Consider the following 49,622-nt stretch of genomic DNA (forward strand, 5'->3'; position numbering starts at 1 on the left):
AACCACGAGGATACTAAGGCATGCGAACCTATCAGCCGCATGCTGGCTCGCATCAGCGACAAGTGGACGCTTCTGGTGGTGCGGGTTTTGGGTGATGGCCCTCTTCGGTTCAACGCGCTCAAGCGCGAGATCGGCGAGATAAGCCAGAAGATGCTGGCGTCCACGCTGCGAGACCTGGAGGAGAATGGTTTTGTGACACGTACAGTCACCCCGGTAATGCCTCCGCAGGTGGAGTATGCTCTGACCGACCTTGGCCGCGACTTTTGGGAGCCGGTTCAGGCACTCGCTGACTGGACCCGTGCAAATTCACCTCGGATCGACGCGGCCCGCGCCGCTTACGCAGCGCGAAGGGCAGCGCGGTAGGCCAGCCCATGGGGCAGCATCTGGGCGCGGTTTGGGCCGAAGGCCATGGTGAACGTCGGACTCCGTTCAAGCATGACCCGAACATCTCCGGCGCGTGACGGGAAACGCCTATGCGAACCGAGCCGCCGTTCGCGCGCGCGCCTTTGCAGCCACTTCCTCACGATCGCGAGCAGGCTGAGAGGTCTCCAGCGAGCCGAGTAGCTCGCGGGCGCACGCCGCGATCGAACTCACCGCGTGCTCGAACGCGGCTTCATTGCGTTTCGACGGCTTGGTGGTGCCACTCACCTTGCGCACGAACTGCAGCGCGGCGTCATGGATCTCCTCGTCCGTTGCTGGCGGATCGAAATTGAACAGAGGTTTGATATTTCGACACATCCCTTGCTCCCCGTTAGTTTCCGTCGTCCTGCTGGCTCTTGTCGCGCGATCAGAGTTGCGACGTATTGGTAATTCTAAATACGGGGCCGCGGAAGTAACAAAAGCGAATGAGCCACCGAGCCCAGCCGACGTGAAGCCTGCTTCGCAAACGATAGGGCGAAGCCAAGAATTCATCGATGCGCCGCCGATTTCAGTGACTGCTTGGTTAGTCACTTTTCGTCGATGCGCTTTCTGACAGGCGCGGAACAAAAAAACACCCGAGCAGCAGGTGAATGCTGCCCGGGTGTTTTACGTCGTTGCCTTCGACGGAGTACCGACGGTACCCGACGCTAACATGTTCACCTTGCTTTTCCTACCGCAAGCCGCTTCCCCCGTTAGGGTTATTAGCTAAATCTTAAATAAAACACCGCTGTTGCCGAATACACACATTCGCGAACTCATACCGATCGACAGCGGGTTTCACTCAATGGATGGCAATCGCTCCTGGCCTTAACCTGCGCGTGTGCCTCATATATTATTTTGCCGATAAGCCACGCAGGTTGCCGAGGTGCTCGGCGGCAAATGGCAGGTTGTCCGGTGGGAGACCCGCAAGGCGTTTACCGCTGCCGCAGTTGCCGCCGGCGTCCCGTTTGCGAAGAGGAGAGATTAGTGCTGCGTGACAGCCACGGCACTGCCAGTCTGTTCCTTCTTCCAATCGCCAACAAGCATGTTGACGGCCAAATTACCGAGGGCGAAGAGCGCCTCTTCTCGTTCCCACCCCACGGCCATGGCTTGATCAATCACTTGCTGGACAGCGATCTCTAAGGCGAGCTGGCAATCGAGGTCGCGGTCGGCATAGGCCGCATTGAGCATTGGCTTGATGATCATGGACGATCCCCCGGCGAAGGGGCCATTCTGCTGCCGCGGTCCGCAAATGCCTATGACATTCCCGCCACACTGCTAATATTGTCGAACCGTCGCCTCAGTCATAGGGAAGGGTAGGGGTAGGGCCGGCAACCCTACCCCTCGTGCTCTTGATTACTTCTTCTGCGCGGCCTGGCACTCACGCAACGACTTGAATGCAGCATCGGTGCCGTCGAGGCTCAGCACGATCGGATCACGTCCGGTAGGGTAGATTGTCAGCGTATGCTTCTTGGCAAGGCCGTATATGAAATCGAGATTGTTGATGGGAACGACCGCGCCATCAAACCCCGCCATTTCCTGTCCCGTGGCAACACCCGTAAACCGCTGCCCGTCGACATCGAATACGACCGGCACCTTTTCACCTGCGGTAACATTTGCCGGTCTCTTGGTGTAGAGGGCCAGATAGCCGCGCAGCTCGCCACTGGCATCGATGCCAATCTCCGCCTGTGTGCCGGCGGCGGTGTTTTGCTTCGCAATGAGGCAACCCGGCCCCATACTCGGATTTACAAATATGTCCCAACCGGCAGTCGAGCCGTATTTCTGGAACATCTCATCGGCTTCACATGGAACGGCGAGAATTACAGCTGCAAGAACAGTTCCAACAAATAAATGCATGGTCTTCTCCTCCTAAGTGATAGCAACGCCAGAGACGAAAACATGATTGTTTGTTGTTGTTGTGACTGGCATGCATCGGCGCCAGGGTATCGGGGCCGCTGACATAGGGTCGAAGCGCTCGCGCGGGAGTTGCTATGGGCTCGTTCCGACGGGGTGGGGCATAGCCGACCATGGACCGGTCTCGCCAGTTGGTCTGGGCTGGCAACTGAGACGCTAATGTAGCACAATCCCGACACGCTTAAGTCTTCGTTGAAGAAACGGGCGATCAAGGTATTTTTTGAAGTCTGGTCAGCCTCGCGGGGATCGACAAGCACTATGGCAAAGACCGAAAATCATGGCCTGCGGAAGTGGCTTTCCTATCTGCCACCGACGCAATGGCTCCCGGACTACCGTGCCTCCTACTTGCCGTCTGATCTGGTGGCGGGTGTCACACTTGCTGCCTATGCCATCCCTGTTTCGCTGGCCTACGCCACACTTGCTGGGCTGCAGCCACAGGTTGGCATCTATGGCTATCTCCTCGGCGGACTGGGCTATGCCCTGTTCGGCTCGTCGCGCCAGTTGGCCGTCGGGCCGACGTCCGCCATCTCACTGATGATCGCCAGTACAATCGCGTCGATGGCGGGGGACGATGCGTTACACTACGCCCAGATTGCCAGCCTTGCGGCGTTCACGGTCGCTGGACTTGCCCTCATTTCCTGGGCCTTGCGGTTGAGTGTGCTGGTGAAGCTGATCAGCGACAGCATTCTGGTCGGGTTCAAGACGGGTGCCGGCCTCACCATTGCCATGACACAGCTTCCAAGCCTGTTTGGCGTCGCGGGCGGGGGGCACAATTTCTTCGAGCGCCTCGTGCTGCTCCTGGGTCAGCTCGGGGAAACCAACCCGATCGTTCTGGCTGTCGGCCTTTTGGCAATCGTGGCAATCGTCGCGGGCGATCGAATGTTTCCCGGGCGTCCGGTCGCGCTTGTCGTCGTCTGCGTCGCGATCATTGCCGCCACGCTGCTCGGCCTCCCCGCTATGGGGGTGCCGATCACCGGTGCCATACCGTCCGGCCTACCTTCCCTACACGGTCCCGCGCTGAGGCTCAGCGACGTTGAGGGAATTGTGCCACTGGCGGGTGGCGTTCTGCTGCTGGCCTATATCGAAGGCGTCTCCGCTGCCCGCAGTTTCGCCGCCAAGCACGGCTATGCGCTGGATCCGCGGCAGGAGTTCCTCGGCATCGGCGCCGCCAACCTCTTTGCCGCGCTGGGGCAGGGCTATCCGGTAGCCGGCGGCCTATCCCAGTCCGCCGTCAACGACAAGGCGGGAGCCCGCAGCCCGCTTGCGCTCGTCTTTACCTCGATCACCCTTGCGATCTGCCTGCTTTTCCTCACGGGCCTGTTAGAAAACCTGCCCAAGGCGGTCCTTGCTGCCGTCGTGCTCACGGCAGTCGCAGGTCTCGTGAACTTTCCAGAGCTCCGGCGCATGTCGCAGGTCAGCCGGGTCGATTTCTATGCCGCGACCATCGCGCTTGTTGGCGTCCTGCTGCTAGGCATTCTGCAAGGTATCCTGCTGGCAGCGCTGGCATCCATCATCATGCTGCTGATCCGGGCCTCTCATCCGCATGTCGCCTTCCTGGGACGTATTCCGGGCACCCATGACTACTCGGACATCGGCCTTCATCCGGAAAACGAGCCGCTGGAGCGTGCCATCGTGTTCCGTCCGGAAAGCAACCTGATCTATGTGAATGCTGACACGGTCCTGCAGGCTGTTCTCGATCGCATCGAAGCGGAAAAGGTCAGCGACCTGAAGCTGGTCGTATGCGACCTCTCTGCGTCTCCATTGCTTGATCTGGCCGGCTCGGGCATGTTGCGCAAACTCCATGCGGAACTCGCGATGCGAAATATTCCGTTGCGCGTCGTCGGTGCACACGGCCGGGCGAGAGACTTGCTGCGGGCCGACAACCTCGAAGAGAAACTCGGTGGCGTGGAGGGCCGTTCGCTAGACGAACTGCTCCGCGCCTTCGGAGGCGGTATTCGCGGTGCCGGTTCCTCGGCTCAAACTCAACACTGAGCAGAAACTCCAAGCTTCGCAGGACCGATTGATCTCAATTTACTTGAGCGTGTGGGTGAGATTTGAATGATGCCTTCTGCAGATGTGACCGGCTCGTCCCGCCCTGCGCGCTGGGGCTTAGCCGCAAAGCTGTTCACGACCCTCATTCTGCTGGGCGCCAGTGCGGTCCTGATCACTGGTGTTCTCGGTTATATCCGCGCCCGAGACGCTCTCGAAAAGGTTGTTTTCGACCAGCTCACGGCCGCCCGTCAGAGCAAGACGCGCCAAGTGGAAGCCTATTTCCGAACGATCCAGACTGAGTTGCATCTCCTTGCCACCTCCAAGATGGTGGTCGATGCAACGCGCGAGTTCCGGGTCGCGGTCGACCATCTCGACCACTCTGACATCTCGCCCGAATTGCGCCAGACGGTCAGCGATTGGTATGCGGCAGACTTCATTCCCGGCATGAGCCATGTTCTGGGCAAGGAGGCGCCTCTTGCCGACTACCTGCCGGTCGGTGCCGCTCCCTACTATCTGCAATATCACTACATCGTCGCCAATCCGCAGCCGGCGGAACGCCGCAAACTACTCGACGACGCCGGCGATGGCAGTGACTACAGCAGAGTGCACGCTGTTTATCATCCCCTGATGCGCGCTGCGGCGGCAACGACTGGCTTCTTCGACTTCATGGTGGCGGACGCCCAAACGGGCCGCCTGATCTACACGGTCCAGAAGGAAGTGGACTTCACCACGTCCCTCCAAAAGGGCCCCTACCGTCAATCCACCGTCGCCGACGCTGTCGCCCGCTGCTCGCTAAGCCCCGACCAATCGACCATCTGCCTGGAGGATTTCGCCTCGTATGCGCCGTCAGGCGGAGCGCCGATTGCGTTCATGGGAGCACCGGTGATCGACCACGGCGTCGTCATCGGCGTGCTCATCGCGCAACTATCGAACGAGGAAATCGACAACGTCGTCACCGGCGGACGCCACTGGCGCCAGGATGGGTTTGGCGATACCGGCGAGGCCTACCTCGTCGGACCCGATTACCTTATCCGTTCTGGCCCCCGAACGTTCTACGAAGATCGGGAGCACTACTTCGCCGAACTCAGGTCCGTCGGCGCTTCGGAGGATGAAATCGCTGCGATAGAACGCTACGGCACGCCAGTGCTGCATCAGCGCGTCGACACTCAGGCGAGCCGGGCTGCGATCGCCGGCGTCCAGGGAACGGGCGAGATCATCGGCTACCGTGGTGTCCCGACGCTGGCTTCCTGGGGGCCGCTCGAAATTCCCGGCGTCACGTGGGCTGTCGTCGCAAAGATCGACAGCGCCGAGGCTTTCGCGCCCATCACGAAGCTCCGCCGCGATCTGCTGGTCGTCGGCGGATTGGCGCTGCTGGCGGTGGCCGCCACCGCTGCTTGGCTTTCGCGCGCGCTTGTCGGGCCGCTCCGCGACCTTACTGCCGGGGTGAAACGCTTCGCGGCCGGCGACTACGGGGCCAAGGTGCCGGTTCGGACGAGTGACGAGATCGGTCAGCTCTGCTTGGCCTTCAACGGCATGGTCGAGGATCTGCGTGAGAAGAATGTCGTCATCGAGAGCAAGAACCGCGAGAACGAAGAGCTGCTGTTGAACGTCCTGCCGGCACCGATCGCCAATCGGCTGCGGGGCGGCGAAGCGAGGATCGCTGACGGCTTCGCGGAGGTGACTGTTGCCTTCGCGGATCTGGTCGGCTTCACCGAGCTGACATCGGATATGCCGCCACAGGATGTGGTGACCTTGCTCAACGGGCTCTTCACGCGTTTTGACGATGCCGCTCGCGAACTCGGCATCGAGAAGATCAAAACGGTGGGCGACGCCTACATGGCGGTGTGCGGCCTGCCCGAACCGGTGGCCAACCACGCGGAGCGAATGGTGCGCATGGCAATCCGCATGGTCCATATCACCCGCGAGCACGCCATAGAATACAATACCTCGATGAGGCTCAGGGTCGGAATCAACACCGGCCCGGTGGTGGCCGGCGTCATCGGCAAGAGCAAGTACATCTATGACCTATGGGGCGACACGGTGAACCTCGCAAGCCGCATGGAATCGAACGGAATCCCCGACTCCATCCAGGTTACGCGCCCGGTCTACGAGCAGCTCAAAAACCTGTTCGCCTTCGAGGCGCGGGGCGCTATTGAAGTCAAGGGCAAGGGTAAGGTCGAGGCGTGGGTTTTGAAATTGTAGCTCCAGTATCCCCGCCAGCTCGTTCGCGTCTTATGAGCGATGCGCCAGCATCTGTTTCGGTATCAAGAAACGCGCGGCGAATACGCAAAGAACGATGGTGAATATAAGAATTAATGCCACCAACGCATTGATATCCGGCGAGAAACCGAGGCGCATCATTGCCCAGAGACGCACCGGCAGCGTGCTTTGCGTTCCGGTGACGAGGATAGTGATCATCGTCTCGTCAAAGGACAGCGCAAAAGCGAGTACTGCGCCGCCGGCCATGGCGCTGGACAAATTTGGCAGAATGACGCGCCAGAAGGTTTGCCAGCCATTGGCGCCCAGATCGTAGGATGCCTCCACGAGGGTCGGGCTCATCGATTGCAGTCGGGTAAGCACGGTGCGATAGACGATCGCCAGCACGAAGATAGTATGGCCGATGACAACGGTGACCAGTGATCGGTCGAAGTTGATCTCACGAAAGAAGATGAGGAGCGCCAGGCCGCTGATAACCGGGGGCATGAGGAAGGGTAGGGTAATGACGAACTGCAGCGCACCGCGACCTGCACGGCCATTGTGATAGTAGAGCGCGAGCAAGGTGCCGCAGACGACGGACAGAACGACAGTGCAAAGACCGACGATCAGGGTGGCGCGAAGCGCAGCAAGCACATCGCTGTTTTCGGAAAGCGAAATATAGGCTGAAAGAGTCAGCGTCGACCAATCGACCTGACCGTGATTGATCTCAAAGAAAGACGAGACGATCGGCACGAAGAGCGGACTGTAAAGCAGGACGGCAACCAATGCCGTGATGGCGGCGAGAATGATCGTGGAGACGCTGACGCGTGTTCTCATCCGGATATCCCTCTCCGTCTGCCAAAATGCTCGCCGACGAGAATGGCGGCAATCACGACGGCTGCCAGCGCAACCGACAATGCCGCGCCCAAGGGCCAGTTGAAGGCCGTTCCGAACTGGCTGTAGACGATACGTCCGAATGTGAAGCCATTGATGCCACCGACCATCTGCGGGGTGAGAAAATCGCCGATGGCAAGGACGAAGACGAAGCTTGCCGCCGATGCGATGCCGGGAACGCTCAACGGGAGAGTGATGCGCATAAATGTCTGAAATCCGGTGGCGCCGAGATCGTCGGAAGCACGCAGCAAGACCTCCGGAATGCGCTCGAGGGTGAGGAAGATCGGCAGGATGGCGAAGGGGATCAGCAAAAGGGTCAGCGTCAGCAGTATCGCGTTCATGTTGAACACGAAGAATGACGAGGGCTGATCGAGGACGCCGAGACCGACCAACATCGTGTTGAGGAAGCCGTTCTGGCCGAGAATGCTCCGGATCGCATAGATCTTTATCACATAGCTCATCAGTAGGGGCACAAGCAGCAGCATGAGCACGACATACCGCCAGCGCCCCTGCAGCATGGTCAGGAAATAAGCGGCGGGATATCCGACCAGGACGCAAATGACGGCAACCGACAGACACAGCAGGCACGTGTTCCAGAACACGGGCAGGAACACGGGGTCCGTGAAAAATCGCACATAGTTTGCGACCGTCAGCGTGTAGTTCATCTCGCCATGGTTGACGCTGAAGAAGCTGTATCCAAGGAAAAGCGCCAGCGGCAACAGGATGAAGAAGACAGGCGCGATAAACGCCAGCAGCGTCACCAAAATCGAATATCCGGCACCGCGGCCGCTCATGACAGCACCAGATGGGAATCGCGGGGCGAGAAGGTCAATTTCACCCTTTCGCCCTGGCTGTAGATGCTTCCCTCCGCCAGGCTTGCCAGCCGCATGCGCAGGCGCTGATCGCCGGCATCGATGTGGGCGACGGTAGACGATCCGGCAAAGACAAGCTCTTTCACGTTACCGCAGAGCGCATTGCCACTGTCCTTTTCATTCACTGTTCCAAGCGCCTCAGGGCGGAAGACGGCGAAGGCCTGTGTCCCCGCCGCGGCGGACCGCAAATTCTGCTGGCCATTCATAGCGCAGAGAAGCCGGCCAAAGGCGGTGTCGATAGCGCGGTAATCGCCGTCAATGGCGCCGAGCGTGCCCGGCACGAGATTGTTATCGCCAAAAAAACGGGCGACAAACTCGCAGCTGGGTTTGTAGTAAAGCTCATGTGGAGTGCCGAGCTGGCGAATGCGGCCGGCCTGCATCACGCAGATGCGGTCGGCCATTCCGATCGCTTCTTCCTGGTCGTGGGTGACGAACAGGAAGGTCGTCTTGATTTCGCGCTGGATCGATTTCAGGAACTCCTGCATTCGCCTGCGGAGTTCCAGATCCAGTGCGGCCAGCGGCTCGTCGAGGAGGATGAGGCGCGGTTGGCAAATGAGGGCGCGGGCAAGGGCCACGCGCTGGCGCTGGCCTCCGGAAAGCTGGGCCGGGAAACGATCCGAAAAGGAACCCAACTGAACGAGGTCCAGCGCTTCATCGGTCCTGCGCTTGATTTCAGCGCGCGGTCTACGGCGGACCGACAACCCATAGCCGACATTGGCGGCGACCGTCATATGAGGGAAGAGCGCATAGTCCTGAAAGACGGTGTTGAACGGCCGACGATTGATCGGCATGCGGCTGATATCCCGGCCGTCGAGATGAATTTCGCCCGAAGTCACCGTCTCAAGGCCGCCGATCAGTCGCAGCACGGTTGTCTTGCCGGAGCCGGACGGTCCAAGCACTGTCAGGAATTCACCGTCCCGGATCGAAAGATCGATATCGTGGAGAACCGGAACCGGACCATAGGATTTGGAAACGGACCGCAGGCTCAGCAGGTCCAAGGATTGAGTCATCTTACGCTCTCGGTCTGTTACCAGTGACGATCCGAAGCAACTCCGGATCGTCATATTCAAAGGGGACTGCGTCCCCGATCAAGGAGCTGCCTTGACCTCGTTCCACAGATCCGAGCGCTTGAGCGGGTCTTCGACGTTGTCGAGCCAGATCAATTTGTCGTTGCCGCCCGCGCTGCCGGTTTCAGTCACCGTGTTGCCGAAGCCGGTCCGTTCCGAAAGCTGCGAGCTGACTTGCTTGGAGATCATGAAATTGATCCATTTCTCCGCTGTCGCCTTGTCTTGCGCGCCCTTGGAGATGACCCAATTGTCGAGCCAGGCGAGGGCACCTTCGGTTGGATTGATGTAGGCCACATGCGCGCCAACCGCCTGCAGAGCCTTGAGCTGCTGCTGCCCGTAATTGGCCCAGATGAGAGCGACATCATTGCTCTTGTAGATCTGCTGCGCTTCGTCCGCGGTTGTGTAGAAGCTTAGAACATTGTGCTTGAGATCGACTAGCTTGGCTTTGACGGCGCCAATCTGTTCGTCGGTAAGGTGGAACGGATCCTTGTAGCCAAGCGTCAGGGCCGTAAACGAGACATTGTGCTCGCCATTGTCGTAGGCAAGCACCTTGCCCTTGTAGGCCGGATCCCAAAGAACGGACATCGACGTCGGGGCAGGCTTGACCTTGTCGGTGTCGTAGATGAGGCCGATCGAGTCGAAACAGAACGGAATGCCGTAGACCTTTCCATCCTTGGTTACGCCGTGAACCGCTGTCAGATCACGAAAGCGGGGAAGCACCTCTTTCTGATTGGCCAGCTTGGTTGTGTCGATCGGCAAGACTAGATCGGCTGCGATATAGCGTTGCAGCTGCGCGGTGTTGACAGCGAAGACGTCGAAGTCCTTGCCCTCGCTGCCCTTGATCTTCGCCCAGATCTCGTCATCGCTGCCGATGAAGACGACATCGACGCCGATCCCGGTCTTGGCGGTAAATTCCTTCACCCAATCCTTGTCGGCATAGCCATCCCAAGCAAGGACGCGCAGGCTCTCGGCAAAGGCTGCCGATGCCATCATCGACACGGCAAAGCCGGCCGTCGCCATTCCTATCAGAAGCTTTTTCAATCCCATTTTCGTTCCCTCTTTTGTTAGACTTTTCAATGCGATCGGTACGGAGATGCGACTTACAATTGCGCGACGGTCACCAGCCCTTCGTCGGGTGTCAGCTCGACCCGATTGCGCAGCGGCTTGCCGAACGCCGCCGCCTCGATCTCATATTCATCCCCCGGTCCGCTTTGGATGCCGAAGGCATAGCTCATCACCGCAGCGCCAAAGAAATAGGCATGCACATCTCCGGGCCTGCGGTGCATCGGATAGCGGAAATGATAGTGCTCGAGGTTGGCGATTGAGTGTGACATGTGCGTTTCGCCAGACAGGAACTCTTCTTCCCATATGACGATGCCATCGCGCAGGATGCGGGAGCGGCCGCGCACCTCGTTCGGCAGGTCTCCGACAAGCAGTTCCGGGCCGATGGAACAGGATCGGAGCTTGGAGTGTGCGAGATAAAGGTAGTTCTCCGCTTCCGTCACGTGGTCGGAGTACTCGTTGCCGAGGGCATAACCGATGCGGTAGGGGCTCCCGTCAGGACCGACGATGTAGAGCCCGACGATTTCCGCTTCCTCCGCCCCGGCACGCGCGAAGGCGGGCATTGGCAATGCTGAGCCTGGCGCCACCACGCAGGTGCCGACCCCCTTGAAAAACCATTCCGGCTGAACGCCGAGATTTCCCTTGGCCGGCTTGCCGCCTTCGATGCCCATGCGGAAGATTTTCAAGGAATCCGATTCCGCGGCGTCTTCGCCGTGGGTCAGCGCATGCATCTTGTCGCGGGCATTGGCACTGCCTGTATGTGTGAGGCCAGTGCCCGTCACCAGGAAACGGGCCGGTTCGTCGTGATCAAGCGGCGGCAGCACAAGCCCGTCGTTCAATAGCTGGTCGTAGTCGACAAGCTCCGACAACGTGCGTTCCTCGACGATGTCAAAGAGCGTTGTACTGCGGGCGATCGCGGCTTCAGCAAGTTCCCTCACCGAGCGCGTACCTTCGAGCAAATGGAGGTGATTGCCGTCGGCGGAAACCCGGCCAACCCTGCGTTCGCCTTCTGGCGTTTTGAACTGAACAAGACGCATAATGGCACCTTTCCGTTGAAGGACAATTTGGCGGGGGAGGGATCTGTCATACCCACCCGCCGTCGACGATGAACTGCTGGCTTGTGCACATGGCGCTGTCATCGGCAGCAAGGAAAAGCGCCATACGCGCAATATCGGAAGGTTGCAGGCGGTCCGGCAAACATTGGCGTTCCTCGATCTGCCGCTCGCCAGCCGGCGTCAGCCAAAGTCGCATCTGCCGCTCTGTCATGACCCAGCCGGGCACCATGCAGTTGACGCGGATACGCTCAGGGCCAAGCTCGCGGGCCAGCGCTCGCGTCATTCCATATATGGCGGCCTTCGCCGTTACATAGGCGGGGCAGTCGGGATCGCCGACCATCCAGGTGATCGAGCCGAAATTGATGATCGAGCCGCCGCCCAGGGCTTTCATGTAAGGGCGTGCGGCCTGCGCGGCGAAGAACTGATGGCGCAGATTGACAGCCATGCGGTCATCCCAATAGGCGACCGTGACGTCTTCCGTTTGATGTCGGTCGTCGCTGCCGGCATTGTTGCACAGGACCTGGATCGGACCGTTTTGGGCAACGGCTTCGTTGACTGCCTCCTGCAGCGCCTCGATGTTGCGAAGGTCACAAGGAATGAAAAGCGGCGGCGGCAAGCCGTCGCCTGCGATCGCTGCGACGAGCTTAAGCGACGCATCTTCCACGACGTCAACAAACGCGACACGGCTTCCCTGCGCGCAGAAATGGCGCACAAGGCTTTCGCCAATACCACTGGCGCCGCCGGTGACGAATACGCTTTTACCCTTGAGGCTGGGGTAGATAGCGAGATTGCTTGACTGGCTGTCCATGGCGCGAACCGTTCAATGAGAGTGTCGCGGGATGCCGGCATCGCGGCGTCCCACAAGAAAGTCGAAATCGCAGCCGGCGTCGGCCTGCATCACCCGCTCGACATACAGGCTCTCATAGCCTCCTCGCGGTGATTGTGGCGGTATCCATTCGGCACGGCGCAGGGCGAGCTCTTCGTCCGAAACCATGAGCTCGAGACGGCGGCCAGCGACGTCCAACTCGACAATGTCACCGTCGCGCACAAGGGCTAGAGTACCGCCGGCGGCGGCTTCCGGCGCGACATGCAGGACAACGGTGCCATAGGCCGTCCCGCTCATTCGGGCATCCGAAATACGCACCATGTCGGAGACACCTTGCTTCAGAAGCTTGGCAGGCAACGGCATGTTGCCGACTTCGGCCATCCCGGGATATCCGCGCGGTCCGCAATTCTTCAGCACCATAACGGAGTTGGCATCGATATCGAGATCAGGGTCGTCGATGCGCTTGTAGTAGTGTTCGATGTTTTCAAAAACGACCGCTCTACCTCGGTGCTGCATCAATTCAGGGGTCGCTGCGGAAGGCTTGATAACCGCACCGTTGGGCGCAAGATTACCGCGCAGAACTGCAATACCGCCCTCTTTGGTAAGAGGATTTTCGATCGGGCGAATAACCTCCTCATTGTAGTTGGGAGCCTCTCGAATGATTTCGCCCACGGATTTGCCGCTGACCGTGACCTCGTTGACGTGCAACAGGCCGACTTTGTCCAGGGCTGACATCACAGCAGACAGACCACCTGCATAGTAGAAGTCCTCCATGAGGAAACGGCCTGAAGGCATCAGATCAACGATGGTTGGGACAGCCCTTCCGAGCCTGTCCCAATCGTCCAGATCCAGTTCGACGCCGATCCGGCGAGCGATGGCGATCAGATGCAGGACGGCGTTGGTGGAGCCGCCGATTGCGCCATTGACGCGGATCGCGTTCTCGAACGCGTTTTTCGTCAGAATTTGTGAGATCTTGATGTCTTCGTTGACCAGTTCGACGATGCGCCGGCCTGCCATATGAGCAAGGACGCCACGCCTTGCGTCAACGGCGGGAATAGCTGCGTTGTCCGGCATGCCAATGCCGAGAGCTTCGACCATGCTGGCCATGGTGGACGCCGTGCCCATCGTCATGCAGCTACCGGCCGAACGGCTCTGGCCCTGTTCGGCGGACAGGAAGTCCTTCACCGCCATGCGACCGGCCTTTACGTCCTCGGCGAATTTCCAGACATGTGTTCCCGACCCAATGTCCTGGCCGCGAAATTTGCCGTTGAGCATCGGACCGCCGGAAACCGCGATGGTTGGAAGATTTGCCGACGCTGCGCCCATCAACAGTGCCGGCGTGGTCTTGTCGCAGCCAACCAGCAAAATTACGCCGTCCATCGGGTTGCTGCGGATCGATTCCTCCACATCCATGCTCGCCAGATTGCGAAACAGCATGGCGGTTGGTCGCATGTTGCTTTCGCCAAGCGACATCACCGGAAATTCGACCGGAAATCCGCCTGCCTCGTACACGCCCCGCTTCACGTGCTCGGCGATTGTGCGCAAGTGCGCATTGCACGGCGTCAGTTCCGACCAGGTATTACAGATGCCGATGACCGGGCGGCCGTCAAAGACATGGTCGGGCAGACCCTGATTTTTCATCCAGCTTCGATGCATGAAGGCATTCTTGCCTTCCCCGCCGAACCATTCCGCGGAACGCAGCCTGCGTTTTTCCTTCATAGCGGTCTTTGCTCCGATCCCTTGCGGCGCAGATTGCGTCTCTCGACCGCTCGGCGCACATCTTCTTCAGCATGATCAAGGAGAACCAAAAGCGCCTCTCGAGCACCCGACGCATCACGGGCGGCTATCCTGACCGCGACATCCCGGTGGAGTGGCAAGGAGGGTCGCTGGCCTTCAGGATTGTCGTTGGACAAGCGAAAGCTCATGGTCAATGCTGTCTCGATGAGTGCTGCGAGCGATCCGATCAACTCGTTTCCCGTCATGCGCAAAATCGTCTGATGGAAAACCAGATCCGGCTCGGCGAAGCGGTCATTGTCGTCGCAATGTTGTTCCATCTCCATGAGAGCTGCATTGAGCTCCGCGATCTGCTCGGGCGTTGCTCGCTGCGCGGCAAGGGCCGCCGACATCGGCTCGATGGCGCGACGCAGTTCGAATAGCGCTCTTGCGTCGCTCGGATTGATCGCCCCGGAGTAGCGCCACGAGAGGACATCGGGATCAAGGAAATTCCAGTCTGACCGTGGGCGAACGCGCGTTCCCGTCTTGGGGCGGGATTCGACCAAACCCTTGCCCGCCAAGACTTTAATCGCCTCGCGGAGTACCGAACGGCTGACGCCGATCATGTCGCTGGAGTCGTCCGCACTTGGCAGGACCTCGCCGGGAAGGAACCGGCCCTGCACGATCCACGATCCGATCTGTTCGACGGCTGCCGCGTGCATGCTGTTATTGAATGACTGGAAACCGACAGATGCGCCTGCCGAGGATTGACGGCCAAGACGGGTGGTTCTCGCTAATTTTTCATATTTCTTATTATTCATATTATATGAATGATTTTCTTTCTCGCGGCTGTCAAGCAACTCGGCTGGCAAATATCACTGGGCGTCCGTTTTCCTCGCTCGAGCAAAGGATGCGACGATGAGAATGTGGAAGGCCTTTTTATGCTATAAAGGGGCGCTGAACGCTGAAGGACGGTTGCATCCGGCCATCGAGCCAAACAGCGTTGAGGGAGCCAGGCCATGATCCTTCTTGAGCCTCTGCGCGACAAAAACGTCGTGATCGTCACGCCCCAGGGTCCGCTCGAACAGGCTGACTTCGAGGCAATCGCGAAAGAGATCGAGCCCGCCATTGCATCAAACGGCAAGGTGAGCGGTCTGATGATCAATATTAAATATTTCCCGGGATGGCAGAACCTGGCGGCCATTTCAGCGCATCTGAAATTTGTCGCCAATTACAACAGAGCCATTGAACGCATAGCGGTTGTGACGAACAATAGCCTTCTAAGCATCGTTCCGGGCATTGCCGGATACTTCGTTCATCCCCAGATCCGGCTTTTCGATTCGGGACAAACGGAACAGGCGCTTTCATGGCTGGAGACCGGCCGGTAGTGCCCGCCTGCCTAACTTGATGGCTGTGGCGAGGTCGCCACAATCGAAGTCAACAAACAGTGCGAAGGGACGCGCCATGCGCCGATATGCCGTGGAATTCATCGGGACGTTCTTTCTTGTATTGACGATTGGCTGCACCGGGATGGCCGCGGCTCCCGGCGTAATCGCTCCGCTGGCCATAGGCAGCGTGCTGATGGTCATGATCTACGCAGGCGGTCACATCTCGGGCGCGCATTACAATCCCGCGGTCACGCTTGGGGTATACCTGCGGGGACGCTGTCTAGCCGCGGACGTGCTGCCCTATTGGGGCGCGCAACTGCTGGGCGCCATCGTTGCGGCGTGGATCGTCGGCCTGGCCCTCAAAGGGGCGCCGGTCAGCCCCTTGGATGCCCCGGTCGTGGGGGCGTTTTTCGCCGAGTTCCTTTTCACGTTTGCGCTGGTGTACGTTGTCTTGAACGTGGCGACGGCCGAGGCAACAGAAGGAAATTCCTACTTCGGTCTCGCGATCGGCTTCACGGTCCTGGCTGGCGCCTTCGCGGTGGGACAAGTGTCGGGAGCGGCCTTCAATCCGGCCGTCGCAATCGGCGCCGCCATGCGGGGCATGCTCTTTTGGTCCAGTATGTGGCTTTACATCATTGCGGAACTATTGGGAGGGGCCGCAGCGGCCTTCGCCTTCAAGGCGCTCAACCCAACCACTGGGAATTCATAGGGCGGGTATCAGCACGGCGACCACGGAACAATGGACACCGTACTCACCCACACGATTGGCTTCCTTGGCGTCGCTGTTATCGTCGCGATCATCGCCCGGCGCATGCGTCTTCCTTATACGGTGGGGCTCGTCCTTGCCGGGCAGGGTCTTGCTGTGCTGGGGTTCGAAACGGGTGCACTGACCCACGACTTCATTTTTCAGGTCATGCTTCCGCCCCTGCTATTTGAAGCTGCGCTGAGCATCCGCTGGCGCGAGCTTCGACACGACATGTTACCGGTTGTCGTGCTCTCGACGCTCGGCGTGGTCATCACAGCGGTTGTTGTCGCGGCAGGCATGGTAAAGTTCTTGGCTTGGCCCGCAGCATCCGCTGTCGTTTTTGGCGTGCTGATTGCTGCAACCGATCCGATTGCCGTTCTCGCCATGTTCAAGGACACCGGCATCAAGGGCCGTCTTCGCCTTTTGGTCGAGAGCGAAAGCCTTTTCAATGACGGTGTCGCAGCGGTTTTGTTCGCGCTTGCTCTCACTTGGGCACAGGCGACCAGCAGTTCGCAGCTTGGCATGGTGACGGTGGCTAGCACCCTGGCAGTCATGACGGGCGGAGGGATTTTAGTTGGAGTTATCTGTGGCGCAGCAGCTGTTGTGCTCGCTGGGCGGACGTCTGACCATTTGGTGCAAGCCGCGGTGACTGCCGTCGCTGCCTACGGCTCGTTTCTGCTTGCAGAAAACTTCCATCTTTCGGGCGTGCTTGCGACTGTCTCCGCCGGGCTGATTATGGGCAATATGGGCGGTCTCAGGGAAGACAAGAACCGAAATGTCTTTTCCGCCGGCACTCGTTCCTTCGTGATCGGCCTGTGGGAGTTCTGCGCATTCTTGGCAAACTCCCTGATTTTTCTATTGATTGGCCTAAGTCTCGCGCCTCTGATCCGGGTCGATGCGACGGCGATGGTGTTCGCAATCGGCTTTGTTCTCGCGGGGCGGGCTCTTTCGGTTTATCCCGTGTGTTTGCTCTTTTCGTCTTCGAAATGGGCCATACCCCTGCGCGAGCAGCATGTTCTCTGGTGGGGTGGACTGCGAGGGGCGCTGGCATTGGCGCTCGCTCTTTCCCTTCCGCCATCCTTCCCGCTCCACAATGACATATTGGCCACAGCATTTGGCGTTGTCGTGTTCTCCGTCATCGTCCAGGGCGTCACCATGCCCTGGCTGATGAGGAAGCTAGAGTTCAACAACAAGAGCAGCCCCGATAGCTCGCCTTAGCACCGCGTGCGCGCTGCAATGCAGTCCGACATCGGTCGCATCGTCGGCGTCGGCCGGCCGCGCAAGTGGCTGAAACGTCCAGGCAGTTGCCTCCCGGCCACAGCGTTTGACAATCAAGGGGACCTAAGTCTTTCGGGGGATTTTGCGACTCAGTCTGCCTATGTAGCGTCGGCATTGGGACTGGGGACGAAGGCTTCCGATGCGGCGTAGAGTATTCGCGTCGGAGCTGGCCGATCGTTATCACCTCCACATCAAGAGGCGTAGTCCTACCTCTTTCGGACGTGAATGTTTAGGGAACGCTGGGCAGAGTTCAGGGGGGCGTATGCGTGTCATCGGGGGAATGCTTGTCGTGCTGCTGGCCTCGATCGCGCATGCGGACGAGCCTACGGTGGGAGATTTCCTGGCGGCGAGCCGCAACAATCCTCAAGACCTGATGGCCATAGGGGCTGCCACCAACGGCATACGAACCTTGAACATCTATTTGGATGTGACGCGTCCTGAATGCGAGCCAGCCGGCTCACGCGCCTGTCGGCAGGTGGACCGCCGCCAATCGAAGGTGTTTTGCGTCCCGCCCAAGCTGGCGCTACCGCCAGAGCAGATTGCGGACATCGCGGAAAAATACCTCGACAAGCATCCGCAAGACGCCGCGCAGCCCTCCGGCCTCTACCCCCTGGTCATTCTCTACTCGCTGATCGACACGTTCCCCTGCGGGAAGAAGCCCCAGTTGGAGGCCATGCGAAGCCAGTGAGCGCGGCCTGATCGGGGTGACGCTTACATTTGGCGCCGGCCGTGTAAGCGGCGCACGCCGGCCCGCTACTTCTTGGCGCGGAGTGAATCACGTTCCCTGCTCAACTGACGATAGAGTATGGCGAGTTCCTCGTGCTTGACTTCCTTGATATTGGACGACGCCATCTCAACGTCGAGTTTCTTCAAACGCATTTCGATTTCTGCAAATCGCTGGGCGTTCGCATCGGCGGGTTCAAACTTGATCATGTCGCTTCTCCTAGCAAGCCAGTATCAGCGGTCCCTTGGGCTTTGAAAGCAAGCGAAATCATTTTTGCTGGCTGGCTGGTGAGCCTGCGAGGGCGTCGAGGAGATGGTTCCCGTTGGGCCGCTCGTCCCTGAACAAATGCAAGGGTGGCAAGGTGGCGGCCTCTTGGCGGCTGCGTGCCATTTTTCACACGGCTCGCAGCCTGACCAAGGGCTAAAGTATCTGCGATACATCTTGGCTGAAGATACGGATAGCATATGTCCGCCAGCTACCGAATCTGGCGTTTCGAAGTAGCGGCTCATCAGTTGGCATGAGGTGATGAATTGATGCGGTAGCCGCAATCATTAATAGATCAGATAGTTATGCGAATATGATGCCGTCGAGTTTCTCGATGGCATCGGCAGGCAAGGCGAGGTCGGCGACCGCCAGGTTCTCCCTGAGATGCACGCGGGACGAAGTGCCCGGAATGAGCAGGATGTTCGGCGCGCGTTGCAGCAGCCAGGCAAGCGCAACCTGCATCGGCGTCGCACCAAGGCCGGCCGCGACATCCGAAAGCGTGGACGACTGCAGTGGCGAGAAGCCGCCGAGCGGAAAGAAGGGCACATAGGCCGTCCCTTCCGCCGCAAGCTGCTCGATCAGGGTATCGTCCTCGCGATGAGCTATGTTGTACTGGTTTTGAACGCAGACGATTTCGGTGATCTTTCGGCTGTCAGCGACTTGCTTGGCGGTGACGTTGGACAGGCCAATATGCCGGATCAGGCCCTGCCGTTGGAGATCGGCCAACACGGTCAACGGCTCCTCGAGCGATCCTTCCGCCGGACCATGGACATCGAACAGAGAGCGCAGATTTACGACCTCGATCACGTCAAGGCCGAGGTTCCTCAGATTGTCTTGAATTGCATGCGTCAGAGCTTCCTTCGAAAAGGCAGCATTCCAGGAGGCGTCCGCCCCGCGCGTTGCTCCGACCTTGGTTACGATCACGAGGTCGTTCCGATATGGATGCAGCGCCTCCTTGATGATCTCGTTGGTGACGTGCGGCCCGTAGAAATCGCTGGTGTCGATGTGGTTGACGCCACTTTCGACCGCTTCGCGCAGCACAGCTATTGCCTCCGCGCGATCTTTCGGCGGGCCGAAGACACCTTTGCCCGCGAGTTGCATCGCACCGTAGCCAAGGCGTTCAACGGTACGATCGCCGAGGTTGAATGAACCCGACTTTTCGAGATTGGACATGATCTGCCTCCGTTTGAAGAAAGAACAGAGATAGGTCAGGTTGGTTCCCGCGATAACTGGATACAATCAGCACGGGCTGTTCGGAATTCTGGACAATGGCGGGGCAGGGTGCGGAATGGCGAAAACAGCCGCGTCTCGCCGCAACCGCTTCACGGACGTCAAGGGACTGTCTATGAAGAGGGTTAGGAAGACTTTGGGGGCCGCATGCGCAACTTCGAAGATCCGGGCCGGTCGTTGGCCGTCGCACGCCATGGGATGGCGGCGACGTCACATCCGGCATCAACCCTTACAGCCATTGAAATCCTAAAGGCGGGCGGCAACGCCATCGATGCCGCGGTCGCCGCCGTTGCGGTTCAATCGGTCGTAGAGGCTGGTTCGACCGGTATCGGTGGGGACTGCTTTGCGATGATCGCGGTTAAAGGATCCACCGACATTCGTGCCTATAACGGCTCGGGCCGGACGCCTGCCGCGATCACGCGCGAAGCGTTGCGCGCCGAAGGTCTGACCGCGATTGAGCGCTCTTCTCCCCATGCCGTTACGGTTCCTGGAGCGGTCGATGCATGGTGTCGCCTCTTGACCGACTTCGGCCGAATGCCGATGGCCGAGGTCCTTCAGCCAGCAATTGCGATGGCCCGCGAGGGTTATGCACTGACGCCCCGCGTCGCGGCCGATCTTGGCCTGCAACGCGACCTGCTGGCTGCAGATCCAAGCACGCGTGCAACCTTCCTGGTTAAGGGAGAGGCACCGGCGGTGGGTTGCGTCCAGCGCCAGCCGAGGTTGGCGGATACGCTCGCCGCCATTGCGCGCGACGGTAGGGACGCCTTCTATCGCGGGGCCATTGCCGAAGACATGGTCGAATATCTGCGCGGCCTCGGCGGCCACCATACCCTCGACGATTTCTCCAGCGCCGCGGGAGAGTACGTGACGCCGATCTCTACGACCTATCGCGGCCGTACCATCTACGAATGCCCGCCGAATGGCCAAGGCGTTGTCGCTCTCTTGATCCTTAACATCCTCTCCCATTTCTCGCTGTCCAATGATCCATACAATGCCGATGATCTTCATCTCCTCATCGAGTCGACACGGCTCGCCTATGCCGCTCGTGACGCGATGGTCGCCGATCCCTCGGCATCGGATGGGGTCGTCGAGCGCATGCTGTCGGGCACATTTGGTGATCGCCTCGCCAAGGCCATCTCCCTCGACCGGGTCATCGAACCGGTGCCATCCTTCGACACCGTCGAGCACAAGGATACCGTCTACCTTTGCGTGGTGGATCGCGACCGCAACGTGGTGAGCTTCATCAACTCGATCTTCAGTTCCTATGGCAGCGGGCTGATGGCACCCCGCTCGGGCATCCTCTTCCACAACCGTGGCCAAAGCTTTTCTCTTGCTTCCGGTCATCCCAACGAGGTCGGGCCCAGCAAGCGTCCGATGCATACGATCATTCCGGGGATGGCCGCCGAGGGTGGTCGCGTCGTAATGCCGTTCGGGGTCATGGGCGGCCACTACCAGGCCATGGGTCACGCTCATTTACTATCCCGTCTCTATGACTGCGGTCTTGATCTTCAAACCGCCATTGACCTTCCGCGACTTTTTCCTCTGCCTGGAACGGCGACGGTGGAGGCCGAGGAAGCCATCCGAACCCGCCTTGGCGCCGAACTCGAACGGCGCGGCTTCACGATTCAGGCACCACGCACGGCCATCGGCGGCGCGCAGGCGATCTGGATCGACTGGGAGCGCGGCATCCTTGTCGGGGGATCTGACCCACGCAAGGACGGAATGGCGTTAGGCTACTAGTCTAGCGTGCCGCAGAGGTCGCTCACAACAGCAGTCGGCGGCGAGGGCCGAGTGCGTCCTAGTCGGTCGCATTCTGGAGCTCTATCGGTTCAAGGTCGCATCACGTCTGAATTGTGAAGGCGTCGCTTTCGCCCGGTGCGAGTTCCAGTGGCCAGATCGTGTTGCGCCGTCCCTGCGGATAGGCGTCGGCATAGGCGGGCATCGTGGCGAGCAGCGTTTCGGCGAGCTCGATGCCGAGATCGCGCAGCGACATGCGGAAACACGTCAATGCGGGATGCAGAAATTTCGCGCGTGGCTCTTCACGAAAGCCGATGACCGCCAGATCCCGACCCGGAACGATGCCCGCCTCCATGAGACGGCGATAGAGGCCGATTGCCATCAATTCGTAGATCAGGATAACCGCTGTCGGTCGCTCCTCGATCCGCAGCAATTCATGACCGGCCTGGTAGCCGCCCTGTTCGCTGGATTTAACGCGGATGACGAGATCGGGGTCGAAGCGAAGACCGTGGCGCTCCAGCGCCTGACGATAGCTGTCGACGAAAATGTAGCCGAGATTGATGTCGGACGAGGGGGCCGCAATCGCGATGCGCCGGTGACCAAAGGACACCAGCCGGTCGACGGCGGTATTGGCAACCCCTTCGAAATCAAGATCGATCCACGAGTGGCTGCCCCCGGAAGAGCTGCGCCCCAGCGCGACGAAGGGGATCCTGGCCTCGACCAGGAGATCGATACGCCGGTCGACCCGCTGCGTGGCCGACAGGATCATCGCATCGACCAGGCGGCGGGCGACCATACGCTGCAGATACTCGTGAGGATCCTCGTCGCTTGGGCAAGGCAGCATGGCAAGATCGAGTTTGTGCCGGGCAAAGACGCTTTGCAGACCGCCGGTCAGTCCAAGAAAGAAGTTGTCGCTGTTGTCGACCGTTTCCTTGCTGGATTCGATCATCAGGCCGATGACGTTCGTCGTTCCCTGCCGCAGGCTGCGGCCCGACTGGTTGGCGACATAGCCGAGCGCCTGGGCAGTTTCGAGAACGCGCCGCCGGGTCTCCTCATTGACGTCGGGCTTGCCGTTTAAGGCGCGGGAGACGGTGCCGATGGAAATATCCAGATGCTCCGCAAGTTGGCGAATGCCCTTCATCTGACCTGATTTCTCACTCCCTGCCATTTCACCCCTATTGACACAGTTTACAGACGTATCATAGGATCGTAAACGTTTACGGAGTGGCTGTCACGGGAGTTGGCGCCATTTCCCAGGAGGAAATCGTGAAATTCAGTGCCATTCTGTGCGGGTGCGGAGCTATGTCCAAAGGTTGGTTGCGAGCGATCGCATCGACCCCCGAACTCGCTGACGCCATCACCATTGTTGGCCTCGTTGATCTCAACCGCGAGACGGCTGCGAACCTTGCGGAAGAGTTCGGCCTCGAGGGCGCCGTCATCGGCGTGGATCTTTCCGAGGTGATCGCTGCCACCAAGGCCGATCTTGTCTTCGATATCGTCATTCCCGCCGCCCGGTTCGGTGTCGTTTCGACGGCGCTCAAGGCGGGCTGTCACGTGCTCAGCGAAAAGCCTATGGCCACCTCGCTTGCTGAAGGAGCAGCGCTGATCGATCTTGCCGCGGAGGCGGGCAGGGTGCATGCCGTCGTCCAGAACCGCCGCTTCATCTCCGGCGTGCGCCGCATGCGCCGCTTCATCGAGAGCGGCGCGATCGGAGAACTCACCGGCATCCATTGCGACTTCTTTCTCGGGCCGCACTTCGGCGGTTTTCGCGAAGAGATGGACAACGTGCTCTTGCTCGACATGGCGATCCATACCTTCGACGCTGCCCGTTTCGTCGCGGACAAGAGACCGCTTGCGGTCTACTGCGTAGAGAAGAACCCCGTCGGTTCCTGGTACAGGCACGGCGCCTCCGCCAACGCGATCTTCGAGTTCTCGGACGACGTGGTCTTTACCTATCGCGGCTCCTGGTGTGCCGAGGGCAGGCGCACCAGCTGGGAAAGCACATGGCGCATCACCGGATCCAGGGGCATGCTCACCTGGGACGGCGAAGAGGCGTTCGAGGCCGCGGTTGCCGGCGGCGAACAGGGGCTGCTGCACGGCTCCAGCCCTGTCGACGTTCCGGGCCCCGCGCATGACGAAGAGACGCATGGCCATGCCAGCGTCATTGCATCCTTCATCGAGGCCATCCGTTCCGGCAAGCGGCCGGAGACTGATGGCAGCGACAATATCAGGAGCCTTGCCATGGTTCTCGGCGCCATCGAAAGCGCCAAGACCGGCAAGCGCGTCGAGATTTCAGCGTAGATAAGAGGACGACAGCGTGAACAACCCTGCAAAATCCATCCGCATCGGCACCATGGTCAAGGCGAGCAGCGAGGACGCCGCAGCCGGCATTTCGAAGATTGCCGACCTCGGCTTCGAGAGTTTCGAGCCCTTCTTCTGGCAGACGACCAACGGCCAGGACCTTGCCGAGCTCGGCAAGCGTTGCGTCGATGCCATCGGCAACCGCGACATCACCATCTCGACGCTCGGCATGTTCGGCAATCCGCTTGAGGATACCGAGATGGATCGCCAGACCCTACAGGGCTGGAAGGACTGCATCGATAACGCTCATCACTTCGGCGCCACCTGCGTCGCGGGTTTTACCGGCCGCATTCGCAACAAGCCGCTGACCGACAGCCTGCCACGCTACAGGGAAGTCTGGAGCGAGCTTGCCAAGCGTGCGGCCGACAAGGGCGTGAAGATCGCCTTCGAGAACTGCGCGATGGATGGCAACTGGGCGACAGGCGACTGGAACATTGCGCACAACCCGGACGCCTGGGAGCTGATGTTCAACGAGACGCCGGATGACAATATCGGTCTCGAATGGGAACCCTGCCACCAGATGGTCTACCTGATCGAGCCGCTGCCGCAGATCCGCAAGTGGGCGCACAAGATCTTCCACGTGCACGGCAAGGACGCGACGATCCGCTGGGACGTCATCAAGGAACACGGGATCTTCGGCAAGGAAAAGTTCGTATTCATGCGCACGCCGGGCTTCGGCGACAGCAACTGGACCGACATCATCTCTGAACTCAGGCTCGCCGGCTGGTCAGGCTCGATCGACATCGAAGGCTGGCATGACCCTGTCTATCGCGACGCGCTGGAAATGACCGGCCAGATCCACGGCTTGAACTACCTGAAGCGCAGCCGCGGCGGCGAGTTTGTGGCCGACGCAGCCTAAGCGTTTCCGAACCGAGCAGACATACAGGAGCGTGGTCGCCGGAGGAAGGGCGGCCACTCAGATAACCACAAAGGAGGAGAATTATGGCTATCCGCAAATACATGATGCTGGGCGTCGTCGCGCTCGCAAGCGTTTCGGCTTTCGGCCTCTCGGCCAAGGCCGAAGACGTCACCATCACCGTCTGGTCGCTTGACAAGGACATCCAACCGGCGCCGAACCTGGTGAAGGAATTCAACGCGCTCAACAACGGCATCAAGGTCGAGTACCGCGAGATCCAGTTCGACGACGTCGTCAGCGAGGCGATGCGCGCCTTCTCGACGGGGCAGGCGCCTGACATCATCGCGGTCGACAATCCCGACCATGCACTATTTTCCTCGCATGGCGCATTCCTCGACCTAACCGACATGATCGCCAAGTCGAGCAGCATCAAGGCGGCCAATTATTTCCCGGGTCCGCTGAAGTCGGTGACCTGGAACGACAAATACTACGGTGTGCCGAAGGCGACGAACACGATTGCCCTTTACTATAACAAGGACATGTTCAAGGCCGCCGGTCTTGATCCGAGCAAGCCGCCGCAGACCTGGGACGAGCTGCTCGCCGACGCCAAGAAGCTCACCGATCCCTCGAAGAACGTCTACGGCCTGACGTTTTCGGCAAAAGCCAACGAGGAAGGCACCTTCCAGTTCCTGCCTTGGGCGCAGATGGGCGGCGCAACCTATGACCACATCAATACCGATGGTGCGGTGAAGGCGCTTTCCACCTGGAAAGAAATCATGGACGACAAGCTCGCTTCTCCCGACACGCTGACGCGTGGCCAGTGGGATGCGACGGCCACGTTCAATGCCGGCAACGCCGCCATGGCGATCTCCGGCCCCTGGGAGCTGGACCGCATGCTGAAGGACGCGAAGTTCGACTGGGGCGTGGCGCTGCTGCCGGTACCTCAAGCCGGTGCCGAGCGGTCTTCGGCCATGGGCGACTTCAACTGGGCGATCTTCTCCAACACCAAGCATCCGGCTGAAGCCTTTAAGGTTCTCGAATATTTCGCGTCGCAGGACGACAAGATGTTTAAGAATTTCGGCCAGCTGCCGGCCCGCTCCGACATCGCCATCCCGCCAACCGGCAACCAGCTGAAGGACGAGGCGCTGAAGGTGTTCGTCGAGCAGCTGAAATACGCCAAGCCACGCGGCCCGTCGCCGAACTGGGCGAAGATCTCGAAGGCGATCCAGGGCGCCATCCAGGCGGCGCTGACCGGCCAGATGTCCCCGAAGGACGCGCTCGACCAGGCGGCCGAGAAGATCAAGGCGGTTCAAGGCTGAGTTAGCCCATCCGGTCCCTACGGGTCTACCTTCTTTCCAACGGGGGAAGGTAGACCGACTTCGACCGGCGACGCCCCTTTGGGCAAAGCGCCGTCCCACAATTTCCTCCCGGAAGGGGCTGCCTTTTCGCCAAGGCGACGGGCAGCCCCGATCGGGGCATCGGAGGACCCATGAAAAGGATCCTGTCCAGCCTGACGGATGGCAAAGGCTTCGACCTTGTACTGGTCGGCCTGCCGCTGGTCTTCCTGCTGCTGCTCTCGGGGCTGCCGCTCGTCTACAACGTGCTGATGAGCGTTCAGCAGGTCGACATGTTCTCGATGGGGAGCTTCATACGGCCTTTTGCCGGCTTCCAGAACTATGTCGATCTGTTCAAGCTGCCGGAGACCCGCGGCATCCTCATGAACACTGCGATCTTCGTGGTGGCGTCGATTACAGGGCAGTTCCTGATCGGGTTCGGGCTGGCGCTGTTCTTTTGGGTCAACTTTCCCGGTGCCTCCTGGCTGCGCGGGCTGTTCCTTGCCTCCTGGGTGATGCCGGGGCTGGTTGCCGGCGCGATCTGGAACTGGATCCTGTCGGGTGACTTCGGCGTGCTCAACTTCCTGCTCAAGGAGCTAGGCATCATTCATGCCAATATCTTCTGGCGCTCGGACCCGCATTATTCGCTGTGGGCCGTGGTGCTCGCCAATATCTGGCTCGGCACCGCCTTCAACATGATTTTGCTGTCGGTTGGCCTTTCCGGTATTCCGAAGGATCTCTACGAGGCGTCGGAACTGGACGGCGCCAATGTCTGGCAGCGGTTTTGGACCATTACGCTGCCGATGATGCGCTCGACGATCGGTGCGGTCGTGGCGCTTGGCCTGATTTTCACGCTGCAGCAGTTCGACCTTTTCGCCGCGATCACCGATGGCGGGCCGAACAATTCTTCCAACGTCGCGCAATTCTGGGCCTGGGATCTCTCCTTCCGCCAATATGATTTCGCCAAGGGTGCGACGATCTCGGTCATCATGATTGTCTTCGTGATGTTCGCCTCGATCGTCTACGTGCGCTCCACCCGGCATGAGGTGCGTGGATGAGCGAGACTTTCCGCAATCGTCTGATGTTCGCCGTCGCGATATTCCTCGCCGCGATCTATCTGTTCCCCCTCTACTGGATGTACGTCACCAGCATCAAGTCGGGGTCGGCAATGTATGCGACGCCGCCGAGCTTCTGGCCGGCCGAACCGCAATGGAGCACCTTCGGCAATGTCTGGGCGAGCCGCAACATGGCGCGCTATCTCTGGAACTCCCTGGTGATCGCCGTCGGCGCCGTGGCGCTGATCTCGATCTTCGGCGTCGGCTGCGCCTATGTGCTGGCGCGCTACCGCAATGCCTGGATCGACATCGGGCTGTTCCTGATTTTGATGCTGCAGGTTCTGCCGCCGTCCCTGATGGTGACGCCGATCTTCGTCGGATTCTCGCAGATCGGGCTTTTGAACTTTCCACGCCTTGCCGTCGTCATCGCGATTGCGGCCAACAAGATGCCCTTCTTTGTCGTCCTGGTGCGGGCCACCTTCATGAGCGTGCCGATGGAACTAGAGGAGGCGGCGCTCGTCGATGGCAATTCGCGCATCGGCGCCTTCTTCAACATCGTGCTGCCGCTTGCCCGCAACGGCATCCTGGTCAGCGCCATTCTCATCTTCATGCAGGCCTTCGGCGAGTTCGTCTATTCGAAATCGATGATCCAAGCGGCGGAACTGCAGCCGGCAAGCGTCGGGCTCAATACCTTCATGGGGCCGAACACCACGGAATGGAACAACATCATGGCCTACGCGACGATCTATGTGACGCCCATTCTCGCCGTCTTCGTCCTCTTGCAGCGCCGCATTGTCTCCGGCCTCACTTCGGGAGCTCTCAAATGACACTTCAAATCGAACTCTCCGGGGTCAACAAATATTACGGGGCCTTCCATGCGCTGAAAAACATCGACCTTGCCATCGAGGACGGAACCTTCGTGGCGCTCGTCGGTCCCTCCGGCTGTGGTAAATCCACACTGCTTCGCTCGCTTGCCGGCCTGGAGACGATCTCCGGGGGCGACATGAAGATCGCCGGGCAGCTGATGAACAACGTGCCGCCGCGCAAGCGCGACGTGGCCATGGTGTTCCAGTCCTACGCGCTCTATCCGCACATGACGGTCGAGGAGAACCTGACCTACAGCCTGCGGATTCGCGGCGTGAAGAAGGCCGACGCACGCAAGGCCGCGGAAGACGTCGCCACCACGACAGGGCTGTCGCATCTCCTGAAGCGGTATCCTCGCGAGCTCTCCGGCGGCCAGCGTCAGCGCGTCGCAATGAGCCGCGCCATCATCAGGCACCCGAAGGCATTCCTGTTCGACGAGCCGCTTTCCAACCTCGACGCCGCGCTGCGTGTCCACATGCGCAAAGAGATCCGCGCGCTGCACGAGCGCCTGCACGCCACATTCGTCTACGTGACGCACGACCAGATCGAAGCGATGACGATGGCCGACCATGTCGTCGTCATGCGCGACGGCGTCATCGAACAGCAGGGCCGCCCGCTCGATCTTTACGACACGCCGGCAAACCGATTTGTTGCCGGTTTCATAGGCTCGCCCGCAATGAACTTCATTCCGGCAACCGTTGCCGAAGACGGACAATCGCTGATCCTCAATCTCGGCGCATCAGACCAGCGCGTCGCCACCGGCCGCTCGCTCCCTGCCGGCAAGCACGTCATTGCCGGGCTTCGTCCGGAGCATCTGCTGGTGACGACGACTGGCGATGCCACGTTCAAGGTTCCGGTCGCCTTTGTCGAATCGACGGGATCGGCGACTTACGTGACGACCGAGACGCAGCCGGAGTTGACCGTGGTCGAGACGGGCCGCGGTGCGATCAGCAGCGGCGACACGATCGGGCTGTGGATCGCGCCCGACAAGATCCACGTCTTCGACCGCGAGAGCGATCTGCGGATATCATGACATGATCCCGGCCGCCCGGAACGGGTGCGGAAGATCCCAAACAGCGTTTCACTAGTTCTTGGCGGCGTCTGGATCGTAGACCTTGTCGGCGAGCAGGTTGTAAGCAATGTAGTATTTGTAGATGTTGCCGACATACTGCACGGTCTCGCGCCCAACGATGGCGGCTGCGCCGTTTTCAACGTTGCCGAACCAGCGATCGCGGTCGAGGCCCATTTCCTCTGCCTTCTGCCTGAATTTCTTCAGGTTGGCGGGGCCGGCATTGTAGGCTGCGAAGGCAAACAGGAACTGCTCGCGGGGAGTAAGTCCCGGTTCGTTCAGATAGGTGTCGATCAGGTGGCGAAGATATTTCGTGCCGGCCTCGACGTTGCGCTCGGCGCTCTTATCGATGCCCTTGATGCCGACCGCCTTGTCCGCCGCCGTTGACGGCAGCAACTGCATGATGCCGACGGCTCCACGCGGGCTGCGCCGCGATTGGTTGAGCTGCGACTCCTGATAGCCCTGTGCGGCAAGCATCAGATAGTCGAAGGAATAGCTGCTGCCATACTGCCTGAAGATCGCAAGGAGATCCCGAAACTTCTTCAGGTCATCGGGTGCGTAGGCGCGATGTACCATCTTGTCGCTCTTGTAGAACTTGTTCCTCAGCATGTTGCCGAACGTAGTGCCGATACGATGCTCTTCGGCGAATTTGTCGAGAATTGACTTGAGCTCAGGGCTGTTCTTGCGGATGGCCCAGGCGATTTGTCCCTCGGATGAAATCAGCACGTCGTCCCGCGTCTTGATGTCTGGAAACACCGAGGCCCATATGCGGGCCTTGTATTCATCGACGACCGTCCAGGGCAGGAGCCCGGCATTGACCATTTCCAGCAGATCCTCGTCCTCCAGGCTTTCATCCATGGGGTGCAACGTGATCAAGGGCTTTCCGGCGGCCTCGCGACTGCGGTTGATCTCTGCCAGATGCTCGTAGTAGCTGCTCGACCTGCGGACGAAAATCTCCTTGCCGCCCAGATCGTCCAGTGATCCGATCTCCGGTGCTGAGGGCGCGGCAACGAGCACTTCCTTCGCGTTGTCGAACAGCGGCGCTGCGAAATCGACCAGCTTCTGACGCTCTGGCGTGACTGTGAGATTGGCCATGATGATGTCGCCACGGCCCTCGTTCAGCGCAGGTATCAACTCGTCGCGCGCCGTCGGGATGAAGGCCACCCGGATTTTTTCGATCTCCTTTTCCCGGCCGGCGTTGAGCACCTTTTCCAGCTCGCGCCCAAAGTCCACGGCGGTGCCGTATTGAGCTCCCTTGTCGATGAAATAGATTGTCTTGCTGTAGGGGACGATGATGCGGACGAGACGACGCTTGGCCATCGCCTCGAAGTCGCCGGTGAAGGGGCGAAGCAGCGGCGTCTCCTGGGTGGCCGATGCCGGGCCGGCCGCCGAATGAAATAACAGACAGAAACTCGTCAAGAAAACCGCGAATAGTTTCGACATCTTCGTCCCCCAAACCAACCCCATTCTACCCGAGCCCCCCGCACACGGGTAGTTGTCCTTACGGACATCCTTGCTCTTCTGGGCGGTGGTTTTAGGAAAATTAGACTAGCTGGCAAGTTCAGTCGTAGGAGCGGGATCTCGCAACGCGTCAAGAGGTCCTTCCAAGGCTGTGCGCGGGGGGACCAGTTGAGGTTCGATCATTACGAGTTGAGGGGTGGTAACGGGCTGTTCGAGGAGTTCGAAACCTCTCTCCAGCATCTCGGCGATGTTTGGCCGGATCATGTAGACCGGAAACGGAAGAAACGATCCGAACGGATCGTAGTCGAAGCATCCAACGACAATGTCGCCGAAGGCTTCGCCATCGTGACGCCCCATGAAGCGAAGCAAGCCCTCGAAATTGATCGATGAGTTGATGAAGAAGCAACGCGGCAACCTGCCGTGAAGCTCGAAGAAACGCTCAAAGGCGAGCTGCGTCATCCCTGGCGAGTAGCCGGTGCTCTGTATGTCGCCAATGCTCGTCACTCCGAAAAAAGCCTCCTTGACGGCATGGAAGCCGGCAACGCGCTCGCGGCTTGCATGGTCGTCCCGGCCGCCGAACAGATACACGTCCTCTGGGGTCAGCGGTCCCATTCTTTCGGCATGATTTATGATCGCCGAGGTCAGCGCTTCCGCTCCTCGCTTGTTATCCGAAATCACCGACGGGGCATTCTTGCCGGGAAGGTCGATATTCACATGGGGAAGGCCGGCTCGCGCGCACACCTGATGAACACCGTCGGGATCGGTTGCACCGGCGATAAATAGCATGTCAATGGAGTAGGCGATGAGCGACTCTACGGTATTCCGCTCTTCTTCCGGATCGCGACGCCCCGACACCACCATTGGCAGAAGGCCACGCTTGCGAGCCTGGGCTTCAAACGTCTGGGCCATGGAAGAAAAGAAACGATTGTCGTAAACAGGGACCAGCAAACCTACCAGCCCGGACCGGGAATTTCGAAGGCCACGGGCCTGCAGATTGGCCGTGTATTTGTGCGCTTTGGCGAGCGAAATGATCTTTTCCGCCGTCTCTTCGGAGATGCGCCGCTTGCGCCAGGTGCCATTTAGCACCGCAGCGACCGTCGAGGCCGACGCGCCTGACACAACCGACAGATCGTAAATCGTTGCTTTCTTTTGCTCTTTTTCGGTCATGCTGGAATCTCCTAAGCGGTTCTTCCTGTCTAGATCAACGGGTGTATTGACGAAAGGCTTTTTCGTGTTAATCTCATTGCACCATCGATTGTGCAGTTTTGCAAGACCGATTGTGCGCGATGGTCGCTTAGAGGAGGCGGTAAGGGAGGAGGTTCCGAAAACGGGACCGAAAACGTTCAGCACAGGAACATCGGGTTCCTGTGGGCGATCTTCCTTGTCAGCCCATCCATGGAGGAGGAGAGATCCCATGAAGAGAATGCTCGCAGTCACGCTCGGCCTTTCGCTGGCGCTTCTCGCATCCACTGCCTTTGCTGGCCCCAAAGTCGGCGTCGTCGTCAAGATCGGCGGCATTCCGTGGTTCAATGCCATGGAAGCAGGCATCAAGGAACAGAGCGCCAAGCTCGGGGTCGAAGGCTTCATGGTTGGCCCGACCAGCGCCGATCCCGCCCTCCAGGTACGCGCTATTGAAGACTTGATCGCCCAGAAGGTGGACGTCATCGGCGTTGTGCCGAACGATGCGAAGGTGCTCGAGCCGGTCCTCAAGAAGGCTCAGGCAGCCGGAATCAAGGTCATCACCCACGAATCGCCGAAGCAGGTTGGCGCTGACTGGGATTTCGAGCTTGCTTCGGCCAAGGGCTTCGGTGAGGCGCATGGAAAGCTGCTTGCCGAAAAGATGGGCGGCAAGGGCTCTTACGCGGTGTTCGTCGGCTCGCTGACCGTGCCGCTGCACAATGCCTGGGCTGATGCCGCCATCGCCTACATCAAGGCGAACTATCCCGACATGAAGCTGGTTGGCGATCGCTACGGCGTTGCCGAGGATGTGGATAAGAGCCGTTCGACCGCTCTCGACCTGATGGCGGCGAACGCCGACCTCAAGGGTTTCCTTGCGTTCGGTTCGCAGGGTCCGATTGGTGCCGGGCGCGCTGTCGAGGAGCGTCGCAAGGACGGGAAAGTCTTCGTCATCGGCCCGTTCTCGCCAGGGCAGGGTGCCAAGCTGATCAAGTCGGGGGCGCTCACCGGCGGCTTCATGTGGAATCCGAAGCAGGCAGGTGAGGTGTTCGTGACCCTCACGGATCGCATCTCCAAGGGCGAGAGCCTCAAAGCCGGAGATGAAATCGAGGGCCTCGGGAAGATCACTCCCGAAGGGAACACCATCGTCGTCGACCAACTGCTGGCGATCAACAAGGATAGCATCGACAAGCTTGTCGGTATGGGCCTCTGATCCTCCCCAAGCCCAGGGTCGCGGGGAGCTAGCTCCACGCGACCCGAATTCGGAAACGAAAAGAAAACCTGCGTCGTCCGTCGATCCCGCGGATCAGGGAGGCATGCCATGATGAGCGCCGAACCGCTCCTGTCACTCAAGAACATCAAGGTCACTTTTGGCGGCGTGCGCGCGCTCAAGGGAGTGTCGTTTGATGTAAATCCGGGAGAAGTGCATTGCCTCGCTGGAGAAAATGGCTGCGGCAAGAGCACCTTGATCAAGGTCATTACCGGGGTTTACAAGCCGCAGGATGGGGCCGAGTTTTTCTTTGACGGCAAGCCCATCACGGCAATGACACCCACCCTGGCGCAGTCGCTTGGGATCCAGGTGATTTGGCAGGATCTCGCACTCTTCGGAGAGATGACGGTCGCTGAAAACATCGGCTTTCAATACGCCGTCAACGGAAAATTCGGGCTCGTCAACAAGCGCGCCATCGAAGAAGCAGCGGAGAAGGCTCTCGCCCGGCTCGGGGTAAGCCTAGATCTTCATCTTCCGTTGAAGGAGTTGCCGATTGCGCAGCGCCAGATCGTGGCCATCGCGCGTGCTTTGGTTGGCGAGGCCCGTCTCGTTTTCATGGACGAACCAACCGCGTCGCTGACGCAGTCGGAGACGGACTATCTCATCGATATCGTTCGAAATCTGTCCGCTTCGGGCGTGGCAGTGGTGTTCGTTTCGCATCGCCTCGCCGAGGTGCTTCAGATTTCCGACCGAATGACGGTCTTGCGCGACGGCGCGCTCGTCGGCGTATTTCCGGTGGAGGGCATGACTCAATCACGGGTTACCGAGCTGATGACAGGCCGCAATTTCGATAGCGCCGTCATCGCTTCCGATCACGACAACGAACGCGTGGTGCTATCGGTGAAGAGGCTTTCAAGAGCCAGGGAGTTCGAGGACATTTCGTTCGAGCTCCGCCAGGGCGAAACACTCGGGATCACCGGACTTCTGGGCGCTGGTCGCACGGAACTTGCTCTTGCGCTCTTTGGAATGCACCGTCCGCAATCGGGCGAGATTGCCATCGACGGCAAGAGGGTGGATTTCGGCTCCAACCGCGATGCTATCCGCGCCGGTGTCGCCTACCTGTCCGAAGACCGTCTATCCCTTGGCCTCAACCAGCCACAATCCATCGCCGACAATCTGGTGATGGCGTCGCTCAACCGCATCCTGTCCGGTGGACTGATTTCGCCAAGCAAGAAGGCGAACGTCGTCAATCACTGGATCTCCGCGCTTGGCGTGAAAATCGGCAGCCCCGAGGATCCCATTCGAACGCTCTCCGGTGGCAATCAGCAGCGCGTGGCCATCGCCAAGTGGCTGGCAATCGGCCCCAAGATTCTCATTCTCGATGCCCCAACGGTAGGTGTCGATGTCGGCGCAAGGGCGGGCATCTTCGACATCGTCCGCAAACTCGCGGCCCAGGGGCTGGCGATCATCCTGATCTCCGACGAACCGCCGGAGGTCTACTTCAACGCCGACCGCATCATTCACATGGTGGAAGGCAGGATTCACGCGACCTATGACCCGCGACGCATGTCGCTCACCGAACTGGAGTCTGCCGTCTATGCGTAGGATGATCCTTGGACACACGACCGAATTCACGCTTCTGGCGGTCATGATTGTGCTTTGCATCGGGCTGTCGTTTGGCGCTGAACAGTTTCTAACCATCTCGAACGCGTTCGACGTGCTGAACGTCTCTGCCGTCAATATCATCTTCGCGGTAGGGTTGCTCGTCGTCCTGATCTCAGGCGGGATCGATATCTCGTTCGCCGTCGCGGCGTCCGTCGTGCAGTACGTCACCGCTCTCGCGCTCGGCGCTTTGGGGGGAGGCAACTGGGCTGAAGGTTTCATTATTGCCGGAGCCGTGGGCATCGGCCTCGGGTTGATCAACGCAGCGCTCGTCTACCAGCTGAACATCATCTCGATCGTCGCGACGATCTCCACCTTCAACATCTTCTTCGGGTTGCTGATGTTCTTCACCAAAGGCGTGTCGATTTACAATCTGCCTGAGTGGCTGACGACGCGCGTCGTCTTCTATGAACATGAAATGCCGGACGGATCGTGGGCGGAACTCACGCTGCCGGTCGTGGTCATGATCCTCTGCTGTATCGCGACCTGGTTCATGATCTCGCGCACCACAACGGGCCGGAAGCTTTACGCTTTTGGCGACAATCCGGAAGGCGCGCGCCGCTTCGGGATCAACATTGGAGCGATGCATTACATTTCGTTCGGCTGGCTCGGCCTGATGGCTGGCATCGCCGGACTGATGCAGGCCCACTACGCGGAAGAGGTCGTACCGAACGCTCTCTACGGACGTGAACTCGACGTCCTTGCAGCCACCGTTTTGGGCGGCGCACGGCTGGGCGGCGGCAAGGGCTCGGTGATCGGATGCGTCCTTGGCGTGCTCATGGTTTCGATCACGCAGAACGGCCTCAATCTCATGGGTGTCTCACCGTTCGCATTCAAGATGATCGTCGGTGCGATCATTCTCATCGCAATCACGCTGTCGTCCGCACGCCTCGACAAGCTGCTGCCATTTTTGGCCAAGAGCACCGCCAGCAGGGGGAGCACACGCTGATGAAAGCCATCGCTCAAAAATTCAACGCCACTTTCGGCGCCGATATGACGGGACCTGCAATCGCATTTTTGGCGGTGATGGTGATCTTCGGCCTGGCAGCGAACAACTTCATTTCGTCAGCCACGTTTGGATCGGTCGCATTCCAGCTCCCCGAACTCGGGCTCCTTACGCTCGCGATGCTGCTTCCGCTGCTGACCGGCGGTATCAACCTCTCTGTTACCTTCACTGCGAACCTCTCGGGGCTGGCCGCCGCGTGGGTGCTTCAGTCCTACGGTGGCGTCGATGCCCCTCCCGGCGCCTTCCTGCTTGGGGTCTTGGCGGCACTTGCCGTCGGCGGGGCTGCAGGCTTCATGACAGGCGCGGCGATTGCTTACACGCGTGCCCACCCTATCCTGATCACTCTGTCCATGATGATCTTCCTGCGCGGTCTTGGCGAGTTTCTGACGCGCGGCGGTGACGTCTCCGGCTTCCCGAGCTTCATTGCTCCGATTGGCCATGGACAAATCTTTGGCCTCCCGATTCCGCTGCTCATTTTCATTGTCTGCGTCGCGATCTGGCAGCTTCTGCTAACGCGCTTCAAGCTTGGTTTCGGTCTGCTGATGATCGGCTCCAACATCGAAGCCGCGCGCTACTCGGGCCTGAATACGCGTCGGATCTTGATCCTTGTCTATACGCTCTCAGGCCTGATGTGTGCGGTGGCCGGGGTCATCATGCTTGCTCGCTTCAACTCGGTCCGCGTGGGCCACGGCGAATCCTACCTGCTGATTACCGTGCTCGCCGCTTTCCTGGGTGGCATCGACCCGTTTGGCGGGTTCGGCCGGGTATTGCCCGTCTTTGTCGCGCTTATCGTTCTTCAACTCCTGTCCTCCGGGCTCAACCTCATGGGTGCGAACCAGCATTTGGCGACAGCCCTTTGGGGCGTGCTGATGATCGTGGTCATGGCCGCAAGGACGATTGTTTCGACCTACTTCGCTTCACGCAGAAGAAAGGGCTAAAAAGTGCAAGGTTTTGGCATACACGCAAGCATGTGGACCATGAAGTGGGACCGCTCCGGTGCGGAGCGGGCGATCGCCGGCGCAGTCAAATACAAGATGGATTTCATCGAAATTCCACTGGTGGACGCGCCCTCCGTCGATGCCACTCATACCCGAAAGCTATTGGAGAAACATGCACTTCGTGCCGCTTGTTCACTTGTCTTGCCGCAGGCGGCATGGGCATCGGCTCGCCCGGAGGCAGCGATAGAACACCTCAAGACGGCAATCGAGAAAGCGGCGGCGATGGGTGGCGAAGCGCTGACTGGCGTGACCTACGGCGGCACGAACGAGCGCACGGGCTCGCCTCCGACCAAAGCCGAGTATGACAACGTCGCGCGCGCCCTGGAGGCGGCCGCAAAGCACGCCGAGCGAAATGGCATCCAACTCGGCGTGGAAGCGGTGAACCGCTACGAGAACCATCTTGTCAATTCGGCCGAGCAGGCGGTCGCCTTGGTCGAGCGCATCGGGATGGCCAATGTCTTCGTCCACCTCGACACCTTCCACATGAACATCGAGGAAAAGGGTGCGGCGAACGGAATCCTGAGTGCGCGAAATCATCTGAAGTACATGCATATGTCGGAAAGCGACCGCGGAACACCTGGTTACGGAAACGTTCCCTGGGACGCTATCTTTGCTTGCCTGGCAGCGACGGGCTTCAAGGGCGGTCTTACGCTCGAAAGCTTCGTCAGCATGCCCTCGGAGATGGCCGGCGACATATCGACGTGGCGTCCGGTCGCACGCGACGCGGATGAAGTGTTGGACAACGGTCTCTCATTCCTGCGCTCCAAAGCCGCCCAATACGGATTGTACTGATGTCGAAGCGAGCGGCGTTTCCCGCTCGCAATCGACCGCACGATGCACTGAAAGGCTATGGGATGTTCCCTTTGAGCAAAATCGAAGTCAACGCACACCAGATCGCGACGATTGCCGTCCAGCGCTTCGCTGAAGCTGGTAGCCGCCGAGTTTTGATCGCCATTGCGGGCGCGCCCGGCTCGGGTAAATCGACCTTGGCGGAATGTGCGGTCGAGATGATCAACAACAAACACGCCCAAAGTGCCGCCCTGTTTCCCATGGATGGCTACCACTACGACGACACCGTGCTCGAACAGATGGGACGCCGCGCATTCAAAGGCGCCATCGACACGTTCGACGCGAATGGCTTGCGCCACATGTTGAAGCGCCTGAAGGCGAATGAGGACGACGTCGTCGCGGTTCCGGTCTTTGATCGTTCGATCGAGATTGCCCGGGCCGGCGCCAACCTTATTGCGAATTCCACCGACATCATCGTTTGCGAAGGAAACTATCTGCTCGCCCGGCAACCGCCGTGGGACAGACTGAAGGAGATTTTCGACTTCACCGTTTTCGTCGATGTCGACAAGGAGCAACTGCGACATCGCCTCCAACAGCGCTGGCGCGGATTTGGCCTTGGCGAGACGGAGATTATCAGGAAGGTCGAGGAGAACGATCTCCCGAACGGCATGGCAATCATCGAAGGGAGCGCCGAGCCCGACCTTCGCATCGACAATAATTGAGATTGACCGCGGCTACGCGCTCCTGCGGTTCATCCGCGATGGACAAGCCCACGCTGCTCTTTTCCTCGCTGCCGACACTGCTGGTCCCATGATTGGGGCAGGGGTTCGGCGAACTGTGGCTTCACTCGCTGGTGAGCCACGCCAACACGTCGACAACTGAAGGAGACCGATATGAACAAGTTGGGTGTACACGCTCTGGTATGGGAAGCAGGCTGGAGCCATGGCGAATGCGAGCGGGCAATCGCGAAAACCGCGGAAGTCGGCTACGATTTCATCGAGGCACCGGCTCTCGATCCGAGTTCCATCGATATCGATTTCACGCGTCGGGCGCTTGAGAAACACGGAATCGGCATCAATTTTTCGCTCGGCCTCGACGCGGACACCGACATCTCCAGCGGGGATATCGAGAAGGCGAAGCGGGGGAAAGCGAAGTTGGAGCAGGCGCTCGCGGTTGCGCGTGATCTCGGCGCTACCCACGTTTGCGGCATTCTGCACTCCGCCTTCCAGAAAAACAGCATCCCGACGACGGCCGCCGGCGTTGCGATGTCCGCCGACATTCTCGGCCAGGTCGCGCAGACCGCTGCAAAAAGCGGGATAACCCTAGGGCTCGAAGTCGTGAACCGCTACGAATCCAACGTTCTGAACACCGCCTCGCAGGGCGTCGAACTCTGCAAGCGCATCGGGGCGGACAACGTCAAGGTTCACCTCGATGTCTACCATATGAACATCGAGGAATCCGACGTTCCCACGGCGATACGGGATACTGGCAGCTATCTGGGCTATTTCCACACAGGTGACTCGCACCGTGGCTATATGGGTTCCGGGACAATCGACTTGGCAGGAGTGTTCCGCGCGATCGTCGCATCGGGCTTTACCGGTCCGATTACATTCGAGAGCTTCTCGTCGCGCGTGGTCGGCCAGCCCTTGGAAGGCATTCTGGGTATTTGGCGTAACCTGTGGGAGGACGGCCACGATCTGGCCTCGCACGCCCTGATGTACACGCGCGCTCAGCTAAAGGCAGCGCAGGAGGCGCTTCGTCAGGCGGAACGCAGCCGACTGCCCTGAACCGCCACGCGCTGAAAACGTCGGGATTGGCAGCGCGCGGGCGAGGTAAAGCGGGCGGCACGTTCGGCTTTCGACCAGAAAAGCTAGTGGGCGAATACGTCGGCATACGCGTAGAGTGCCGGCGTTCCGCCTGTCATGACAAACAGGACGTTCGAGCGGGGAGGGATGGCGCCGTCCTCAATATCGGACAACAGGCCGGCGAAGGCCTTGCCACTATAGACCGGATCAAGAAGCAGGCCCTCCGATCGGGCTACCGTCCTGACGGCGTCGACCATAGCCGCCGTTGGGATGCCGTACCCGTCTCCGAGTTGGCCGCCACTGACGTTGAGCTCGTCTGGCTCGACCCGCTTTTCGACCGACAGGAGTTCGAGAACCGCGTTCACCTTGTCGGCCGTGGCGGACATCGTAGATTCCCGTGACGACACGACGCTGTGCGCTCTTACCCTGCTTGCGGAACTACCAGTCACGATCATGCCGGCGGCGAGACCTGCGTGCGTGCCGCCGCTGCCGTTGGGGATGACAATCCGGTCGAACGCAATGTCCATCTCAGCCGATTGCGCGGCGATCTCGAAAGCGCAGTCGACGTAGCCGAGGCATCCGACGGGCGTCGAGCCGCCGAGCGTGGCAATAAACGCCCTGCCACCCGACGCGGCGATCTCGTCCGCGCGGCTTTCGGCAAACTGCTTCGGATCGTCACCTGTCGAAAGCACATGCAACCGTGCTCCGAACAGGTTGTCCAACAGCACGTTGCCGTTCTTGTGGTAGAGATCGTCAATCCGCGGAACCATCTGCGCCAGGACGAGCTCGCAGGCCAATCCGGAGCGTGCGCAAGCGGCGGCCGTCAGGCGAGCGAAGTTCGATTGGACGCCGCCAATGGCAATGACCGTGTCGCAGCCCTCCGATCGGGCCTGCGCAAGCAGAAACTCAAGTTTGCGTAGCTTGTTTCCACCGCCTCCGAGACCCATGAGGTCGTCCCGCTTGACCCAGATCGCAACCTCCCGCCGCCGATCGCCGAGAGCCTGCTCAAGGCGCTCGAGCCGTTGAATTGGCGTCGGGCTCGCCATCAGGCGAACTCTTGGAAATTTATCCAAGATTGAAGAGATTTGCATCGTCGGCTCCTGCGACCATTGATAAGGTAAGAAAGCTTGCTGGGTATTGGACGCTCTAGGAGATGGCAATGATCTCCAGCTCTTGATCGTCCGCGCCCACGACATCGCCGGCTGCTTTGGCCATCAAAAGCCTGGCCACGGGAGACGCGAAGGATATCGATCCGGCCTTCGGATCCGCCTCGTCCTCGCCGACGATACGATAGGTCTGCACGCGACCATCGTGGCGGCTGAAGGTTACCGTACTTCCAAAAGCAACGGTCTCGATTGACGCCGGATCAGGAACAAGCTGAGCGGTGCGAACTCTTTCTGCAAAATAGCGCAGATCCCGCAATGGGCTTGCGGCTTGCCGCCGTCGTTCGTTTACGTCTTCGATCGTGATTGTCGCATCGTAGGCTTCGCGAGCTTGCTGAAGCTGCGCCTCCAAAGCCCTTAGACCCGTTTCCGTAACGAGGTTGGGGTAGGGGGAAATGGGACGGTCAGGCAGCAGGGTCTCCGAAGCAGTTTCGAAGCTCTCTTCCTTGGTGAATGCAACGGCCAATCTCAAACTCCTCTCAGAACCAAGCATACACCGGCAACGGACGAACGGCCAATCTCTGCTCAAAGGCGATCGATATCGATCCACGTTTCGAAGTGGTTTTTGACTGTCATCGGTGGCTGGAATTGGTCGGCTTAAGACGCTGCCACGTCGACTACCGACTATTGCCCGTTCGAGATTGCCTCCATGACCGCCAGTTCGGCCATGGCGAGAGCCGCCTGGCGGGTTTTGGCGGCGGCGATGAACCGGCCATTATGACAAAAGCTTGCGCCATCGATGCCGCAAACCGCCTCCAGGTCACGGTTGGTCAGGCCGGCCCAGGCGGCGGGGAGGTCGGCACGGAGTTCAAAACCCTCGTCCGCGCGGCGGATGCCGGTCAGGCACCAATCCTTTTCGCGGGGGTGAACGACGAAGAGCAGGTGATCGGCGCCCGCTTTCACGATCGCCGGGCGGAACGGCATCCCCGTCGGCAGTTCCAGAATGCGTGCCTGGCCCGCATCCTCAATCGCCTGCTGCACGAGGGCTTCGGCCCGAAATTTCGCGGCACTTTTAGCGATCTTTGCCTCAATGAAGGTACGGGCAATGGCAAGTGCGGCGTGGAAACTGCGCTCTTCGGCCTCGGGGTCCGCCTCGTCGAAAGCCGGCTTCAATGTCTCCAGCAAAGCTGGCAACGTCAGCCCTGATAGCTGGCCTGCCGAGGAGGGGCCGAGCACGCCATTGTCGACCAGGTCCACCGGGAGCACAAAGCTCGTATCGAAAGATGCGTGTACCGACTCGATTTGCTCTTCGGAAAAGCTCATGGCCGCAAGATAGTCACGGCCAAAATGCCGCCAGATCAGTCCGAAGGAACTGTACGGTTGTCCATCGTCGCGCAGCGGAGCGCCCCGCTGATGGTGGTCGAAAATCTGCGCGGCAGCGTCGTAGGCGCCGCCCACGTCGTAGATGACGCGGTCCGCGCCGGGCGTGATCCATTCCGGCGCCCTGCTGCGGATCAGACGTGCCTGGGGGAAAAGCCGGGTCAGGATGACGCTGGAGAATATTTCGTCGGCATGGAAGCCACCGGAATGGGTTACGAGAAAATCTGGGATCATGCCGGTTTCGAGCCTTGTTGTTCGCGGTGCGGCCGCTTGAGGATGCACCAGATAGCCGTTGCCGGAAGGTATCTCAACCCGCCATTCGTCTACTCGGGGGATTGGCCCAGTCTTGGTTGGCTCGAACGAGGCATGACGGCAGTCGGAATCGTGGCGCCGATAACGGTCTCGATCCCATCGGCCGGCTTTGGCCAGAGAGCGCTCTCGCCTGCCCAAAATAGGTAGATTCGCCCCTGTTTACCTCGAATGGTCGATGATGCTAGATTGAGCAGGCAATCACCTCCCAATCAACTGCCCCGCGGCCGGTTCAATGCGGGGCTTTTTCTTTTGGTATATCAGAGAAATACGAATGTTTGTTATCGTCGGCTGAAGTAAAGCCACCGACGCAAGAAACCTGTACGCCGCGTCAGTGGCTTTCGTCCCCAGTATCCCCACGCAAAAGGTTAGCTCGGGACGCGACGCGTTCAAATACCGCGAAAGAGGTAGGCCGTCCCGATCGATCCGCACTGTGGCGGGAAGGCAACGAAAACAGTACCGCGATTGCTTTCGGTGTCGCCATTGCCACGTATCGCTTAAATCTCAAAGAAAATGCGGGGGACATGAAGGTCGCAGGCTGGTCACAGCGGCGACCGTCGATCTATGAAGCTCAGTCGGTGTTAGCCAGTCTTGCTTTATTGCCGGGTGCAACAGCCAGCGGCGGCCCAACCCGATCGCCAGTCGTGATGAACTACTCATAAATTTCAGGGAAGCACCCTTGCGTCGGAGCAAAAATGAGGAATGAAGCATCGAGGATGCCGGTTCTGATGTCAGGGCTGGGCGTCGCCTTCCTGTCGCTGCTTGATGCGGCGATGAAGGAAATAACGCACAGCTATCCGTTGATGCAGGCCATAACGATCCGCTACGGCATGGGAACGTTTTTTGCGGGCCTTATCTACTTCCTATTCTGGAGAAAACTGCCGTCTCGCGACGCCGTTCGGCGAAATGCGCTGAGGGCTGTCTTCGTCGTGGGCACAGCGGTGTGCTTCTTTACGGCGATCAATCGCCTGCCGTTGGTGGAGGCTGTTGCGCTCACATTCCTTGCCCCGCTTCTGATGGCGTTTCTTGGCCGCGTTATTCTAAAGGAGACGGTGTCACTTAATGCGCTGGTGGCGACCCTCGTCGGTTTCTGTGGGGTTGCCGTGATTGCACGCGGTGACGGAATGGTTGGAGGCGAGGGGACCGATTTGATCGGGCTGATGGCAGCACTCGGATGCGCGTTTTTCTATGCGTTATCGATGGTCCTGATGCGCCAGCAGAGTGCGCATGACTCGGTATTCACCATCGTCTTTTTAGCCAATTGCATGGCATTTCTCATCGTTTTGCCGGTCGGTTTATGGAACTGGCAACCGGTCGCTCCATCGCACTGGATGCTTGGTCTGCTTGTCGGGTTGTTCGGAACGTGCGGCCATTTCTGCCTCGCCTGGGCTTATGCGCGCGGGCACGCCGCTCGCCTCGGCGTCATGGAGTACACTGCATTTGTTTGGGCGATGATCCTTGGGTACTATTTCTTTGCTGAAGTGCCGAGCGTTTGGACCTTCTCCGGAGCGGCCCTGATCATCGCCGCCTGCCTGTTCGCCACGTTTGGTTCCAGCAGCGAAAAGTCCCATGTGAAATCCTAGGGGAATTCCTCAACCCTTGCCAAGAATTCTACGACACTATGTCAATACGTCTGGGCAAGTCTCCGTTGCCTTGATTTTTGAGGGATGGCTATCCCTGGCGATATTTTGCAAGGCCAGTTCCGGAAGCGACTAAGGAGCAGTTGAGGAATGGGGAATATGGATACCTGCTATGTCAGAATTGCAGGCAAATAAATGTTGCGTAAAACTCTATTAGTACCCAATTAAAGCCCAACGAGAGATCATCTTTCTCTCCTATTTAGGAGTTAAAGTTATGGACGGGTTTAAGACAATACAAGAAATGACTGTAAGTGAGCGCGAAGAAATACTTATAGCGGTTGCCGATACGCTTGAGGTGAGCGCGAGAGAAGCGAGTTTGGAAGGGAGCCAATCCTTTGCACAAAATTCGCAAAACATGGCTTCGGCTATCCGCGGATCAACAGAAGAGCTCTCAACTAACGAACTGGAAGCAGCGAGCGCTGTGCTTGAGCAGGCGATGGGCATGATTTCCACGTTCCGCGAAAGCCATCCGTATCCGATTCTGAGTTTCTCGATTCACTAAAATACGCGGCCAGACGTAAGTCTCCGCCACTCGCCAATCTGCCAGCATAAGAGTGCACCGACAGTCGTGCGAGCCCCTGCTAGAGAGCAGGGGCTTTCGGCGTCTTGTGCATTTCCGAGGGGGCTGGCCGACGCCCCGGCGATACCATCGCCCAGGTCGAACAAGCTCCAAAAGAAACCGACTACGGGAACGAATTGGAGACCGCGCCGTTTCTGAGAACCAACCCAAAGGAGACGGTCATGGGAAGCACGACAGACAAGATCAAAGGCACGGCGAACGAAGTAGCCGGAAAAGCACGCCAAGCTTTCGGCAAATCAATCGATAACCATGAAGAACAGGTCAAAGGCAGCATCCAGGAAGCAGAAGGCAAGGCCCAAGTCGCAAAGGGCGAAGCCAAGGAGGCGATCAAGAAGATCGTCGACAAGGCATGATCGGCGAGCCTTTTCTGCCGCACACCGGCGCAGCCTGCCGGAAGCCTTTGGCGATGAGGAGCAGGATAGGTTCAAGACGGGCGGTCATTCCGACAATTGTCTTCACCCTACTCTCTTCGCAGGCGATGGCGCAGACTGCCGAAGATCCGGTGGTGAGCGCCTGCAAGTCCACCGGGCTACTCGCTCTAAAGGAACGGTCGCCGGAGATCTCAGACCTGGTCATTGATCTTGAGAGTGTGGCGATCAGCAAGGCAGATACGAAGGTGGAGGATGTCCCTATAAAGACCGTGGTGCTTGGCGAAGCCTATATTGCCCGCAAGGAGAAGACGGGCCGCCCGGATCGCTTCGTCTGCCTGCTTGGCGATAAGGGCAAAGTACTCCTCACGTTCTTCACCGCCCAATAGCGATGTCTAGGGCTTTGCGCCATTGACCGAGGCTTGGGTGGCGGGATCCGACCAACCCGCCTTGCGCAAGCCTTCTATCAGGCTGGCGACTGTCGACTCTATGGCCTGATGCCGACGATACGCGGCTGCGGGATCGCGGGCCATGGACGGCGCTCTTGTGGCCATTTCAGTCAGTGCTTGTCGTGCGGCGTCGCGATTGCCAAGCGCGCCCTGCGCTATGGCTACGAAGGACCAGCTCATTCCCGAACCGTCGGCGGTACCACGCTCGGCGCTTTGCAGAGCTGCCGTGTAGTCGCCCTCCAGATACTGATGAACGGTGATCAGATTGAAATACCAGCCGGGCGGGTTGACGGTCCGGTCGATGGCGCGTTCCAAATAGGGGAGACCCTCCTGCCATTTGCCCCGGGCGGCAAGCCGCCAGCCAAACTGGGCGAGCGTATCCGGATCGTTGGGATTGAGGGCCAAAGCCTGCCGTTGGAGACGCTCGGACTCGTCGTAATGCCCGGCATAGTAGTTGATCGAGGCGAGAGCTTGAAGTGCCAGAATGTTGGTCGGATCGAGCTCGACAGCGTGGTCTGCGGCGCTGAACGCTTGATCGTATTCATTCTTGACTGCCCCTTGCGGCACCATATCGAATCTTGCGGCATCGAGATGAAGCCAGCCCAGCATCGCCCAGCCCGTGGCATAGCTCGGATCGCGCCGGACGGAATCCTCGATACAGGTGCGCACGGGAGGATAAAGCTCGCTTCCGAACGTGCGGCGGTAAGCGTACGCTCGAAGTATGCAGGCATAGGTGGGCATGCTCGGCGCGGCCGCTTTGTCGAGCAATCGGCTCGCCGCATCGTTGTTGACAATCCCATAGGACTGACCGAGAAGAACGGCGATACGGCTGGCAAGCTCGTCCTGTACGTTCAGCAGCGCGCTCGGCGTCATCGGACGATCATAAGATTCGCTCCACAGGACCTGTCCGCTGTCGGCGTCGATAAGCTGTGCGCCGACGCGAACCGAGCCGTTTGCGGAGCGAAGATTTCCCTTCACCACATAGGAGACGTCAAGGGTGCGCCCAAGTTCCCTGGGGTCGGCCGAGGATTCCACCTGGAAGCTCGCCGGCAAGGAGTAGAGCCGAAATGCTGAAAAACGCATCAGGTAGGTAACGAGCTGTTGGGTCAGTCCGGAGGCAAGAAAACGATCGTCCTCTCCTGAACTCAGCGCTTCGAAGGGCAGAACGATGACCGTCGGGCCACGGGCCAAGGCATCGGAGCCGCGCTCGCGCGGGCTGCTCCATATCCACGCACCGACAGCCGCACAGATGAGCAGGAAAGCTGCCGCCGCCACCGCGTGTAGCCAACCGGCCTTCCAGGTGCGGCCGCCGGCTTTGTGGCTGCTTGCGGCATGGGCATCCTCTTCCAGCGGCTCCGAGGGCATTGCGACGGCCCGAGCATTACTCGTTTCGATCAAGTGAAACGGCTGCTGCTCGGTTGCGCCGTCCATCCATTCGAACTGAGGCGTGTATCCCCCGCGCGGGATCGAAATGCGGATCCGGTCGTGGCTGCCCGCTCCGGCATAATAGCCGTCGAGGTCGCGCCGAAGACGCCGAGCTTCCAGTCGCACAACTGGATCTGACTGCGGGTTGAAGGACTCGTCACGATTGAAAACCGCAAGCGCGATGGAATAGCCCTTCAACCGGTCCGCCCTTCCGTCCAGGGTCTCCTCCACGAGATACCGAAGGAGCACGCGCCGACGTGGGCTGGCCTGAAGGGCGGGATCAGCCAAAATGCGTTCCAGCTGGGCTCGACGCGCGGCAGGCGACGGCCCGGAAGGCATCACTTCCTGTTCGTCGTCAGGCGGGTTACGGGTCGATGCCATCGATCACCCCCATTGGCTGCGAAGACCGGCAGATCCTGTCCGTGCTGTCACACCCCATGCGCCGCACCACCCTATCGCCGGCGCTCACCAGCTTTCATCCGATTGGACCAGAAGGGGGTAGTATGCCTCCACTGCCGTTTTTTTAATATGCGCAGATTGGGTTAGCTATTGTGACGGTCTTCGCGTCCGCGATCTCGGCATCCAGTGTGCGGATCAATTCCGCACCTGCAGGTGCGAACATGTTCGTACCTTGATCTGTATCGCTTCCAGAGCAACGCTGCCTCTACGGGCCTTTGTCGCGATCACAGGACAAGCGTCATGTCAGGACTAACCCCGCTCGTCACTCGCTGGCCGCATCGCGAACTGTCCATACGCAGGCTCTTCACCAAGAGCGCCGACTTTCGGACCATTTGTGAAGACTATGAGGAGGCGCTGCGCGCGCTGCAACGCTGGCAGGCCGCGGGTAGCGACGGAAAGGCGGAGGAATACCGCAGTCTCGCAGCGGAGATCGAGGCGGAAATCCTGCGCATGCTCGACCGCTCGATGGAGGGCCATCCGCAATATATGCCGCGTCCACCTTCGTGAACGCTGCTGCGAGCGTCTAGCGACGCTCCCCATTCTGCCGGCAGGCGCAGACTAGGTTTCTTGCGCTGCGGATAATCAGTGCTTTTTGACCATTTTTTGAGGTGAGCCACGGGGCTTTAGTCTCCGGGGCGAACGGTGACCCAAGAGGGAGAATCCGATGAGCATGAAACAGAATCTTATAACCACTGCCTTGTTGTGCGGCAGTGCGCTGGTGTTCGGCGGGCACGCACCCGCGCGAGCGCAGGAGCAGCCTAAACCGAATATCCTAGTCATCATGGGTGACGACGTCGGCTGGTTCAATGTTGGCGCATACCATCGCGGCATCATGTCCGGGAAGACACCGAACCTCGATAAGCTCGCCTCGCAGGGCATGATGTTCACCGACTACTATGCGGAAGCGAGTTGCACCGCCGGACGAGCAAGCTTCATTACCGGAGAAATCCCCTTGCGGACGGGTTTGACGACCGTTGGTCAGGCAGGGGCGGATGTCGGCATGCCGGACAAGGCCGCGACCATGGCAGCCGCGCTCAAGGCGCAAGGATATGAAACCGGTCAATTCGGCAAGAACCACCTCGGCGATCTGAACAAATTCCTGCCGACGCTGCACGGCTTCGACGAGTTTTTCGGCTACCTCTATCACCTCGACGCGATGTCGGACCCCTATTGGTATTCGTTTCCTGACGATCAGTCGTACCGCGACAAGGTCGGCCCTCGTAACCTGATACATACCTGGGCAACCGACACCGACGACGCGACCGAGCAACCACGCTGGGGCCGGATCGGCAAGCAGAAGATCGTCGACGAGGGGCCTTTGGCGCCCTATGCCAACATGGACAACGTGCCGAACATGCACGACATCACCCCAAAAGCGAAATACGACATGGGGACGTTCGATGAAGTGCTGGTCAAGTCGTCGTGCGACTTCATGGACAAGGCAAAGACCGACGGAAAGCCGTTCTTTGTCTGGCACAACACGACTCGCATGCACGTCTGGACGTTCCTGTCGGCGAAGTATCAGGCGCTGATGAACAGCCAAACCAACTACGGCCTTGAAGAGGCCGGCATGGCGCAACTGGATGACAGCGTCGGCAGCCTCTTGAAATGCGTCGAGGACTCGGGCGAAGCCAACAACACCATCGTTGTCTTCACCACAGACAACGGCGCCGAGGTCTTCACCTGGCCCGACGGCGGCATGACCCCGTTCAAGGGCACCAAGGGTACGGTGATGGAAGGCGGCTTCCGCGCTCCGGCGATCATCCGCTGGCCGGGCCACGTCAAGGCGGGAGCCGTGGAAAACGGCATCTTCTCCGCGCTCGACTGGTTCCCCACGCTGGTGGCCGCAGCCGGCAATCCGAACATAACCGACCAGCTGCTGAAGGGCGCAAAGCTCGGCGATGAGACCTACAAGAACCATCTGGACGGCTACAATCAGATGGATCTCCTTGAAGGCAAGGCGCCGTCCTCTCGTCATGAGTTCTTCTACTTCGGCGGCCCGCAACTGGGCGCCGTTCGCATCGACGACTTCAAGTACCAGTTCTTCCAGCAGCCGCAGGGCTGGCCGGGTGCGAAGGTCACGACGGACATGCCAACCATGGTTAACATCCGCCAGGATCCCTTCGAACGGACACCCTCAATCGGCGAGCAGAGCCTCAACGATCTCGGCGGCGGCTACATGAACGACTTCTTCGCTCGCGAGTTCTGGCGGTTTGTCAGCGTCCAGCAGGAGGTTGCGAAACTGGCCGAAACCGCAATCGACTATCCGCCGATGCAGGACCCGGCTTCCTTCAACCTCGAGGCCGTGAAAAGGCAGATCGACGCGGCAATCAAGAACAAGCCAGGCAACTAACACCCAGGATCGATACGGCGGGCGGCGCGAGCCGCTCGTCGTGTTCGCGACTATAGCCGCGTGCGTACCAGGTTGTCCTGGAAGTCGAGTGTTGGACCGTCAAGGGAGCGTTACATGACTGCTAGATCCAATGTCCTCAAGCTGGTCCGCAACGCGGCTCTCGGTATCGTGGCCGCGTTGTTGTTCGCAGGCCCGTCAGGGGCGCAGACCGATCCACTGCCGTCTTGGAATGATACCGCCCCGAAGGCTGCCATTGTCGCCTTCGTGGAAAAGGTGACCTCGAAGGGCTCGGCGGACTTCGTTCCGGAAGCGGACCGCGTTGCGGTTTTCGACAACGACGGTACCTTGTGGGTCGAGCATCCGAGGTATACCCAGCTCGCCTTCGCGCTCGACCGCGTGAAGGCTTTGGCTTCAGCCCATCCGGAATGGAAGACCAAGCAGCCGTTCAAGGCCGTTCTTGAGGGCGACATGAAGACGCTCGCCGCATCGGGAGAAAAGGGCCTCGTCGAGATCATCATGGCGACGCATTCCGGGATGACGAGCGACGAATTCCA

At 59.6% G+C, this 49,622-nt stretch carries 47 protein-coding genes and 1 pseudogene; 28 read left to right on the forward strand and 20 right to left on the reverse strand.

Annotation, left to right across the window (positions count from 1 at the left end; genetic code table 11):
* A partial coding sequence (locus AB4048_RS23305) for a winged helix-turn-helix transcriptional regulator (protein WP_442204372.1) occupies positions 1–363 on the forward strand: 363 nt, incomplete at its 5' end.
* A gap of 108 nt (positions 364–471) precedes the next feature.
* Here the strand turns inward: AB4048_RS23305 and AB4048_RS23310 are convergent.
* The 3 genes from AB4048_RS23310 to AB4048_RS23320 form a co-directional block, all read right to left on the reverse strand.
* Complete coding sequence (locus AB4048_RS23310) at positions 472–738, reverse strand: DUF2277 domain-containing protein (protein ID WP_442204373.1); 267 nt, start codon at positions 736–738, stop codon at positions 472–474.
* Between the two features lie 645 nt (positions 739–1,383).
* Entirely contained in the window at positions 1,384–1,605 is a 222-nt protein-coding gene (locus AB4048_RS23315) for a hypothetical protein (RefSeq protein WP_442204374.1), read from the reverse strand.
* A 150-nt stretch (positions 1,606–1,755) separates the two neighbouring features.
* On the reverse strand, positions 1,756–2,256 hold the full coding sequence (locus AB4048_RS23320) for a hypothetical protein (RefSeq protein ID WP_442204375.1): 501 nt from the start codon (positions 2,254–2,256) through the stop codon (positions 1,756–1,758).
* Positions 2,257–2,571: 315 nt separating this feature from the next.
* On the opposite strand from AB4048_RS23320, the gene AB4048_RS23325 reads away from it, so the two are divergent.
* Positions 2,572–4,305 carry a SulP family inorganic anion transporter gene (locus tag AB4048_RS23325; RefSeq protein ID WP_442204376.1) on the forward strand — a complete coding sequence of 578 codons (1,734 nt, stop codon included), beginning with the start codon at positions 2,572–2,574 and terminating at the stop codon, positions 4,303–4,305.
* Between the two features lie 69 nt (positions 4,306–4,374).
* A complete protein-coding gene (locus AB4048_RS23330) occupies positions 4,375–6,507 on the forward strand; it encodes an adenylate/guanylate cyclase domain-containing protein (protein WP_442204416.1) in 2,133 nt (710 codons plus the stop codon).
* 30 nt (positions 6,508–6,537) lie between these two features.
* Here the strand turns inward: AB4048_RS23330 and AB4048_RS23335 are convergent, their stop codons facing one another.
* The 8 genes from AB4048_RS23335 to AB4048_RS23370 all read right to left on the reverse strand — a co-directional run bounded on the left by AB4048_RS23335 (position 6,538) and on the right by AB4048_RS23370 (position 14,862).
* Positions 6,538–7,338 carry an ABC transporter permease gene (locus tag AB4048_RS23335; protein ID WP_442204377.1) on the reverse strand — a complete coding sequence of 267 codons (801 nt, stop codon included), beginning with the start codon at positions 7,336–7,338 and terminating at the stop codon, positions 6,538–6,540.
* A complete protein-coding gene (locus tag AB4048_RS23340; RefSeq protein ID WP_442204378.1) occupies positions 7,335–8,189 on the reverse strand; it encodes an ABC transporter permease in 855 nt (284 codons plus the stop codon). The genes AB4048_RS23335 and AB4048_RS23340 overlap by 4 nt, the downstream gene beginning before the upstream one ends.
* Positions 8,186–9,277, reverse strand: a complete 1,092-nt coding sequence (locus tag AB4048_RS23345; RefSeq protein ID WP_442204379.1) for an ABC transporter ATP-binding protein — start codon at positions 9,275–9,277, stop codon at positions 8,186–8,188. Before AB4048_RS23345 ends, AB4048_RS23340 begins: the two co-directional genes overlap by 4 nt.
* A gap of 78 nt (positions 9,278–9,355) precedes the next feature.
* On the reverse strand, positions 9,356–10,381 hold the full coding sequence (locus AB4048_RS23350; RefSeq protein WP_442204380.1) for an ABC transporter substrate-binding protein: 1,026 nt from the start codon (positions 10,379–10,381) through the stop codon (positions 9,356–9,358).
* A 53-nt stretch (positions 10,382–10,434) separates the two neighbouring features.
* Positions 10,435–11,433: an AraD1 family protein gene (gene araD1 / locus AB4048_RS23355; RefSeq protein WP_442204381.1), complete on the reverse strand. Its 999-nt coding sequence runs from the start codon at positions 11,431–11,433 to the stop codon at positions 10,435–10,437.
* Between the two features lie 46 nt (positions 11,434–11,479).
* Positions 11,480–12,259 carry an SDR family NAD(P)-dependent oxidoreductase gene (locus AB4048_RS23360; protein WP_442204382.1) on the reverse strand — a complete coding sequence of 260 codons (780 nt, stop codon included), beginning with the start codon at positions 12,257–12,259 and terminating at the stop codon, positions 11,480–11,482.
* A gap of 12 nt (positions 12,260–12,271) precedes the next feature.
* On the reverse strand, positions 12,272–13,996 hold the full coding sequence (locus tag AB4048_RS23365; protein WP_442204383.1) for an IlvD/Edd family dehydratase: 1,725 nt from the start codon (positions 13,994–13,996) through the stop codon (positions 12,272–12,274).
* On the reverse strand, positions 13,993–14,862 hold the full coding sequence (locus AB4048_RS23370; RefSeq protein ID WP_442204384.1) for a FadR/GntR family transcriptional regulator: 870 nt from the start codon (positions 14,860–14,862) through the stop codon (positions 13,993–13,995). The genes AB4048_RS23365 and AB4048_RS23370 overlap by 4 nt, the downstream gene beginning before the upstream one ends.
* A gap of 147 nt (positions 14,863–15,009) precedes the next feature.
* On the opposite strand from AB4048_RS23370, the gene AB4048_RS23375 reads away from it, so the two are divergent.
* The 4 genes from AB4048_RS23375 (at position 15,010) to AB4048_RS23390 (ending at position 18,089) form a co-directional block, all read left to right on the forward strand.
* Positions 15,010–15,378, forward strand: coding sequence for an STAS/SEC14 domain-containing protein (locus AB4048_RS23375; protein ID WP_442204385.1), 369 nt, complete (start codon positions 15,010–15,012; stop codon positions 15,376–15,378).
* 76 nt (positions 15,379–15,454) lie between these two features.
* Positions 15,455–16,087 carry an MIP/aquaporin family protein gene (locus AB4048_RS23380; RefSeq protein ID WP_442204386.1) on the forward strand — a complete coding sequence of 211 codons (633 nt, stop codon included), beginning with the start codon at positions 15,455–15,457 and terminating at the stop codon, positions 16,085–16,087.
* A 30-nt stretch (positions 16,088–16,117) separates the two neighbouring features.
* Positions 16,118–17,341 (forward strand): cation:proton antiporter, encoded by a 1,224-nt coding sequence (locus AB4048_RS23385; RefSeq protein WP_442204387.1) that lies wholly within the window; start codon positions 16,118–16,120, stop codon positions 17,339–17,341.
* 322 nt (positions 17,342–17,663) lie between these two features.
* A complete protein-coding gene (locus tag AB4048_RS23390; RefSeq protein WP_442204388.1) occupies positions 17,664–18,089 on the forward strand; it encodes a hypothetical protein in 426 nt (141 codons plus the stop codon).
* Positions 18,090–18,154: 65 nt separating this feature from the next.
* On the opposite strand, the gene AB4048_RS23395 is transcribed toward AB4048_RS23390, so the two are convergent.
* Both AB4048_RS23395 and AB4048_RS23400 read right to left on the reverse strand, forming a co-directional pair.
* On the reverse strand, positions 18,155–18,334 hold the full coding sequence (locus AB4048_RS23395; protein WP_442204389.1) for a hypothetical protein: 180 nt from the start codon (positions 18,332–18,334) through the stop codon (positions 18,155–18,157).
* A gap of 358 nt (positions 18,335–18,692) precedes the next feature.
* Positions 18,693–19,562, reverse strand: coding sequence for an aldo/keto reductase family oxidoreductase (locus tag AB4048_RS23400; RefSeq protein ID WP_442204390.1), 870 nt, complete (start codon positions 19,560–19,562; stop codon positions 18,693–18,695).
* A gap of 204 nt (positions 19,563–19,766) precedes the next feature.
* On the opposite strand from AB4048_RS23400, the gene ggt reads away from it, so the two are divergent.
* On the forward strand, positions 19,767–21,359 hold the full coding sequence (ggt, locus tag AB4048_RS23405) for a gamma-glutamyltransferase (RefSeq protein WP_442204391.1): 1,593 nt from the start codon (positions 19,767–19,769) through the stop codon (positions 21,357–21,359).
* 100 nt (positions 21,360–21,459) lie between these two features.
* On the opposite strand, the gene AB4048_RS23410 is transcribed toward ggt, so the two are convergent.
* Entirely contained in the window at positions 21,460–22,497 is a 1,038-nt protein-coding gene (locus AB4048_RS23410; protein WP_442204392.1) for a LacI family DNA-binding transcriptional regulator, read from the reverse strand.
* A gap of 125 nt (positions 22,498–22,622) precedes the next feature.
* Between AB4048_RS23410 and AB4048_RS23415 the strand changes: the two genes are divergently transcribed.
* The 6 genes from AB4048_RS23415 to AB4048_RS23440 all read left to right on the forward strand — a co-directional run bounded on the left by AB4048_RS23415 (position 22,623) and on the right by AB4048_RS23440 (position 28,859).
* Positions 22,623–23,657: a Gfo/Idh/MocA family protein gene (locus AB4048_RS23415; protein ID WP_442204393.1), complete on the forward strand. Its 1,035-nt coding sequence runs from the start codon at positions 22,623–22,625 to the stop codon at positions 23,655–23,657.
* A gap of 16 nt (positions 23,658–23,673) precedes the next feature.
* Complete coding sequence (locus AB4048_RS23420) at positions 23,674–24,576, forward strand: sugar phosphate isomerase/epimerase family protein (protein WP_442204394.1); 903 nt, start codon at positions 23,674–23,676, stop codon at positions 24,574–24,576.
* 83 nt (positions 24,577–24,659) lie between these two features.
* Complete coding sequence (locus AB4048_RS23425; protein ID WP_442204395.1) at positions 24,660–25,892, forward strand: ABC transporter substrate-binding protein; 1,233 nt, start codon at positions 24,660–24,662, stop codon at positions 25,890–25,892.
* A 170-nt stretch (positions 25,893–26,062) separates the two neighbouring features.
* Positions 26,063–26,965, forward strand: coding sequence for a carbohydrate ABC transporter permease (locus AB4048_RS23430; RefSeq protein WP_442204396.1), 903 nt, complete (start codon positions 26,063–26,065; stop codon positions 26,963–26,965).
* Positions 26,962–27,789, forward strand: a complete 828-nt coding sequence (locus AB4048_RS23435) for a carbohydrate ABC transporter permease (protein WP_442204397.1) — start codon at positions 26,962–26,964, stop codon at positions 27,787–27,789. Before AB4048_RS23430 ends, AB4048_RS23435 begins: the two co-directional genes overlap by 4 nt.
* Positions 27,786–28,859 carry an ABC transporter ATP-binding protein gene (locus tag AB4048_RS23440; protein ID WP_442204398.1) on the forward strand — a complete coding sequence of 358 codons (1,074 nt, stop codon included), beginning with the start codon at positions 27,786–27,788 and terminating at the stop codon, positions 28,857–28,859. Before AB4048_RS23435 ends, AB4048_RS23440 begins: the two co-directional genes overlap by 4 nt.
* Positions 28,860–28,910: 51 nt before the next feature.
* Here AB4048_RS23440 and AB4048_RS23445 read toward each other — a convergent pair whose 3' ends face one another.
* On the reverse strand, positions 28,911–30,338 hold the full coding sequence (locus AB4048_RS23445; RefSeq protein WP_442204399.1) for a transglycosylase SLT domain-containing protein: 1,428 nt from the start codon (positions 30,336–30,338) through the stop codon (positions 28,911–28,913).
* A 105-nt stretch (positions 30,339–30,443) separates the two neighbouring features.
* On the reverse strand, positions 30,444–31,523 hold the full coding sequence (locus AB4048_RS23450; RefSeq protein ID WP_442204400.1) for a LacI family DNA-binding transcriptional regulator: 1,080 nt from the start codon (positions 31,521–31,523) through the stop codon (positions 30,444–30,446).
* A 247-nt stretch (positions 31,524–31,770) separates the two neighbouring features.
* Between AB4048_RS23450 and AB4048_RS23455 the strand changes: the two genes are divergently transcribed.
* The 7 genes from AB4048_RS23455 to AB4048_RS23485 all read left to right on the forward strand — a co-directional run bounded on the left by AB4048_RS23455 (position 31,771) and on the right by AB4048_RS23485 (position 38,984).
* On the forward strand, positions 31,771–32,745 hold the full coding sequence (locus AB4048_RS23455; RefSeq protein WP_442204401.1) for a substrate-binding domain-containing protein: 975 nt from the start codon (positions 31,771–31,773) through the stop codon (positions 32,743–32,745).
* 111 nt (positions 32,746–32,856) lie between these two features.
* Positions 32,857–34,347, forward strand: a complete 1,491-nt coding sequence (locus AB4048_RS23460; RefSeq protein ID WP_442204417.1) for a sugar ABC transporter ATP-binding protein — start codon at positions 32,857–32,859, stop codon at positions 34,345–34,347.
* Positions 34,340–35,353 carry an ABC transporter permease gene (locus tag AB4048_RS23465; RefSeq protein WP_442204402.1) on the forward strand — a complete coding sequence of 338 codons (1,014 nt, stop codon included), beginning with the start codon at positions 34,340–34,342 and terminating at the stop codon, positions 35,351–35,353. Before AB4048_RS23460 ends, AB4048_RS23465 begins: the two co-directional genes overlap by 8 nt.
* Positions 35,353–36,348: an ABC transporter permease gene (locus tag AB4048_RS23470; RefSeq protein WP_442204403.1), complete on the forward strand. Its 996-nt coding sequence runs from the start codon at positions 35,353–35,355 to the stop codon at positions 36,346–36,348. The genes AB4048_RS23465 and AB4048_RS23470 overlap by 1 nt, the downstream gene beginning before the upstream one ends.
* A gap of 3 nt (positions 36,349–36,351) precedes the next feature.
* Positions 36,352–37,200 carry a sugar phosphate isomerase/epimerase family protein gene (locus AB4048_RS23475; protein ID WP_442204404.1) on the forward strand — a complete coding sequence of 283 codons (849 nt, stop codon included), beginning with the start codon at positions 36,352–36,354 and terminating at the stop codon, positions 37,198–37,200.
* A gap of 71 nt (positions 37,201–37,271) precedes the next feature.
* A complete protein-coding gene (locus AB4048_RS23480; protein ID WP_442204405.1) occupies positions 37,272–37,919 on the forward strand; it encodes a nucleoside triphosphate hydrolase in 648 nt (215 codons plus the stop codon).
* Positions 37,920–38,090: 171 nt separating this feature from the next.
* A complete protein-coding gene (locus tag AB4048_RS23485; protein WP_442204406.1) occupies positions 38,091–38,984 on the forward strand; it encodes a sugar phosphate isomerase/epimerase family protein in 894 nt (297 codons plus the stop codon).
* 83 nt (positions 38,985–39,067) lie between these two features.
* Here the strand turns inward: AB4048_RS23485 and AB4048_RS23490 are convergent, their stop codons facing one another.
* The 3 genes from AB4048_RS23490 to AB4048_RS23500 form a co-directional block, all read right to left on the reverse strand.
* The gene (locus AB4048_RS23490; protein ID WP_442204407.1) at positions 39,068–40,093 is read right to left on the reverse strand and encodes a D-cysteine desulfhydrase family protein; all 1,026 of its coding nucleotides are present in this window, start codon (positions 40,091–40,093) and stop codon (positions 39,068–39,070) included.
* A gap of 55 nt (positions 40,094–40,148) precedes the next feature.
* On the reverse strand, positions 40,149–40,631 hold the full coding sequence (greA, locus tag AB4048_RS23495; protein WP_442204408.1) for a transcription elongation factor GreA: 483 nt from the start codon (positions 40,629–40,631) through the stop codon (positions 40,149–40,151).
* A gap of 158 nt (positions 40,632–40,789) precedes the next feature.
* Positions 40,790–41,719 carry an MYG1 family protein gene (locus tag AB4048_RS23500; RefSeq protein ID WP_442204409.1) on the reverse strand — a complete coding sequence of 310 codons (930 nt, stop codon included), beginning with the start codon at positions 41,717–41,719 and terminating at the stop codon, positions 40,790–40,792.
* A 770-nt stretch (positions 41,720–42,489) separates the two neighbouring features.
* Between AB4048_RS23500 and AB4048_RS23505 the strand changes: the two genes are divergently transcribed.
* The 4 genes from AB4048_RS23505 (at position 42,490) to AB4048_RS23520 (ending at position 44,771) form a co-directional block, all read left to right on the forward strand.
* Positions 42,490–43,377, forward strand: a complete 888-nt coding sequence (locus tag AB4048_RS23505) for a DMT family transporter (protein WP_442204410.1) — start codon at positions 42,490–42,492, stop codon at positions 43,375–43,377.
* A gap of 271 nt (positions 43,378–43,648) precedes the next feature.
* Positions 43,649–43,936: a hypothetical protein gene (locus AB4048_RS23510; protein WP_442204411.1), complete on the forward strand. Its 288-nt coding sequence runs from the start codon at positions 43,649–43,651 to the stop codon at positions 43,934–43,936.
* 104 nt (positions 43,937–44,040) lie between these two features.
* Positions 44,041–44,367: a CsbD family protein gene (locus AB4048_RS23515; RefSeq protein WP_442204412.1), complete on the forward strand. Its 327-nt coding sequence runs from the start codon at positions 44,041–44,043 to the stop codon at positions 44,365–44,367.
* Positions 44,364–44,771, forward strand: a complete 408-nt coding sequence (locus AB4048_RS23520) for a hypothetical protein (protein WP_442204413.1) — start codon at positions 44,364–44,366, stop codon at positions 44,769–44,771. Before AB4048_RS23515 ends, AB4048_RS23520 begins: the two co-directional genes overlap by 4 nt.
* 6 nt (positions 44,772–44,777) lie before the next feature.
* On the opposite strand, the gene AB4048_RS23525 is transcribed toward AB4048_RS23520, so the two are convergent.
* The gene (locus AB4048_RS23525) at positions 44,778–46,637 is read right to left on the reverse strand and encodes a tetratricopeptide repeat protein (protein WP_442204414.1); all 1,860 of its coding nucleotides are present in this window, start codon (positions 46,635–46,637) and stop codon (positions 44,778–44,780) included.
* Positions 46,638–46,955: 318 nt separating this feature from the next.
* On the opposite strand from AB4048_RS23525, the gene AB4048_RS23530 reads away from it, so the two are divergent.
* The 3 genes and pseudogenes from AB4048_RS23530 to AB4048_RS23540 form a co-directional block, all read left to right on the forward strand.
* Positions 46,956–47,222 carry a hypothetical protein gene (locus AB4048_RS23530; protein WP_442204415.1) on the forward strand — a complete coding sequence of 89 codons (267 nt, stop codon included), beginning with the start codon at positions 46,956–46,958 and terminating at the stop codon, positions 47,220–47,222.
* Positions 47,223–47,385: 163 nt separating this feature from the next.
* Complete coding sequence (locus AB4048_RS23535; RefSeq protein ID WP_442204418.1) at positions 47,386–49,068, forward strand: arylsulfatase; 1,683 nt, start codon at positions 47,386–47,388, stop codon at positions 49,066–49,068.
* A 114-nt stretch (positions 49,069–49,182) separates the two neighbouring features.
* Positions 49,183–49,622: pseudogene (locus tag AB4048_RS23540) on the forward strand (haloacid dehalogenase-like hydrolase); the annotation flags it as partial.

The sequence above is a fragment of the Rhizobium sp. RAF56 genome (assembly GCF_052113965.1).
GTDB lineage: Bacteria > Pseudomonadota > Alphaproteobacteria > Rhizobiales > Rhizobiaceae > Rhizobium.

Bases quoted from the DNA above. Each gene is read 5' to 3' on its own strand.
- AB4048_RS23380 (WP_442204386.1), top strand. From the start codon at position 15,455: ATGCGCCGATATGCCGTGGAATTCATCGGGACGTTCTTTCTTGTATTG.
- ggt (WP_442204391.1), top strand. From the start codon at position 19,767: ATGCGCAACTTCGAAGATCCGGGCCGGTCGTTGGCCGTCGCACGCCAT.
- AB4048_RS23525 (WP_442204414.1), bottom strand. From the start codon at position 46,637: ATGGCATCGACCCGTAACCCGCCTGACGACGAACAGGAAGTGATGCCT.
- AB4048_RS23490 (WP_442204407.1), bottom strand. From the start codon at position 40,093: ATGCAAATCTCTTCAATCTTGGATAAATTTCCAAGAGTTCGCCTGATG.
- AB4048_RS23535 (WP_442204418.1), top strand. From the start codon at position 47,386: ATGAAACAGAATCTTATAACCACTGCCTTGTTGTGCGGCAGTGCGCTG.
- AB4048_RS23330 (WP_442204416.1), top strand. From the start codon at position 4,375: ATGCCTTCTGCAGATGTGACCGGCTCGTCCCGCCCTGCGCGCTGGGGC.
- AB4048_RS23320 (WP_442204375.1), bottom strand. From the start codon at position 2,256: ATGCATTTATTTGTTGGAACTGTTCTTGCAGCTGTAATTCTCGCCGTT.
- AB4048_RS23470 (WP_442204403.1), top strand. From the start codon at position 35,353: ATGAAAGCCATCGCTCAAAAATTCAACGCCACTTTCGGCGCCGATATG.
- AB4048_RS23485 (WP_442204406.1), top strand. From the start codon at position 38,091: ATGAACAAGTTGGGTGTACACGCTCTGGTATGGGAAGCAGGCTGGAGC.
- AB4048_RS23520 (WP_442204413.1), top strand. From the start codon at position 44,364: ATGATCGGCGAGCCTTTTCTGCCGCACACCGGCGCAGCCTGCCGGAAG.
- AB4048_RS23530 (WP_442204415.1), top strand. From the start codon at position 46,956: ATGTCAGGACTAACCCCGCTCGTCACTCGCTGGCCGCATCGCGAACTG.
- AB4048_RS23465 (WP_442204402.1), top strand. From the start codon at position 34,340: ATGCGTAGGATGATCCTTGGACACACGACCGAATTCACGCTTCTGGCG.
- AB4048_RS23505 (WP_442204410.1), top strand. From the start codon at position 42,490: ATGAGGAATGAAGCATCGAGGATGCCGGTTCTGATGTCAGGGCTGGGC.
- AB4048_RS23335 (WP_442204377.1), bottom strand. From the start codon at position 7,338: ATGAGAACACGCGTCAGCGTCTCCACGATCATTCTCGCCGCCATCACG.
- araD1 (WP_442204381.1), bottom strand. From the start codon at position 11,433: ATGCGTCTTGTTCAGTTCAAAACGCCAGAAGGCGAACGCAGGGTTGGC.
- AB4048_RS23325 (WP_442204376.1), top strand. From the start codon at position 2,572: ATGGCAAAGACCGAAAATCATGGCCTGCGGAAGTGGCTTTCCTATCTG.
- AB4048_RS23395 (WP_442204389.1), bottom strand. From the start codon at position 18,334: ATGATCAAGTTTGAACCCGCCGATGCGAACGCCCAGCGATTTGCAGAA.
- AB4048_RS23340 (WP_442204378.1), bottom strand. From the start codon at position 8,189: ATGAGCGGCCGCGGTGCCGGATATTCGATTTTGGTGACGCTGCTGGCG.
- AB4048_RS23440 (WP_442204398.1), top strand. From the start codon at position 27,786: ATGACACTTCAAATCGAACTCTCCGGGGTCAACAAATATTACGGGGCC.
- AB4048_RS23425 (WP_442204395.1), top strand. From the start codon at position 24,660: ATGGCTATCCGCAAATACATGATGCTGGGCGTCGTCGCGCTCGCAAGC.
- AB4048_RS23455 (WP_442204401.1), top strand. From the start codon at position 31,771: ATGAAGAGAATGCTCGCAGTCACGCTCGGCCTTTCGCTGGCGCTTCTC.
- AB4048_RS23375 (WP_442204385.1), top strand. From the start codon at position 15,010: ATGATCCTTCTTGAGCCTCTGCGCGACAAAAACGTCGTGATCGTCACG.
- AB4048_RS23510 (WP_442204411.1), top strand. From the start codon at position 43,649: ATGGACGGGTTTAAGACAATACAAGAAATGACTGTAAGTGAGCGCGAA.
- AB4048_RS23345 (WP_442204379.1), bottom strand. From the start codon at position 9,277: ATGACTCAATCCTTGGACCTGCTGAGCCTGCGGTCCGTTTCCAAATCC.
- AB4048_RS23445 (WP_442204399.1), bottom strand. From the start codon at position 30,338: ATGTCGAAACTATTCGCGGTTTTCTTGACGAGTTTCTGTCTGTTATTT.
- AB4048_RS23460 (WP_442204417.1), top strand. From the start codon at position 32,857: ATGAGCGCCGAACCGCTCCTGTCACTCAAGAACATCAAGGTCACTTTT.
- AB4048_RS23435 (WP_442204397.1), top strand. From the start codon at position 26,962: ATGAGCGAGACTTTCCGCAATCGTCTGATGTTCGCCGTCGCGATATTC.
- AB4048_RS23310 (WP_442204373.1), bottom strand. From the start codon at position 738: ATGTGTCGAAATATCAAACCTCTGTTCAATTTCGATCCGCCAGCAACG.
- AB4048_RS23360 (WP_442204382.1), bottom strand. From the start codon at position 12,259: ATGGACAGCCAGTCAAGCAATCTCGCTATCTACCCCAGCCTCAAGGGT.
- AB4048_RS23390 (WP_442204388.1), top strand. From the start codon at position 17,664: ATGCGTGTCATCGGGGGAATGCTTGTCGTGCTGCTGGCCTCGATCGCG.
- AB4048_RS23365 (WP_442204383.1), bottom strand. From the start codon at position 13,996: ATGAAGGAAAAACGCAGGCTGCGTTCCGCGGAATGGTTCGGCGGGGAA.
- AB4048_RS23500 (WP_442204409.1), bottom strand. From the start codon at position 41,719: ATGATCCCAGATTTTCTCGTAACCCATTCCGGTGGCTTCCATGCCGAC.
- AB4048_RS23315 (WP_442204374.1), bottom strand. From the start codon at position 1,605: ATGATCATCAAGCCAATGCTCAATGCGGCCTATGCCGACCGCGACCTC.
- AB4048_RS23350 (WP_442204380.1), bottom strand. From the start codon at position 10,381: ATGGGATTGAAAAAGCTTCTGATAGGAATGGCGACGGCCGGCTTTGCC.
- AB4048_RS23400 (WP_442204390.1), bottom strand. From the start codon at position 19,562: ATGTCCAATCTCGAAAAGTCGGGTTCATTCAACCTCGGCGATCGTACC.
- AB4048_RS23385 (WP_442204387.1), top strand. From the start codon at position 16,118: ATGGACACCGTACTCACCCACACGATTGGCTTCCTTGGCGTCGCTGTT.
- AB4048_RS23410 (WP_442204392.1), bottom strand. From the start codon at position 22,497: ATGAAGGGCATTCGCCAACTTGCGGAGCATCTGGATATTTCCATCGGC.
- AB4048_RS23430 (WP_442204396.1), top strand. From the start codon at position 26,063: ATGAAAAGGATCCTGTCCAGCCTGACGGATGGCAAAGGCTTCGACCTT.
- AB4048_RS23450 (WP_442204400.1), bottom strand. From the start codon at position 31,523: ATGACCGAAAAAGAGCAAAAGAAAGCAACGATTTACGATCTGTCGGTT.